Below are 44,832 nucleotides of genomic sequence, written 5' to 3'. Positions count from 1 at the left end.
GCTTTTCACAGCACTTCAACCCACGCCCTTGTCTTGGGCTTTTAGCCCTGCGGCGGGGTTCTCAGGAACCCGGTAAAGCGCCCAGCCACCTGGCCGGCGTCGGTCGCCACAATGACTTCCTGCGTTGCCGGGTAGCTCGTTTCGCCATCAACCACGGCCAAGACCGCTTCCGGGTCAACGTTGCGCTTGATCACGGCCAAGGCGATGGGCCCGGCTTCGTAGTGCAAGGTCGCGGAGGTGATCCGGCCAACCGTGCGCTCCCCCAGCTTCACTTCGGCGCCGGTGGCAGGCAGCGTGTGCATGGATCCGTCTAGGTCCAAGAAGACCATGCGGCGAGGCGGGTGGCCAATGTTGTGCACTCGGGCGATCGTTTCCTGGCCCTTGTAGCAGCCCTTGTCCATGTGCACCGCGGTACGCAGCCAGTCCAACTCGTGCGGAATGGTCTTGTCGTCTATCTCGGCACCGAAGCGTGGCTCCCACGCGGCGATACGCAAGGCTTCGACAGCCATCATGCCGGCCAACTCTTCGTCAGCGACCGCTTCAACGAGCTTCTCCAGCTCCACGATGTGCAAGAACCACGGACGTTCCTTGCCCGGGTGATCTTCACGGGAATAGGCCCAACCACCCTCGGTGATTCCCGGCCATGGGTTCTCCCAGACCAAAGACCCGGCCGTGCCAATCTTGCGGGTAGCTGCCAGTACGCCGTAGCTTTCGGAAAGGTCATTGACCTCAACGCGCAGCATGAAGCGCATTGAGTTCAAGAACTGCCCCAGCGCTGCTCCGGAACCCGGTTCAACGATCAGCAGCAAGCGGTCTTCGGTGGCGAGCACCTTCATTTCGTGCTCAATGCGTCCTTGCACGGAAAGCAGCAGCGCCTGGGTGCTGTCCCCTGGCTTCAAGGTGGAAATGCGCTGGCTGCTCAGTGTATCGAGCCAGCTCTGGCGGTCTTCGCCGCGGATCTCCACTACATCAAAGTGGCTCAGGTCGGCAATTGCCTGGCCCTCAGCGAGTTTGCGAGCTTCACGGGTCGGAGCGCCGTAATGGGCTGCGACGCCGGCATCAACGCCGCCGGCTTCCACAGCAGCAGCGCGGTCCAGCAGTACCGAATGGTATTCAGTGGCCATGCTCAGTTCGCCGTACCTTCCACCGTGACGCGCTTGAGCGCCGCCGAGGCGTGCGCCTGAAGATCCATATTGCCCTTGGAGACATCCCAACGCCAGAACAGCTCACCATTGACCAGACCGTAGATACGGGTGGAGGATGCGTAAGCCTGAGCGTTCTTGCTGCGCAGCAAGCTCTCGGTGGCAAGCTGAATGCGTGGCCCATCAATCAGGCCGTAGTACAACTCTGAGATGCCGTCTGGTCGGACAATTTGTGCCTGGATCTTGAAACCGTCCTTGGTATGCAGCTTCTGCACATCGTCGGCCGAACGCAGTACCGGGAAGATGTCCCCCGGCTCCATGCCAGGACCGGCATCGGCTTCCTGCTGTTCGCGGTCCAACGACCAGAATCCGGTTTCAACAGCTAAGATCCGCAGCTTCGTGCCATCGGCTTCGGTCAGCCAGGCTTCACTGCGGTATTCAAGGTATGGCCCGCCAACGTCGCGGAAGGTGACTTGCTGCCAGAAAAACTCGTCCTCGGCTTCGCCTTCGCCAAGACGTCCGGCACCTTCCCAGGTGCCAATGAGCCAAGCGAAAGGTACAAGTTCCGGTGTGAGGTCCGTAGGTAGGTCAAAAGCCATGGACTACTCGCTCCTAATTCAGGTTAGTGATGAAATGAAAACAGCGCACACGTTGTTGTGTGCGCTGTTTCTACTTCTGGCCCTGGAAAAGGCGCTTCACTACCAAGCCTGCGAACCCAGCCATTCCGAGACCGGCGATCACTACAAGTGCCTGGAAGAAAATTTCGATTGCAAGGTAATTTTCATTCATGGCTTCATCTTAGCGCGCGAGGCAGGAGAACTTCGACACGCGTGACGCAGCTTGCATCATATTTGAACCGCTCACCGTTAAATGAATGCCAGGACTTCCATCGCGTACCAGCTGACAGCACCGCTCATCAGCAAGATGGCGCATGTCAGACCAAGGATTCCGCTGAGGTTTCGTACACTGCGGCTGACCAGGGCCAAGGCCCGTAATGAACCTACCAGCAGGCCGGTCAGCAGCCCCAGGATCGCGCCCTGGTACCAGAGCATATCCATTGGAAGTGCGCTGGAGGCCGCCCCCAAAGCGGCAGCGACCACAGGAGCAAGAATCATGGTCATCCGGTTTGGCAGCCGAGTTACGGCAACCGCACCGGCCCCAAGCAGGGCGATCACGGTGGTCACGGTCAGTCCAAAGCCGTACGGCACGTAAGCGCTAGCGGCCCAGGCAGAACCGAGCACGCCCAGGACTATGCCGGTCACGCCAGACACCACACCGGCCAACCGGCCTTCGGCTTCTGCCCCGCGCAATACTTGGCTGATAAATACCAGAAGCACGCCAACGGCGATTGCTTCGACACTATGTGACATCACTGACCCGCCTGGCATGAACATGGTCGAAGCCGTAGCCGCCAACGAGCACAGCGCCAAGATGATGGTGATCGGCCATGGCGCATCGGAGCGGACCATGCGTGGCCAGGTATAGGCGAAAATCAGCTGTAAAACCGCGGTGAGCACACCCATCAGCCAGCTCATCGAATCCAGACTTGCAGCAACGACAAGCAGTGCCGCTGCGACGAGTCCACTGAATAAAACCTTGATTCTCAAATTCTGATTCCTGACGGTAATGTGTCCGCACTTGCGTGTTCACATGCGTGCTTCAACTGATTCATTCCTTATACTGTGACACGTAAAAGTGATTTTTTCGCAACTATCTGGCAGGAGGAAGACCGATTGGCTCACCTACTGCTACTAAGTAATCATGCCGAAAATGCCGCTGAAGTTCTTCCGGCACTCGAACTGTTATTGCACGAGATTTCTTTCTTCCCTGCAACCACGGAGTCGCTAAGCCAAATCCCGGAGTGCGACGCGGTCATCCTCGATGCCCGTACCGATCTCATTCCGGCGCGCTCCTTGGCTCAGCTATTGCACACCAATTTGAATCTGCCCTTGCTGCTGGTTGTCAGCGAAGGCGCACTGGGCATTTTGAACTCGGATTGGTACGCGACGGATTTCCTTTTGCCTTCCGCCATCCCTGCCGAACTCGATGCACGCATCCGCCTGATGCTCTCGGGCGCAACGGCTCCCGCCCCCGCACCGGTGGCCGCCGAAAGCACTTCGGGCCTGCGCATCGACGAGTTGAGCTACACCGCCCGCATCGATAACCGCATGCTGGATTTGACGTACAAAGAGTTTGAACTGCTCAAGTACCTGGCGCAGTTCCCCGGCCGAGTCTTCACCCGCGAGCAGCTTCTGCATGAAGTGTGGGGATACGACTACTACGGTGGCACGCGTACCGTAGACGTGCATGTGCGGCGTTTGCGCGCGAAACTCGGCACCGATCATGAGCAGCTCATCGGAACGGTGCGCAACGTCGGCTACCGCTTCCACACCGAATCATAACTTTCAGATAACTCCTACCCACTTCGCACATTTTACGACTATCGTGAAATGCATGAGCGAACTGCCACAGAACACTGTTTCCATCCAGCACGTCCCCGGTGAGCTTGATGAACGGGCGCTATCCGACGTGCGCCAACTAGCCCTCGATGCGCAGAAAGCCGATGGCAACCCGCCGTTGAGCGACCAGACCCTGGTGGCTTTGGCAGCGGATGAGCCAAGCGAAAATCTGCTTGCGCTGCTCGCTGAAGCCGGCGAAGGCGCGGAATCCACGTTGGCCGGTGTTGCCATCGCGGTTCGGGAATCCCCGGATCATCCTTGGGTCCTGGAACTGGTAGTCCACCCCGAGCATCGCCGCGCTGGCATTGGCCGGGCCCTGCTGGGCAAGCTTGGTGAGCTGCTGGATCTCTCGCAGATCCAGGCGTGGGCGCACGGCGACCATGATGCGGCTAAGAAGCTGGCCGCAGGTGTGGGTCTGGACCGCGTACGCGAGCTGTTCCGGATGCGCCGCGAAGGCACCGATTACCTTGAAGAGTCTCCGATTGATCGCCGCATTGCGGTCCGCACCTTCCGTGTTGGCGAGGATGAACCGCAGTGGCTGGAAGCTAATGCCAAGTCCTTCGTGCAGCATCCCGAACAGGGTTCGCTGACCCTCAATGACCTCGAAGCTCGCATGTCCGAGGACTGGTTTGATCCAACCGGCTTCTTCCTGGCCTTTGACGCGGAGGAGAATCTGCTCGCCTACCACTGGACCAAGATCCATCCTGCTACCGCAGACGCGGTCCGCCCTACCGGCGAGGTTTACGTTGTCGGCGTCGTTCCCGAAGCGCAGGGACTGGGCTTGGGCCGTTCCTTGACCACCACCGGTGTCAACTACCTGCTGGAATTGGGCGTCGACGCGGTGATCTTGTACGTGGATGCCGATAATGAAGCTGCAGTTAAGCTCTACCGCTCGCTGGGCTTCACACTTTGGGATGCGGACATTATGTACGGTCCGCAGAAGATAGACTAGGGGTACCGGCAGTTCCGAATTTTTCGGGACTGCCACTAGCGGTGTCTTTAGCGTCCACTTGCAGGAAAGAAGTGAGTTCAGCCGATGAATAGCTACCCCAAGGAAACTGGTACTCAACTACGTGATGTTCCTTCTTCGAAGGTCAATGAAGATCGTATAGAGCCTGCAGATTCACTGCCGGATCTGCATCCTGATGGCGGATTCAAAAATGAACGTTTCCTTGACCGTGAGCTCAGCTGGCTGCATTTCAACGCCCGCGTTCTCGAGCTGGCCGAAGATACCGATCTTCCTCTGCTTGAACGAGTGAACTTCCTGTCCATCTTCGCCTCGAACCTTGATGAGTTCTTCATGGTTCGAGTTGCCGGGCTGAAGCGCCGCATCCACGCTGGACTGGCGGTGCCGGCGGCTAACGGAATGAACCCGGTAGACCAGTTGGAGTTGCTCCTTTCCTCGGCCCATGCGCTGCAGACCCGCCATGCCAAGGTCTTTGCCGACTCGGTTTACCCGGATCTGACCGAGCAAGGCATCCGCATCACCACATGGGAAGACCTTTCAGCTTCCGAGCGTGACCTGCTTTCCAAGTGGTTCGTTTCCCAGGTATTCCCGGTGCTCACCCCGCTGGCGGTTGACCCTGCTCACCCATTCCCCTACATCTCAGGCCTGTCGCTGAACCTGGCTGTGGTGGTCCGCAACCCCCTGACCGGCAAGGAACTCTTTGCCCGCTTGAAGGTGCCGGACACCATCGCCCGCCTGATCAGCATCGACGGCACCCGCGCTGCGCACTCTTCGTTGCGCACCGCCCGCTTCATCCCGCTCGAAGCACTCATTGCGGTGCACCTGGAGCTGTTGTTCCCGGGTATGGAAATCGTCGAGCACCACTTCTTCCGTGTCACCCGCAACGAGGACCTGGAAGTTGAAGAGGATGATGCAGAGAACCTGCTGCAGGCGCTGGAGAAGGAATTGTTGCGCCGCCGCTTCGGTCCTCCCGTTCGCCTGGAAGTCGCCAATGACATCAACCCTGAAATCATGGAGCTGCTCACCCGCGAGCTCGGTGTTGAAGAGGATGAGGTCTTCAAGCTTCCCACCCCATTGGACCTGCGCGGTTTGGGCGTTATTGCTTCGCTGGATCGTTCAGAGCTGCACTACACCAAGCATGTGGGCCATACCTCGAACTACCTGAACGAATCGGAAACTGCCAAGGCCGCCAACGTGTTCGCGGCCGTTCGGCGCCGCGACATCCTGCTTCACCACCCTTATGATTCCTTCTCCACCAGCGTGCAGGCCTTCTTGGAACAGGCCGCAGCTGATCCGAAGGTCATGGCCATCAAGCAGACCCTGTACCGCACCAGCGGCGACTCGCCAATTGTCGATGCCCTGATTGATGCGGCCGAAGCTGGCAAGCAGGTCCTGGCTCTGGTGGAAATCAAGGCCCGCTTCGACGAGCAGGCCAACATCTCTTGGGCGCGCAAGCTGGAACAGGCCGGCGTCCACGTGGTCTACGGCATCGTAGGCCTGAAGACCCATTCCAAGCTCTCCTTGGTGGTACGCCGCGAAGGCGACAAGCTGCGCCGCTACTGCCACATCGGAACCGGCAACTACCACCCGCGCACTGCGCGCTACTACGAAGACTTCGGCCTGCTCACCTGTGATGACGAGGTTGGCGAGGATATCTCCAAGCTGTTCAACCAGCTCTCGGGCTACGCCCCACGCTCCACCTACAACCGCCTGCTGGTCGCTCCGCGCTCGGTACGCACCGGCTTGCTGGCGCATATCGAGAAGGAAATCGTGAACGCTGCGGCCGGCAAACCGGCCAAGGTTGTCATCAAGGTCAACTCCATCGTGGATGAAGCCATCATCGATGCGCTGTACCGGGCCAGCCAGGCAGGGGTCAAGGTAGAAGTCATCGTTCGCGGCATCTGCGCCCTGCGCCCAGGAGTGCCGGGACTGAGCGAGAACATTGAAGTACGTTCCATCTTGGGCCGGTTCCTTGAACACAGCCGCGTGTTCATGTTTGAAAACGGCGGAGATCCACTGGTGTACATCGGCTCCGCAGACATGATGCACCGCAACTTGGATCGTCGCGTGGAAGCCCTGGTCTCGCTGCGCAACCAGGAAGACATCGATCGCATGATCACCCTGCTGGCCCGCTACATGGATAACAAGACCGCTTCCTGGCACCTGAACTCCGATGGCGACTGGATTCGCCATTACCAGGACGAGGATGGCAAGCCGCTCTCGGACGTCCAGTTCTGGTTAGTTGAAGAACATGCCCGCCGACGAAACAGTGGACGTAATAGCTAGTGACCGAACCAGAGCTGCGCGACACCCGCACTAGGGCTCGTGACATCATCCGTTCTGTAGATGCCGAGGAAATCCGCCTTGGCGAATACGACATCGTGGCCGCCGGGGCAATCCCCTGGCGCTTGAAGGACGGCAAACTTCAAGTTCTTCTAATCCACCGCCCAAAGTACGACGACTGGTCCTGGCCCAAGGGCAAACTGGATCAGGGTGAATCCATCGCAGAGTGTGCGTTGCGCGAGGTCCGCGAGGAAATCGGGTTGCGCATCACCCTGGGCATCCCGCTTTCAGCCACAGCCTACACGGTGGGTCAGAAAACCAAGGTTGTCTACTATTGGGCAGCCAAGACCGATCCGCAGACGGTGATTGAACCTGATGGCGCAGAATGCGACGAGGCCCTTTGGACCAGTCCCAAGAAGGCTGCCAAGATGCTGTCCATTGCCACCGATAACCAGCCGCTGGCCGATCTGGTTCTGGCCTATGAAGCCGGCGTGCTCGATACGCACCCGGTGCTCATTGTCCGCCATGCCAAAGCCAAGCCTCGGAGCAATTGGACTCGTGCCGAAGGGGACCGCCCGCTGGCGGCGACTGGACGACGCCAGGCGCAGGCAGTTTCCCGGATGCTCGAAGCATGGAAGCCGCTGCACGTGGCCTCTTCTCCGTGGATGCGGTGCGTTCAGACGATCACGCCCTATGCCGCCTTGCACGCGTTGAAGCTCAAGAGCGTTAAGGCCCTGACCGAACATGCGGCAACACGCAAACCGGAGCGAGCACGCAAGGCAGTGCAAAAGCTGTTCGACAAGTACCGTTCCCAGGTGATTTGCACTCATCGCCCAGTGCTGCCATTCGTGTTGGAGGTTCTTGCCCAGAACTCCACTGATGAACTGGCCAAGGCCCTGCCGGATCAAGATCCCTATTTGGAACCAGGATCCCTGATCGTTGCACAGCAGGTCTATGCTGGCAGCCCGCGTATTGTCTCTTTTGAGATTCATACGCCGTACCACGATTAGCATTATGTGACCGATGCCCGGCATTGCATGCCGGGCATCAGTGTTCTCTCAGGGCGTGGCACAAGCCGTTGCATCTGTCTCCGATTAGGGATAAGACTATAAATAGGAGACACGTCACAGCCAAGAATGAGGTAATGCCATGACTGCCCAGCAGCCGAACCAGCCAGTCGAGAAGATTGTGCACCATGGCCTGCGTTTGGATCACGACGCCAGCCGCGGCCGCTATTCGCTGTGGCACGGTTCCACTTTCGTTGGTTTCCTCGGCTACCACGAAGAAGATGGCATCGCCACCATTCAGCACACCATCGTCAATGAAGAATTCGGCCGTCGCGGATACGCTCGCGCACTGGTGACCCTGGTCCTGGACAAGTTCCGCGGCGAAGGGCTGAAGATCATTCCCGAATGCAGCTACGTCCAGGACTACCTGCGCCGTTACCCGGAGTATAACGACATGGTGGTTGCTGCGAACTAGGCCGTCGAATTTCCGGCGTTTACTCTGGCACGTTTTTAGGGTGGCACGGATTATCTGAACTAAACTGGGGTGCGTGAACATCGCGACCCCTTATGAAGACCTGCTTCGAGACGTGCTGGAGAACGGCGCCTCCAAGGAAGACCGCACCGGAACTGGAACCCTGTCGGTGTTTGGCCGCCAGATCCGCTTCGATCTGAAGGATTCTTTCCCCCTGATCACCACCAAACGCGTGCACTTCAAGTCCGTGGCAGCAGAACTCTTGTGGTTCCTGCGCGGCGAATCCAATGTGAAGTGGCTGCAGGACCAGGGCGTTCGCATCTGGAATGAATGGGCCGACGAGGCCGGTGAACTAGGACCTGTCTACGGTGTCCAGTGGCGTAGCTGGCCAACTCCCGATGGCGGCCATATTGATCAGATCTCACAGCTGGTCGACTCGCTGCGCAACAATCCGGACTCACGCCGCCACATCGTCTCGGCGTGGAATGTCGCAGAAATCCAGAATATGGCGTTGCCTCCATGCCACGTGTTCTTCCAGTTCTACGTGGCCGAGGGCAAGCTTTCCTGCCAGCTCTACCAGCGCAGTGCTGACATGTTCCTGGGCGTACCGTTCAACATCGCTTCCTACGCCCTGCTCACGCGCATGCTTGCGCACCAGCTCGATCTGGAACCGGGCGAGTTCATCTGGACCGGTGGCGACGTGCATATCTACACCAACCACTTGGAACAGGTAAAAGAGCAGCTCTCCCGCGATCCTTATCCATACCCGACGCTCAGCTTCAATTCCAAGCCTGAGTCGATCTTCGACTACACGCTGGATGACTTCAGCATCAACGACTACCAGCACCACCCGACCATCAAGGGAGCCGTAGCCGTATGACCCCCAAGGCTCGCCACGCACACGACGTTGAACCGCTGATTGGCGCCATTTGGGCCCAAGCCGAGAACGGCATTATTGGCGCTGATGGCGCCATGCCTTGGCACGTTCCCGAGGATTTGGCCCACTTCAAACGTACAACCGCTGGCCACCCAGTGATCATGGGTCGTGCCACATGGAATTCTTTCCCGGCTAAGTTCCGTCCTTTGCCAGGGCGCACCAACATCGTGCTGACCACGCAGGCTGACGCCCACGGGCAACTGCGCAAAGATGGCGCAGTTCCCGTCTCCAGCTTGGAGGAAGCCATCGCGTTGGCACAGCGCAGCGCCGGCGGCGAAGAAGTATGGATTATTGGCGGCGGAAAGGTCTATGCCCAGGCACTGACGCTGCTGGACGTCGCGGTGATTACCAAGCTCGACGCGTCCCCGGCTGGAGATACCTCCGCGCCGAAGCTCACCGCTGACTTCGCTCTTGGCGCATGCGATCCGTCCCTAGAATCGGAAGCTGCCCACTGGCACGCTTCCTCCACCGGTACCCGCTACCGCTTTGAAACCTGGCTTCGCCAAAAGGATTAGAACGACCATGAAAAAATACATCGGAGAGCTCAAGCAGCACCCCGAAGCACTCTTCATTCTCGGATACATGCTCTTCCCACTGTTGGCCTTAGTGGTGGCCGTACTCGGCTTCTTCATGGTTCTCGGCGGCCACAAAGTATTCGGCCTGATCATGTTGCTGGTCCCAACGCAGATCTTTATCTTCTCCGCCATGTGGGCGATCAAGAACCGCAAGCTGCTGCTTGAGGAAAAGTAAAACTTTCGCTGCGCCGAATCACACCTGAACCCTGCTGGGGCTTGGGTGTGATTCTGCTTTAACTGCTGTAACGAACCGGGCTCTGCCGGATAAACGCCCCTACCATGGAGACATGACTTCATCTGTTGGTTTTGTAGGTTACCGAGGCATGGTTGGTTCCGTGCTGATGCAGCGCATGCTCGACGAGGGCGATCTCGCCCAGATTGACCCGGTATTTTTCTCGACTTCCAATGCTGGCGGCAACGCCCCGGCATTCGCTGAGGGTGCTGGCCCGCTGCAGGACGCATTCGATATTGAAACGCTGTCCAAGTTGCCGATCATCGTCACTGCCCAGGGCGGCGACTACACGACCAAGGTCCACACCGAGCTTCGTAAGTCCGGTTGGGACGGCCTGTGGATCGATGCGGCGTCCTCGCTGCGCATGAATGATGACTCGGTCATCGTCCTGGACCCGGTCAACCGCGCCGTGATCGATGAATCCCTGGCTTCTGGCGTCAAGGACTACATCGGCGGCAACTGCACCGTCTCGTGCATGCTCATGGGCTTGGGCGGGCTGTTCAAGAACAACCTGGTCGAGTGGGGCACCGCGATGACCTACCAGGCTGCTTCCGGCGGCGGCGCACGCCATATGCGCGAACTGCTCACCCAGTTCGGCGACATCAACGCTTCGGTGGGTAGTGAATTGGCTGATCCGGCCAGCGCCATCCTGGAAATCGACCGCAAGGTTCTGGAAACCCAGCGCGGAAACCTCGATGCTACTCAGTTCGGTGTTCCACTGGGCGGCTCGCTGATCCCATGGATCGACGCCGATTTGGGCAACGGCCAGTCCCGCGAAGAGTGGAAGGCAGGCGTTGAGACCAACAAGATCCTGCAGACCCCCGGCGACAAGCAGATCATCATGGATGGACTGTGTGTCCGTATTGGTGCCATGCGCTCGCATTCGCAGGCCCTGACGCTGAAGCTGAAGGAGGACCTGCCGGTTTCCGAAATCGAGTCGCTGCTGGCAGCTGACAACCAGTGGGCCAAGGTCATCCCCAACGAGAAGGAAGCCACCGTGGATCAGCTGACTCCGGTCGCCGCTTCGGGCACCTTGGACATCCCGGTAGGACGTATCCGCAAGCTGGAAATGGGCCCAGAGTACATCTCGGCTTTCACCGTTGGCGACCAGCTGCTGTGGGGCGCTGCAGAGCCGCTGCGCCGCATGCTCGCTATCGCCCAGGGACGCCTCTAGGTTCCTTAACGGCAAAGCCATGGCAAAGCCCAGAACAGAATTCTCTGTTCTGGGCTTTGCCATTTCCCATGCAGATGCGCGCTATTTAGCCCACTCGTCCCTGAGTACCGAGTAGATCAGCTGATCATGCCACTCACCGGCACGCCACTGCGCTTGGCGGATGACGCCCTCGCGGGTGAACCCCAGCTTTTCCAGGCACTTCTGCTCAGCCGCATTTTCTGCGGCTGTCGTAGCTTGGATCCGATGACGGGGGTAGTGGGTGAACAAGTAGTCGATGAGCATCTTCTGCGCTTGGGTTCCAAGGCCCTGGCCTCGAAATTCGGCAAAGATGCCGATGGCTATTTCCCAGCAGGCCGAGGTGTTGGCCCGGCCCCACGACGAGACAGTGAACCAATCGACTTTGCCGATTACTCGCTCCCCCAAGCAGACCGCCAGTGCGCCATCAGCGTTGCCAATCATCTGGTCCTGGGCTAAACGGGCGCGCAGCCTGTTGGTATCCCAGAAGCCGAACCATTGGGCATCGCCGGCGCCCTGGACGGATTGGAAGTTTGCTTCCAGCAGGTCGATATCCTCTAGACCGAGCTTGCGCAATGACAAGTGCGCCATAGCTTTCCTCCCTTGTTCCGGCAATGGCACGGAAGCAGCTCGCCTAGAGAGCCACGCCAATCAGCAACGGCTCGTTGACCAGTTCAATGCCAAAACGTTCCTGCACGCCGGCACGAACTGCACGGGCTATGGCCAGAATATCCTGGGCCGTGGCCTCACCGCGGTTGGTGATGGCCAGTGTGTGCTTGGTGGAAAGCGAGGCGCGGCCGCCAGCGAGCTCGAACCCCTCGGTCCCCTCCAAGCCGTAGCCCTTGGTGAAGCCGGCCTGGTCGATGAGCCACGCGGCGGACAGCTTGAGGTAGCCGGCTTGTTCCACCGGGTAGTTCGGAGCGTTCTCGGGAAGCTTGCCCATGAAGCTTGATTCAACGATGGGGTTGGTGAAGAAGGAACCGGTGGAGTGCGAGTCAGCGTCCTTGATGTCAAAGACCATGCCCTTGGAACGGCGCAATTCCAGAACTCTCTGGCGCACTTCGAGGGCGTCGGCGCGTTCGCCAGCTTCAACGCCGAGCCGGCGGGCCAGCTCGGCGTAGCGGATAGGAGCCGATTCATTTTCACGGGTCAGCAGGAAGGCCACTTCCAGGACCACGTAGCGGGGGGATCCGTTGGTGCTGGTGCGCTTGATGACCGAATCGCGGTAGGCGAAACCAAGCTCGGAGTTATCCAGCTTGAGCACCTGGTTGCTCTGGCGGTCGTAGGCACGAACCCACGCCAGGGTCTGGGAAATGTCCGCCCCGTAGGCTCCGACGTTCTGCACCGGGGTGGCACCGGTGCACCCTGGAATACCCGAGAGCGCTTCCAACCCGCTCAGGCCCTCAGCCAGGCTGTATTCAACGGTCGTGTCCCAGTTCTCGCCGGCGGCAGCACGCAGCAGCACCTTGCCGTTAGGCTGCTCGTCCAGGTGCAGTCCGCGGGTGGCAATCTGCACAGCGACGCCCGGGTACCCCTCATCGGAGATCACCAGGTTGGAACCCCCGCCAATGAGCAAAACGTCGTGCCCTGCGGCATCTGCTGCCGCAACGGCTTGAGCCAGTTCAGCTTCGCTGGTAGCGGTCACCAATTGCTGGGCTGGCCCACCAACGTGGGTCGTGGTCAGATTCTTCAGCATTGCTTCAGTTTACTTTCCGTATGAGGACGAATGGTGCGGTCAGGCCGGCGTTCTACGCTTTTCCTTCGCCGCCGGTACGGTTTCCGGCGGCATTCGAGGACAAGCAGAAGGCCACAACCACCAGGATGGAAATGGAACCCAGGGCAGGTAGCAGGCCGATGACTTCAGCCAGCAGGCCCAAAAGCGGCGGGCCTCCGAGGAAGGCGCCGTAGCCGATGGTGGACACTACCGAGACGCGGGTCGCTGCATGAACAGGATCATCCGATGCTGCGCTCATGGCCAGCGGGAAGGTCAAGGCCACGCCCATGCCCCAGATGGCCAAGGCCACGAAGGCCAGCGGCAGGTTGTTGCCAAAGGCGAAGAGCAGAACGCCGATCAGGGCGCTGATGGCGCTGGCCCGGATCATGACGACACGGCCCAGGCGCAAGATCAGATCCCCGGAGAGCAGTCGGGTCAGGGTCATGGCGGTGACGAAGACGCCGTAGCCGATGGCTCCCACGCCTTCCTTCGTCTGGTATCCATCCACCAGCGCCATGGCCACCCAGTCGCCGGCAGCGCCTTCAGCCAGGGCCATGCCCAGAACCAGAACGCCCAAGAGGACTGTCTGCGGTTCGGTCCACGCCTTCTTCAGCGTGGTTCCGCTGCTGGTGCGCGGGGTCCGGCTGTAGTCTTCTCCGTAGAATCGTGCACTGTAGAGCACGGTGAAGACGATAACCAGGCCCATGAAACCGTAGTGGTACTGCAGCGGGACCTGCAGACGGGCACCTAGCGCACCAGCACCGGCGCCGATCACGGTGCCGATGGAGAAGAAACCGTGCAGGGCAGGCATGATGCTCTTGCCCAGGGCACGTTCCATGGCAGCGCCTTGGACATTGGAGGCGACATTCCATGATGCGGTACCCAGGCCCTGGGCGAAGAGGAAGATGCCGCAGATGAGGGCACTGCCAAAGACTCCGGCACCCACGCCTACAAGAATCAGTGAACCGCCGGCCAGCGTCGCGGCGATGCGCATGACGCGCGTGGCGCCAAGGCGCAGAACCAGTTGCCCTGAAACCGAGACGGACAGGAAGGATCCGGCGCTCATGCACAGCAGCAGCAGGCCAACGCTGGCGTGGTCGAGCTGCAGGGCATCACGCACCGCCGGCAAGCGCGAAACCAGGGCCGAGATCAGCAGGCCGCTGGCCAGGTAGGCTGCCATCAGCGCGTTGCGCCACTGGGTTACTGGCTTCTGCGCATCACCGGGAAGTTGCATGCTTAGAGCTGTACCACGGCCTGGCACTTGAGCAGTACCTTGCTGTCATGGGCCGAGACTGCCAAGTCGATGCGGGCGGTGCGTGCTTCGGCGTCCAATGCGCCGACCTTGCCTTCCACCGAGATGGTGGTGCCTTCGTGATCTGACGGGTTGGACCCTTCAGGGTCCTCGACGACTACCGGCTTGGTGAAGCGGGTCTGGTAGTCGATGATGGCACCCGGGTTGCCGACCCACTGGGAGACCAGATCAATGACAGATCCCATGGTGAACATGCCGTGGGCGATCGCCGAAGGCAGTTCCACTTCCTTGGCGAAGCGCTCATTCCAGTGAATCGGGTTGAAGTCGCCCGAGGCACCTGCATAGCGAACGAGGTCCGCGCGGTTGACCTGCACCGTGTGCGAGCCAATGACCTGGCCCTTTTCGAGGCTTTCGAATTCAATCATGCTTAGTCCTCAGCTCGTACCAGTAGCGATGAAACGGTGGTTGCGATCTTCTCGCCAGCCACGGTGGTTATTTCGGCGCGGGTGGTGATCATGGCACCGGCACCCATTTCACGGACCTGGTCCACGTAGAGCTCGGCGAGCAGTTCATCGCCGGCAACGATCGGACGGTGGTGGGTGAAGCGCTGGTCGGCATGCACCACGCGGGAGAAGTCAATGCCGCTGGCAGGATCGGCAATCAGCTGCGCGTCAGCGCGCTGGGCGATGATGATCGCGAAGGTTGGCGGGGCAACGACGTCGCTATAGCCCAGCTCGCGAGCGGCCTGCACATCGTAGTGCGCCTGGCTGGCGGCCTTGGTGGCCTTGGCGAATTCGCGGATCTTTTCGCGGCCTACCTGGTAGGACTCGCCGGCAGGGTAGATACGCCCTACCAGGTCAGGGTTGATGCCCATGGATTCTCCTGAACGTTGTTGGAAGTGACCAGGCGCAGCTGCCGCAGGATACGGAACCCGGGCGCAACTGACCGGTCACACTGTGGAATTCTTTCGGAAGCCTAGTTCTGCCCGTCGGCCGGGCGCTTTTTGGCGCGTGGAGCCGCCAGGCCATTGGCAATGCGCCACTGGCGCGCATCCTTGGCACGGACAACCAGGCTGGCGATATGGCAGAGCATGCCGATGACCATGATGCCGATAGCGGTGTAAACCGTTGGCAGTGATGGAATGTTGGCGCCGATGATGGCCAAGATGATGCCTGCGCCCATGATGCCCATGGCAGCGAAGACGAGCTTCTTATAGCGTGGCGAGGCCGATTCCCAAGGAGTGTTGGTCATGATCCAAGTCTAGTTCAGCTCCGGCTGTGTCTGCTCATTGCGGCCGGGGCATTTCCCCGTGACTCCCCCGACAGCTCCGTGCCGCTTTCAGAACAGAGCGGATTGTTCTTCCTTGAAATCTCCTCGGTTCTCCACGACAGTGACCTCACGGGTCTTCAACTCGGCAGCATCCAGCAAGCGCACGGTGGTGCCTTCGCCACTGTCGGCTAGGATGCTTTGCCCCAGCACGCCGCGGATGCGCAGATTCACGGTGTTGCCGGGCAGTGCCGTATTCCAGGCATGCAGCACATGGGCATCCCAGGCGTCAATGACCGGGCGGGCGAAGGCCGGTTGCGCCCACAGCTCGTCGCGCAGCTGCAGGCCATAGGTCTCCAGACCCCGCTGGGCGCCAATGAAGGCCTGGGCCCTACTTGCCGCTTCGGAGTTGATCTGGTCCAGTTGGGCGTAGTCCAGTTCCCAGCTGGCCAGTCCCTTGATCTTGGACTTCTGCCGGACTTGTTGGCTCAGACCCACGTGTTCAGTCACCAGGTCTTCGAGCACTCGAATAGCGGCGCCATCAGCGGCGCGGGCAACATAGCGGGCGATGACCGCGCCCTGCTGCGCCAAGCGAGTCCATTTGCTCTGGGTCGAGGTGGTACCGACCTTGGTCGCCCCGTGGGCGAAGCTTGCGACATACAAGAAGTGCGGCTGCTCCAGGTACTTGCGCATGCCCTCCGGCGCTTCGCCGGTCTTGTGGAAATGATGCATGAACTTCGAATGATCCAGCCGGCGGCAGCGTTCGCACTGGGTGCCGGTACGCAGCGCTTTGTTCTTCGGGCAAGGCAGGTTGTTGCGCGAGCCATCGCTGTTCATCGTGATGTAGCCCAGGCAGAACTTCAGTTCGCCGATCTGCAGGCTCAGCGAACGATTGAGTTCCAAGTATTCGGTGCTCCATTTTTCGGCTTGCCGGAGCCTGAGCATGGGGGCGGGTTCGTGCTCTGAGAAGCTGATGCCGTGGCAGAGCTGCCGGTGGTCGCTGGCGAATTCCATCGATGCCTTCCTCGAAGTTACCCCTTCAACGATAGTTCACCGGGCATGGCAAGCTCCTGCACTGCAGGTTGGCCGACGCCTGAATTCCGAAAGTTTGCTGGACAAATTCCCGACTGGTTCTGGCCTAATTCTTAGGAGAAGCCCTTAGGCTGAAACTGCACCGGCACCGTACCGCGGGTCGGGCCACAATCTGCTGAGGTGATCCAGGATTTCTGTCCCATTTGATGACGAGACTCGCGCAGTGGCAATAGCAGCTGCCGAGAGCGCCCCTTCGCCGGCCGAACTGCAGCGAATGACGCAGGCTTTCCGCCATGATTTCCAGCGTTTCATGATGGAATACCAATTTGCGGTGGACGAGGTGTTGACCAAGGTCTCGATCTTGCGTGAAGAGTTCCTGTACCTGCACAATTACAATCCAATTGAGCACATCACTTCCCGGGTGAAAACTCCGGAGAGCATCATGCGCAAGGTCTCCCGCCGGAACATCTCCCCGTCGCTTCCTGCCATTCGCGAAAACATTAGCGACATTGCCGGCGTGCGCATTACCTGCAGTTTCGTCAAGGACATCTACAAGGTTCTGAACACCTTGACCTCGCAGAATGACCTGAAGGTCATCCAGATCAAGGACTACATCAAGAACCCGAAGCCCAACGGGTATAAAAGTGTCCATGCGATCGTGCAGATCCCGGTCTTCTTGTCCGACGGCCCGGTCGACGTCGTGGTGGAGCTGCAGATCCGCACCATTGCCCAGGATTTCTGGGCAAGCCTGGAGCATAAGATCTTCTACAAGTACGAAGGCGAAGTTCCGGAGCATCTAGTGCAAGAGCTCGCCGATGCCGCAGCAGTGGCAACGAAACTCGATATGCAAATGCAGCGCCTGCATACCGAAGTCCACGGCCACGATGCCAATCAGGCGCCAAGCCAGGAAGCTGATTTCGATACGAAGGCGATCCAGGGGCTGCTCTCGCTGGCTCAGCAAGCCAAGGCCGGGAGCCAGGAGAAGGACACGGGCAGCTAGCCGTTCCGGCGCCGAAGCAACATGTTGCTTCAGGGCCTGGAAACCAAAAAAGATCCTCAGCCGAAGCTGAGGATCTTTGTTTTGGTAGCGGCGCCGGGACTCGATCCCGGGACCTCACGATTATGAGTCGTGCGCTCTAACCAGCTGAGCTACGCCGCCACAAGTGAGAAGCAATCCAGTAGAAGCCAAGAAAGCTTCTCACTCAGAGCCCCCTGCCGGAATCGATCCGGCGACCTCGTTCTTACCAAGAACGCGCTCTACCACTGAGCTAAGGGGGCAACGAGTAAATACTCTACACGGGTTTCCCTGCAAAGAAAAATCGGCAGATCGGCCCGGTAAACACTCGGAAAATTCAATAAAACACCTAGTCAGCAACTATTTGCGAACTGACATCTGGTCATCAGGGACGAAGGATGGGACAAAAAGTGTCCAGGTGACGATGCTCACTAGATCATTCCTTGCGGTCAATCGCGGATTCCCCCAGGGGTGCGGGATAAAATCTCGCGAACTTCCACCGATGGCCAACCGGCGGATATCCCGACTCGGCACTCCCTGACCTCAGCCCGATTCCCCACTCCCGATCCCCGGGCAAAGACAGTGCTTGAATGCACCCGGTCCACCATGGGCGCAGGCACTGCTCCGATGCGCGGCAACTGGAATCCAGGCCGCGAACCGGGATCCCGGCAACCGGCATGATCGCATCGGTTCCTTGTCGCCCATTCCCGACTTGAGTAGGAATATTGTGACCTCAGCAACAAATCCCCGACGGATTTTGCAAACCTCAAAAACCTGTGTAAAGTATTTACCTGTTGCCCCCTTAGCTCAGTGGTAGAGCGCGTTCTTGGTAAGAACGAGGTCGCCGGATCGATTCCGGCAGGGGGCTCGAAATAAGAGAGGCAATCTGGTTCCAGATTGCCTCTCTTTTCGTTACTCCCCAGATGCCGCGAACTCATCGTGCGGCTATCGGCCATGCCGTGCACCCTGGATTCCTGGTGCCCCTGGCAAGCGTTCTCCGGCCAACGCAAAGAATCCAGGCCCGCAGGAACCAGCACCTCGCCCTTCCCTTGATGTCAAGGCTCTGACCACCGGATTTGCGTTTCTTCCTCCCAAGCGTGCTAAGTTATTCGCGACCACACGGGTGCCCTGGCAAGGGCTGAGATCGGGCTATCGCCGTCCGCGACCGTTGAACCTGTCCGGGTAATGCCGGCGAAGGAAGTGAGTTTCCCCAGTGGAACAATTTGAACAGCACCCTGCCCACACCCTTGCCTACCGCGAATCTGCGGGAATTTCTGTTCCCGTCACGCAGATCGAATTGGCAGACTCCCCCAATGGAAAGCCCAACGAGCCGCTGGCGGTATATCGCACCAGCGGACCGGGAAGCGAACCCACCCAAGGCCTGCAGCCCTTCCGCGAGCGGTGGATCCTGGAACGCGGGGACGTGGAAACCTATGCAGGTCGCGAGCGCAACCTGCACGACGACGGGCGCTCAGCGGTCCGCCGCGGCACGGCCAGCGCGGAATGGGCTGGACGCTCAGCCCCACCGCTGCGGGCCGTTGGCGGAGCCCGAGTGACGCAAATGCACTACGCGCGCGCCGGGATCATCACCCCGGAAATGCGCTATGTGGCCCTGCGCGAGGAATGCGATGTCGAGCTGGTGCGCAGCGAGCTCGCGGCCGGACGAGCCATCATCCCGGCGAACATCAACCACCCGGAATCCGAGCCGATGATCATCGGCAAGGCGTTCCTGGTCAAGATCAACGCGAATATCGGCAACTCGGCGGTGACCAGCTCAATCGCAGAAGAAGTCTCCAAGCTCCAGTGGGCGGCCAAATGGGGCGCGGACACGGTAATGGACCTGTCCACCGGAGATGACATCCACACCACCCGCGAGTGGATCATCCGCAACTCCCCGGTGCCCATCGGCACCGTGCCGATCTACCAGGCGCTGGAGAAGGTCAATGGCGAAGCCAACGAACTGACCTGGGAGATCTTCCGCGACACCGTCATAGAACAGTGCGAGCAGGGCGTGGACTACATGACCATCCACGCCGGCGTGTTGCTGCGCTACATCCCGCTGACTGCCAACCGGGTCACCGGCATGGTCTCGCGCGGCGGATCCATCATGGCTGGCTGGTGCCTGGCGCACCACCAGGAGAATTTCCTCTACACCCACTTCGATCAGCTCTGCGAAATCTTCGCGCAGTACGACGTGGCCTTCTCGCTGGGCGACGGGCTGCGCCCGGGCTCCATCGCGGACGCGAACGACGCCGCCCAGTTCGCCGAACTGGACACCCTGGCCGAGCTGACCAAGCGCGCCTGGAAGTACGATGTGCAGGTGATGGTAGAAGGCCCGGGGCATATCCCGTTCCATCTGGTGCGCGAGAACGTCGAACGCCAGCAGGAGCTGTGCGACGGGGCCCCGTTCTATACCCTGGGCCCGCTGGTTACCGACATCGCCCCGGGCTACGACCACATCACCAGCGCCATCGGTGCCACGGAGATCGCAAGGTACGGGACCGCAATGCTCTGCTACGTCACGCCCAAGGAGCATCTGGGGCTGCCCAACCGGGATGATGTGAAGACCGGGGTGATCACCTACAAGATCGCTGCACACGCCGCCGACCTGGCCAAGGGCCACCCGGGGGCCACGGCACGGGATGATGCGCTGAGCAAGGCGCGCTTCGAGTTCCGCTGGAATGACCAGTTCGCGTTGTCCCTCGACCCGGTCACCGCGCAGGAATTCCATGACGAGACGCTGCCGGCTGAACCGGCCAAGACCGCCCACTTCTGCTCCATGTGCGGGCCGAAGTTCTGCTCCATGCGCATCTCGCAGGACATCCGCGACGAGTACGGCTCGGCCGAGGCGCAGGCCGCTTTGGCCGGGATGGCGCAGAAAAGCAAGCAATTCATGGAAAGCGGCGGCACGGTCTATCTCGGGGACGGGATCCCTGTGGGAACCCCTGCTCCGTAAATAGCCTGTGGCGTACGAAAAACGCCCTTGGGGCAAGCTTTCGGCTTGCCCCAAGGGCGTTATTCAATGCTGTTCAGCTGCGTGCGACAGGCTTAGTAGTCGCGACGTCCACCGCTACGGCCCGAATCGCTGAAGCGATCCTTGCCGCCGCGTCCGCCGCCACCGAAACCGCCACGTCCGCCACCGCGTCCGCCACCGAAACCGCCACGTCCGCCACTGCGTCCGCCGCCGAAGCCGCCACCACGGCCGCCACGGAAGCCACCGCGGTCGCCTTCGTCGTCGCGACGTGGGCTGCGGCCATTGTCGAGCTCAAGCTCGATGGCCTCGCCGCCGATGCGGGTCTTGGACAGTGCACGCCACTGGTCCTTGCTCAGCTCTGCTGGCAACTCGACCAGGGTGTGGTCCGAACGGATCTCGATGCCGCCGATTTCCGAAGAATCGAAGCCACCCTCGTTGGCCAGTGCGCCAACGATCGAGCCTGGCTGCACGCGGTTGCGGCGGCCAACGGCCAGACGGTACATGGCGTTGCCCTCGGCAGCGGTCTTGCGGGCACGTGGACCGCGATCGCCACGGTCACCGCGGTCGCCACGCTCGCCGCGCTCTGGGCGATCCATGCGCGCCTTCTTCGAAGGGGACATGACTGGTTCGGTCATCAGCAGCGGGCGGCCGCCCTGGGCCATCAGAGCCAGTGCAGCTGCGATTTCCAGCTGGTCCAGATCTTCGTGCTCGGAAGCGAACTTCTCCACGATTTCGCGGAAGGTGGTCAAGTCCTGGCCGCTGATGGTCTTATCGATGCGATCAGTGAACTTCTGGATACGACGGTCGTTGACCGAATCCAGCGAAGGCAGCTGCATCTGGGTCACCGGCTGGCGGGTAGCCTTCTCGATGGCACGCAGCAAGTACTTCTCGCGCGGGGTCATGAACAAGATCGCGTCGCCCGAGCGGCCGGCACGGCCGGTACGGCCAATGCGGTGCACGTAGGACTCGGTGTCATGCGGGATGTCGAAGTTGATAACGTGCGAAATGCGCTCAACGTCCAAACCACGAGCTGCCACGTCGGTAGCAACCAGGATGTCGATCTTGCCCGAGCGCAGGTTCTCAACGGTGCGTTCGCGCTGCTGCTGCGGGATGTCGCCGTTGATGGCTGCGGCGGTGAAGCCACGGGCCTTGAGCTTGTCGGCCAGGTCCTCGGTAGCCATCTTGGTGCGGACGAAGGTGATTACGCCTTCGAAGGACTCGGATTCCAGGATGCGGGTCATGGCGTCCAGCTTGTGGGCGCCCATGACCTGCAGGTAGCGCTGGGTGATGTTGGTGCCGGTGGACTGCTTGGACTTCACGGCAACTTCCTGCGGGTTGCGCAGGTATTCCGAAGCGATGCGGCGGATGGTGCGTGGCATGGTTGCCGAGAACAGGGCAACCTGCTTGTCCTCTGGGGTGGCTTCCAAGATCTTGTCGACCTCTTCGGCGAAGCCCATGCGCAGCATTTCGTCGGCCTCATCCAGGACGACGTACTGCAGGTTCGAAAGGTCCAAAGAACCCTTGTTGATGTGGTCGATAACGCGACCTGGGGTACCAACGACTACCTGGGCGCCACGGCGCAGGCCGTTGAGCTGAGGACCGTATGGCGAGCCGCCGTACACTGGCAGAACGGTGAAGTTCGGCAGGTACTTGGCGTAGGAGGTGAAGGCCTCGGCGACCTGAAGGGCCAGCTCGCGGGTTGGAGCCAGAACCAGGATCTGCGGGGTCTTGGCTGGACCATTGGTGTCAGCCAGCTCTGCCATGCGGGACAGGGCAGGAAGCGCGAAAGCAGCGGTCTTGCCGGTACCGGTCTGGGCCAGGCCGACAACGTCGCGGCCTTCGAGAAGCAGTGGAATGGTCGCTGCCTGAATTGGCGATGGCTTTTCGTAGCCAAGGTCAGCAAGCGATGCAAGCACGCGGGCATCCAGGCCAAGTTCGGAGAAGAGCACGGTTGGCTCTTCCGGGGTCTGGTTGTCATCGGTGTTTACGGGCATGTCAGAAGACACGAAGAATTACCTCATTCGTTAGGGGATAGGCCTTGGCCGTCCCCAAAGAAACGACGTATAGGCTGCACAGTCAGATACAAGTCACGCTCATCAAGCGCTCCCCTATGACATAAAGACCCGCACACACTTTGCGGAAAATACAACACGAGAAGGCTCCGGCCTCAAAAATTGGGCTGGATGCGAGAGGGATACCCTGATGTTCGCGAACACTTAATGCTAGCTTGAACAGACCACTATTGTCAGTGTCGAGAGCGTGTGAGATCGGGCACCGCGCCAAAGCACGTAGGGTTAAGAACGTGAAGAAACCACTTTTTCCACGACGTCCCGATGAGCCCACCCCAGGCGGATTGTTCATCGCCCAAATGCTATGGCTCCTAGCCGGAGTGCTTTTTCTCGGCTTTGGCGGCTTCCTGGCCTACGAGCATTTCCAAGAATCCGCACTGGATTTCGGGACCATTGCACTGATGGTCTTTTTCGCCGCCGCCGGCCTTGCCTGCTGTGTGCTGGGTTACCGCTTATTCACCGGAGACCGGGCCGCGCGCGCCCAGCTGTCCTGGTTGGGCCTGATTACCGCACTGCCGCTGCTGCTGCGATTCGGCCGCTATTCGCTGTTGGCGGCCATCATCATGTTCAGCGTGGCCCTGATGTGGATGCCAGCGAGCAACAGGTATTTCAAGATCGTCGACCCTAAACCGGCCAAGCGCCGCCGATAGCCGACCCGGAACTCGGTTCAAAGCACTAAGGACCTGGGTTCCGTTGCCCTTGGCAGGCAGCGGACCCCAGGTCCTTTGCGCTTTGGCCTTACAAGTTGGTGAAGGCCTTCTCCAGATCTTCAATCAAATCTGCTGGGTCCTCGATGCCAACGGACAGGCGCAGCAGGTTCACCGGAACTGCCAGCTCGGTACCCTTCACCGAAGCATGGGTCATCTCCGATGGGTAGTTCATCAGCGACTCGATGCCGCCCAGGGATTCTGCCAAGGTGAAAAGCTTGGTGCGCTCGGCAATCTTGCGGGCCGCCGATTCTCCGCCCTTGAACTGGACGGACACCATGCCGCCGAAGCCTGACATCTGCTTCTTGGCAATCGCGTGGCCCGGGTGGTCTTCGAAGCCCGGGTAGAGCACGCGCTCGACTTCGCTGCGCTCGCGCAGCCACTGGGCGACCTGTGCGGCGTTCTCCGAGTGGGCGCGCATGCGAACGCCCAGGGTCTTCAGGCCGCGGGTGGTCAAGAAGGCGTCCATTGGGCCCGAAACGGCACCCACGGCGAACTGGATGAAGCCGATCTTTTCTGCCAACTGCGCGTCCTTGACGATCACCGCACCGCCCACCACGTCAGAGTGGCCGCCGATGTACTTGGTGGTCGAGTGGACCACGATGTCGGCGCCGAGGGTCAGCGGCTGCTGCAGGAACGGGCTGGCGAAGGTGTTGTCCACGACCAGCAGCGCGCCGGCAGCGTGGGCAATCTGCGCGACCTTGGCGATGTCGGTGATGGTCATCATCGGGTTCGAAGGGGTTTCAACCCATACCAGCTTGGCCTTGTTCTTTTCGATGGCAGCGGCCAGGGCTGCTTCATCGCTCATGTTCACCGGGGTGTTGCCGATGCCCCAGGCACCCAATACGCGGTCAATCAGGCGGAAGGTTCCACCGTAGGCGTCGTTGCCCAGCACAATGTGGTCGCCCGGACGCAGGATGGCGCGGATCAGCGAATCCTCGGCGGCCAGGCCGGAGCTGAATGAGAAGGCATGGTTGCCGAATTCTGCGCCGGCCAGCTGCGCCTGCAGCGCGTCGCGAGTCGGGTTGGTGCCGCGACCGTACTCGTAGCCATTGCGCAGGCCGCCAATGCCGTCCTGCGCGTAGGTCGAGGAGAAGTGCAGCGGTGGAACTACCGCACCGGTGACCGGTTCGAATTCCTGGCCCGCATGGACAAAGCGGGTGTTTGCTCCCTGGTGGTTTTCAGTCATCGATATCAATCCTTTGTGGTGAAGTCTTTAGCGGGTGGAGTAAGCCAAGAGGTCAGCTGCGGTAGCTGCGGCGATCACTTCGCCGTCCCTGGTCAGCAGTACGGCCGGGTGGCTCTTGAGTAGTTCTTGTGCATGTTCCGGGGTGTCTGCGGTGCCGATGAATGGCTTTGCCAGTTCGCCCAGGTCTGCCAGCGTGCTGGATGGTTCTGCGCCAGCCAGCAGTGCGTCGGTGATGTCCCCAGCTCCTATGACACCGCGGATCTCGCCGATACGCGCTGGCAGCGGTGCGGTGGCAACAACCAGCGCGTCATCGCCCTGCTCGCGCAGTGCCTTGGCCGCTTCGGCCAGGGTGGTATCCAAAGCCACCGTGGTGGTGCCCTGCTTGGCAAGAGCCGCGCCGATGAAGTCCAAGGCGGAGTATTCATCGGTGGTGAAGCCCTGGTCCAGCATCCACTGGTCGTTGAAGATCTTGGCCAGGTAGCCGCGGCCGCCATCCGGGGCGATCACTACAACTACGTCATCTTCGCCCAGGTCCTTGGCTGCGCGCAGCGCGGCGACTACGGCCATGCCCGAGGAACCGCCCAGCAGCAGGCCCTCCTCCTTGGCCAAGCGGCGAGTCATTTCAAAGGCCTCGGCGTCGCTGACTGGTTCCACGACGTCCGGCACGGATGGGTCGTAGTTCCCTGGCCACATGTCTTCGCCTACGCCCTCGACAAAGTATGGGCGTCCGGTGCCGCCGGAGTAGACCGAGCCATCCGGGTCAGCGGCGATGATCTTGACCGGGCCGGAGGCCCGGCCGGCGGAAACCTGCTTGAGGTAGCGTCCGGTGCCGGTGATGGTGCCGCCGGTGCCTGCGCTGATGACCGCATGGGTCAGTTTGCCTTCGGTGTCATTCCAGATTTCGGGGCCAGTGGTCTCGAAGTGGCTGTCGGGCGCTGCCGGATTGGAGAACTGGTCGGGCTTGTAGGCGCCGTCGATTTCGGTGACCAGGCGGTCCGATACCCCGTAGTAGGACTCTGGGGAGTCCGGAGCTACCGCGGTTGGGGTGACTACTACCTTGGCACCATAAGCGCGCAGTACGTCGCGCTTTTCCTCGCCCACCTTATCCGGGGTGACGAAAATGGTGTTGTAGCCCTTGAGCTGGCCTACCATGGCCAAACCCACACCGGTGTTGCCGCTGGTTGGTTCCACGATGGTTCCACCCGGCTTGAGCTGGCCGGATTCTTCGGCGCGCTCGACCATCTTCAAGGCGATGCGGTCCTTGATGGAACCACCCGGATTCAGGTATTCGAGCTTCACCAATACGGTGGCTTTGATCCCGTCGGTGACTCGGTTGAGCTTCACCAAGGGGGTATTGCCGATCAGGTCTAGGACTGTGGACGCATACTTCATGTCAAGAACTTTACCGGCGGTTGTCATACATGTCGTTCCGACGCGTAGCGAAACGTCACGCAGTGGACGGACGCTTTTCTTCAGTGCTACCTATGGTGTCCCCGAAATCTTGGCGCCCGAAGCTATAGGATGCGTTTTATGGAGAAGTCGTTGAGCGCCCGCTACGATCCGCAGCGCCCCGTGACCTTGCACAAGACACTGGGCATCTTGCGCCGCGGCCTGGGAGATCCGACTATCCGTCTGGCGAAGTCCGAGGCCTGGCTCGCCTTCGCGACGCCGCTCGGGGATGCCACCTTGCATATCCATAAGCCCTCCCCCACCTCGCCGGCGGCATTGCAGGCGTGGGGTCCTGGCGCCCAGTGGGCCATGGGATCAGCACCGAATTTGCTGGGTGCGCAAGATAACTGGGCCGATTTCGACTTGGGAATCAAAGAAGGAAGGTTCCCGGAGATCATCGCGCGTTCCCGTGTCGAGCATCCAGATTTCGTTCTGCCCAGTACCGGCAGGATCTTCGAGCACGCTGCCGGCGCGATCCTGGAACAACGCGTGACCGGGATTGAAGCGAATCATGCGTGGCGCTGGCTGATCCGCCATTTAGGGCACCGGGCCCCGGGCCCGGCGCCAGAAGGCCTGATGATTTTCCCTGGACCGCAGCGCTTGGCCTCAATGAAGCGGTGGGACTGGCAGGAGGCCCGCGTTGAAGGCCAGCGGGCCAACACCATGGCGCGCCTGGTGCAGGTTGCCGGCAGCTTGCAGTGGTGGGCCGATAAGCCGATAGAGCACGCAAAGCCCGCGGCGATGGCGCCGGGAACCCTGGCGGCTGCGTTGGGATCGGTGCCCGGCATCGGACCATGGACCATTGCCGAGACCTTGCAGCGTTCCCACGGATCTGCTGATCATATTTCGGTGGGCGATTTCCATCTGGCTGATTTCGTTGGCCAGGTGCTTACCGGTTCAAGAATCAGCGATGCACAGATGCTGGAACTGCTAGCGCCCTACGCCCCGCACCGGCAACGCGTAGTGCGCTTGCTGCTGCTCTCGGGGCAGAAAAAACAAAGCTTCGGGCCCCGTTACGCACCGCTGGATCACCGGCGGCGGTAAGGAACCCGAAGTATCCAGAAAATTCTTAGGAGTCAGCCTGCGCGGCTTCCTCGGCGATCTGCTTATGCACTTCGCTCATGTCAATGCCCTTGACTGCGGTAACGAGATCTTCGAGCTGGGTCTGGTTCAGCGCACCAGCCTGCGAGAAAACGAGTACGTTTTCGCGGAATGCCATGATGGTGGGAATCGAGGTGACGTTCGCAGCGCGGGCCAAACCCTGCTCCGCTTCGGTATCCACCTTGGCAAATACTACATCGCTGAACTTCTCGGAAGTTTGCTCGTACACCGGCGCAAAATTGCGGCATGGACCGCACCAGGCAGCCCAGAAGTCCACCAGGACGATGTCGTTCTCATCAATCAGCTGCGCGAATTCGTCTTCGCTCACATTTTTCGTTGCCATGGTTATACGGTAGCCGATCCTTATTTGAAATACGTAGAAAGGTGATCTTGGTTGGACCCGGGAATAGAAACGATCCCGGTTGCCGCACATACTCGCCGGATGCAAAAAACTCCCGGATCCTAAGATCCGGGAGTTATTTTGTGGCAGATACTGGATTCGAACCAGTGAAGGCGTTGCCAGCTGATTTACAGTCAGCCCCCTTTGGCCACTCGGGTAATCTGCCGAGTACGTTCGCTTCAAGAACATTTGCTCTTGTCGGAACGAGAAATAACTCTACAGGAGTTTTCCGATGTTGTGAAATCGAGAGGCGCATTTTTGCTGTAAGCCTGATCACACCCCGAATCGAGGGGTTAAAACCGGTAGGCTATGAAGCGAATCAGACCCGTTTCAACTAGGAGTATTCACATGGCTAGTGATTCCACATTCGACGTCGTAAGCAAGGTTGATAGCCAGGAAGTCGCCAACGCGATGAACCAGGCGCAGAAGGAAATTGCACAGCGCTACGACTTCAAGGGCATTGGCGCTGAACTTGATTTCAGCGGCGAGAAGATCCTGATGAAGGCCAACTCGGAAGAGCGCGTCAACGCCGTACTGGATGTTTTCCAGTCCAAGTTGGTCAAGCGCGGCATTTCCCTGAAGTCGTTGGATGCCGGCGAGCCATTCGCCTCCGGCAAGGAATACCGCATCGAAGCGAGCATCAAGGAGGGCATTGCCCAGGATGTCGCCAAGAAGATCAACAAGCTGATCCGCGATGAGGCACCTAAGGGCATCAAGTCAACCATTCAGGGTGACGAGCTGCGCGTTTCTTCCAAGTCCCGCGATGACCTGCAGGCCACCATGGCTCTGCTGCGTGACTTCGAAGAAGCAGATCTGCAGTTCGTGAACTTCCGCTAGGACTGACCTAGCGCCAGGCGATCGCGCAATACACAGCGAGGGCTGTTTCCCGTTAACCAGGGAAACAGCCCTCGCTGTCTTTCTGCGCACCACTCGAGCATGGGCCCGGGAAGGATCAGCGCTGATCCTCGGCGCGCGTCTGCCTCTTTAGCCTCTTTGCTTCTTCGCGGGCTTTTTTCGCGTAGTACTGTTCGCGAGTCCTGTCCCTGGCCCGCCGCTTGATCTCAGCAACATCATCAGCGAAGTGGTCCTTGGTCATGGCTTTGAATTCCTTGAACTTCGCGTCCATCTCTTCCGGCGAAGGGCCCGGCACCCATGGTTTGGTCCAGATGATCTCAGCAGCGTTGCACGCGGCTACGAGCACTGTCACAAAACTGCTGTCACGCAATGAGCTGGTAACCGCGTAGGATGCGGCAAAGCTGACCATGATGGACACAGCGAATGGAAGGACGACGTACCGCACTCCCCCGGGGCTGGGACGGCGTTCTTTGAGTACGATCGGTCGAACGATGATGGCGCCGAGGATTTCCGAGACGAGATACGAGATCGCCAGTGCGATAGCGATTGTGCCGAAAGCAGTATCGAGGGCAATCCATGATGAGCAAATCCAGGCCACAAGCAGGCAAGCCAATCCCTTGACCGTTCCGATGGCCAGGTGGCCTGCTATGGCATCGCCAAGCCTCGGCAGAAGTCCCGCGTCGGCATCTCGCATCCTTGCCCCTTCGTTTCATCCCCAAAAGGCAGAAAGCCTTCACTTCGGTACCGCTTCGACCAACCTATCCCCGGTGACTAGGGAAGACAACGACCATCAGCTCATCCTTTAGTAGGAGGGGCAATAACTATTCCTTCAATGGAAAAGGGCCGAAATAGGCTAAAGGCCGCATCTCACTTGCCAAATGAGATGCGGCCTTTAGCCGAAGAGTGGCTTTGCCCTTAGTACCGGCGTCCGCCAGCCATCGCTTCAAGCCGTGCAATGCGATCGTCCATTGGCGGGTGGGTGGAGAACATGCGCTTGAGGCGCGAGCCGAAGGGGTTGGCGATCATCAGGTGCGAGCTGTTGACCAGCTTCTGGTCGTTGGAAGCCAGCGGAGCCTGCGTAATCCCCGATTCCAGTTTGCGAAGTGCGCTCGCCAACGCCAGCGGATCATTGGTCAGCTTGGCCCCGTCCTCGTCTGCATCATATTCGCGGGTGCGGCTCACGGCCATCTGGATGATGGACGCTGCCAGTGGCGCCAGCAGCGAAAGGGCAATCAAGGCGATCGGATTCACCCCGCGGTTGTCGTTGCTGTTGCCGCCTCCGAAGAACATCAGGAACTGGGCAACGGAGGTGATGACGCCCGCTACCGCGGCGGCGACCGAAGAGGTGAGGATGTCCCGGTTGTAGACATGCATCAGCTCATGGCCCAGCACCCCGCGCAATTCGCGTTCGTTCAGCAGCTGCAAGATGCCTTCGGTGCAGCACACCGCCGAGTTCTGCGGGTTGCGCCCGGTGGCAAAGGCGTTCGGCGAAGTAGTTGGCGACACGTACAGGCGCGGCATCGGCTGCTGCGCGTTCATCGACAGCTCTCGCACGATTCGGTACATTCCCGGCTGTTCTGCTTCGCTGACCGGGTACGCGTGCATCGAACGCAGAGCCAGCTTGTCGCTATTCCAATAGCTGTAGGCGGTACTTCCCAGGCCAATCAAGGCAAATATCCAAATGAACATTGAACGGCCGGTACCCGCGGAAATCAGCGAGCCAATGGCCAGCAGCAAGGCGAACATCCCGCCCATCAAAAAGGCGGTTTTGAGTCCGTTGTTATGTCCATGCACGGCGATGCACTCCCTCAATGAAGCAAACCAAGTTGGTGTTCTCTAGTCTAGTCAACGACTGGAATTCCAGTTATGTTCCGGTGAAAAGATCACATTGCCGCGTGACTTTGCAGGCGCCGGCGGCTTAGGGGAATATCCCGACGGCGTGGACGTTGTAGTTTTAAGATGCGGTTCCACAACTTATTTCCGGGTGGGCCGCTTCCCCGATCCATTTTTGTTTCTGAAAGTGTGCGCCCTGCATGTCCGTAAGTACCGCTAAACCGATCCGCTCAGAACATAGTTACGGACTGATCCAAGGCACCGCCGCGTACCTCATTTGGGGCATGCTCCCGGCCTATTTCTTATTGCTGCCTAAAATCTCGGCCTTCGAATTCGTTGGCGTTCGCGTGATCTTCTCGCTGGTTTTCTGCCTGTTGCTGCTGGCGTTCACGCGCCAGTTCAAGCAGTTCCTTGCAATGTTCAAGGATTCCAAGACCATCTGGCAGTTGGGACTGGCTAGCGTGCTGATTGCAGCCAACTGGACTCTCTACGCCCTGGCGGTCTTGACCGGACATGTGCTGGAAGCATCGCTGGGCTACTTCATCAACCCTATTGTGGCAATCCTTCTGGGCGTCGTTGTCCTGAAAGAAAAATTGCGTCGGCTGCAATGGATCGCTGTTGCCGTAGCCACCGTTGCTGTTATTGTCTTGACGGTCGGGTTGGGACGGGTCCCGTGGATTTCCCTCGGTTTGGCTTTCTCCTTTGGCTTCTATGGCCTGGTGAAGAACAAAGTGGGCCAAAGCGGAACTGCGCTGGGGTCCTTGACCATCGAAACCGTCTGGCTGACGCCGCTGGCCATCGGCTATCTGATTTGGCTGGCCGTTGCCGGGAAGTCGGCGCTGTTCTCGGCTGATGTTCCTGGCCTCTTGCTGTTGGCCGCGAGCGGCATCATCACCGCTGTTCCGCTATTGCTCTTCGGGGGTGCGGCTCGCCGCTTGCCTTTGAGCACGCTGGGCTCATTGCAGTTCCTCGCCCCGCTTTTGCAGTTCATCCTGGGCTTGCTGGTCTTCGGCGAACACATGCCATTTGAACGCTGGGTTGGCTTCGCCTTGGTATGGGTCGCGGTGCTCTTCGTGCTCGTGGACATGATGCGAACTCCACGCATTGGCTCCATGCCCGAACCGAAAAAGCTGGTCTGAACACCCGGTTGCAGTAACCGCCGATAAAGCGAATGCCTCGAATCTCCCGTGGGAGGTTCGAGGCATTCGCCGTTCTCAGGCTAGAACGCGGCTACTTAGGCAACAGCCTTGCGGATCGCGTCTTCCAATACGTTGAACGCATCTTCGAGCAGCTCGTCGCCGATCACCAGCGGAGGCAAGAGGCGAACCACGTTGCCGTAGGTGCCGCAGGTAAGGATCAAGACGCCCTGAGCCAAGCATTCGGCTGCGATTGCCTTGGTCAGCTCAGCGTCTGGCTCTTTGCCACCAGCCTTGACGAATTCCATTGCAACCATGCCGCCACGGCCACGGATGTCGCCCAGTTCCTTGATGTCCTTCTGGAGCGCACCGAAGCGGGTGAAGAACTTCTCTTCGATCTCGCGGGCGCGGCCTGCCAAGTCCTGCTCTTCCATGAACTTGATGGATTCCAGGGCCGCGGCAACTGCAACCGGGTTGCCGCCGTAGGTGCCGCCCAAGCCGCCGCCGTGCACCGAGTCCAGCAATTCGGCACGGCCGATGACGCCCGATAGCGGCATGCCGCCGGCGATGCCCTTGGCCAGGGTGATGATGTCAGGCTCAATACCCTCGATGTCCGAGGCGAACCAAGCACCGGAGCGTGCGAAGCCTGCCTGGACTTCGTCAGCGACGAAGACAATGCCGTTTTCCTTGGCCCACTCGGCGATGCGTGGCAGGAAGCCGGTGGCAGGAACGATGAAGCCGCCCTCGCCCTGGATCGGCTCGATGATGATCGCAGCGATCTGGTCGCCGCCGATCTGCTTCTCCATGGCCAGGATCGCACGCTCGGCTGCTTCCTTGCCGGAGATATTCGGGTTCTCTTCACGGTATGGGTAGCTCATTGGCATGCGGTAGATCTCCGGTGCCAGTGGGCCGAAGCCGCGCTTGTATGGGGCGGCCTTGGCGGTCAGGCCCATGGTGAGGTTGGTGCGGCCGTGGTAGGCGTGGTCGAAGGCGACTACTGCCTGGCGGCCGGTAGCAATGCGGGCCACCTTGATGGCGTTCTCTACCGCTTCGGCACCGGAGTTGAAGAAGACTGCACGCTTCTCGAAGTTGCCCGGGGTGATGGTAGCCAGCTTCTCTGCCAGCTCGATGTAGTTCTCATACGGAGCCACCATGAAGCAGGTGTGGGTGAAGCGCGCGGCCTGTTCGGCGACAGCCTTGGCTACTGCCTGGTTCGAAGCGCCAATGGTCGTGACGGCGATGCCGGAGCCCAGGTCAATCAGCTGGTTGCCGTCGACATCGACAATGATGCCGCCATCAACCTCTGCTGCGTACACCGGCAGGCTGGAAGCTACGCCGGCAGCAACTGCCTTGGCTCGGCGTGCGGTCAGTTCCTGCGACTTCGGGCCGGGGAACGGACCATCGATCTTGCGCTTCTGATCAATGCGGTAGGTAACGTCCATGTGCTTGTCCTTCCAGAACTTATTCGTGAGCTCTCTGGCCCTGTTTTCTCTATAACTAGAGAGTATTCTCCTGGACCCCCGGCCACTACGCGGATCGGCACAACACATTTCGTGTCGCATAGTGCATCTGCACAGGAAAAGGCCTCTTCGTTTCAAGCCGGAACTTGAAGCGAAGAGGCCTTCAATCTTGATGCAGATTACAGGTTCTAGTTGCCTGCCGAGCCAGCTGGCTCGATCACATCATCATCGTGCTTTTCAGGATGGCGATTCAGGCTGATCAAGGCGATGGCCAGGCCTCCCCAAATGGTCAGCATGGAGATAATCATGAAGACAATCGCGATAGGACTCATGGCTAGTATTCCTTCCTGGACACTTCAGGGACTTCTTCTGCCTCGACGTTCGCACGATGCTGATCGAACTCGGGGTCGTTTTTCTTGGAGTTCTTGCTCCAAGGAACCAGGGACATCAGGACCGCGCCGACAATCAATGCCCCGGCCATGCCCCAACCGAAGACACCGTTGAACCAAACTGGGTAGCCGCTGTAGGACTCGCTCATCTTGGTCTGCAATTCGTTGATCAGCATGTAGCCCAGTGCTGCCGGGCCAACGCCGCCAACCAAGACCATCCAGCCGGTGCCCAGCTTGATGGAGCTGTGGCGGTTCAAGTGCTTGGCCAGCTTAGGCAGCATGCCCAGGCCTGCACCGAAGACGATCACGATCACCAGTGCGCAAGCCAGGATGCCGAACTGGTTCACGAATGCATCCATGGTGTCCAGCAAATACAATCCAGTGGTGGTTGGGAACAAGATCATGGAGATCAATGCCACTGGAATGACAACAACCAGGGTGGCCGACTGGCGCTTCCAGCCCAGCTTGTCCTGGAAAGCCGCAACAATCACCTCGAGGATCGAGATCAAAGAGGTGATGCCGGCGAAGACCAGCGAACCGAAGAACAGCACGCCGATGACGCCGCCCAAGGGAGCCTGAGACACGATGGTCGGGAAGGCAATGAACGCAAGGCCGATGCCGCTGGTTGCCACTTCGTCAACCGAGCTCCCGGCGTTGTACGCCATGAAACCCAGGGCCGCGAAGACGCCGATGCCGGCGAGCAGCTCGAAGCTGGAGTTGGCGAAAGCTACAACGTAGCCCGAACCGGTGAGGTCGCTCTTGCGCTTCATGTACGACGAGTAGGTCACCATGATGCCGAAGGCCACCGACAGCGAGAAGAAGATGTGGCCGAATGCCGCTGCCCACACCGAAGGATTCGACAGCGCTTCGAAGTTCGGCGTGAAGAAGGTATTCAAGCCGTCCACAGCACCTGGCAGGAAGACCGACTGGATAACGAGGATCAGGAACATCACGATCAGCAAAGGCATGAAGATCGCGTTGGCCCGCGAAATGCCCTTGTTCACGCCGGCAACCATGATCACGATGGCGATCAGCCAAACGCACAGCATCGGGAAGAAGACGTTGCCGACAAAGTCGAACCCGACGGTGACATCGTCCGCGACCTGCAGGAAGTCGCCCATGAAGAATCCGGCAGCGCCGTCCGGGTTCTTATCCCACGCCTTGGTGACCGAGAACCAGCAGTACATGGCGGCCCAGGCAATGATGGCCGCGTAGTAGATGGCGATGATGAAGCAGATCAGCACCTGCCACCAGCCAAGGACTTCGGCCTTGCGGCTGGCGCGACGGTAGGCCAGCGGAGCAGAGCCGCGGTAGCGGTGGCCGATGGAGTAGTCGAGGAACAGCAACGGAATACCGGCGCAGAGAATTGCGACCAGGTAAGGGATCAGGAATGCGCCGCCGCCGTTTTCGTAGGCGACATAAGGGAAACGCCAGATGTTTCCCAGACCAACGGCCGAACCAATCGCTGAAAGGATGAACAACTTTCGGGAGCTGAAAGTCTCACGCTTCTCGGTTGCGAGTGGAGCGCCCTGTGATGAAGATGGAGTGCTCATGTGTCTAAGCTACTGCAAAATTTTCACATTGTGGTCATTTTTCGAGGTCGCGTGTCCATATTTTGAGCAATTTGCTGAATCGGGAACTTTTCGCTGTCCCTCTAGAATGGCTACATGGCAATTAGTTTACGCGGTCTTCTGGAACATGACGAGCTCGATCTTCGACCGCTGACTGAACACATTCACCGCGATCGCATGGTCATCACCTGGGGTGCAGTGACCGAGCTGCTCGATCCCTCGCAGTTCTTGACCGGGCGAGAAATTGTCTTGACCACCGGGGTGCGCCAGAAGACGAAGGCCGCGCAGCGGCAGTTCGTCAAAGTCCTTGCAGCCAATGATGCCGTAGCTTTGGGCTTCGGAACAGGTCTGGAGCATGCTTCGGTGCCGCAGGCCACCGTTGAGGCCGCCCGTGAGGTAGGGCTTCCGGTCTTCGAGGTGCCTTATCAGGTGCCCTTTGCCACGATTACCAGGCTGATCGCCGAAGCGCTGAATTCCGACCACATCAAGCGTGTAGAGAATCTGCTCAAGTCCCATCAGAAGCTGGCCCAGACACTGCTTGCCTCGGATCTGGACAGCATGCTCGAGGAACTCGAACGAATGCTCGGCACCCAGGTAGCGCTGACGCTGCACGGCGAAGTGATCAGCGGAGACTACGATCCGGCAGGTTCCTGGAATGCGCGCCCGGTGGCCACCGGGCTGCGCGACAAGTGCACCCTGCATATTGCAGAACCCTATGTCCACCATCCAGTAGTCGATTACGCGCAGTCGCTGATCGGGCTGGAACTGGCGAATAAATCCCGCCTGCGCGCTTCGCAGCGCCATGCCAACGGCCAGGTGCTCGAGGACCTCGCCGCCGGCACCTTGGTCGGTGCCGATGCGGCTGGGCGCCTGGGCGCTCTTGGCTTGAATACCCAGCGAGAGCATTCGGTCATCCTGGTCCAAGCTCCAACCCAAATCGAACGCTTGCAAACCCTGCCGCTGCCCGCCGATCTTTCCTCGCAGGTCTCGGCGATCATCGACGGCCGCTTGGCGATCATTGTTGCGCACAGCAAGCTGCAGCTGTCCATCAAGCACCTCGACGAGTATCTGCTCGCGGCCGGCATTCCGGCCCGCGTGGGCTACGGCGGGCGCTACCCGAATACCACCGGCATCCGCTGGAGCTACTTCGAGGCCCTGGAGTCCTTGCGCCACGGAGAGCGGGTCAACGAACCCACCAAGCTTTCACTCACCTCGCTCTTGCTCGCCGCCCACGATGTTCCGCTGCAGGATCTGGCCATCGAAGCCTTGGGACCACTGCAGGAATTCGATGCCTCCCACGATTCTGATCTGTTGCTGACCTTGCGTGAATACCTCAACCGCGATGGCTCGGTGGGGGCGGTAGCAGAGTCCTTGGGCCTGCACCGCAATACGGTGCGCTACCGAATCCAGCAAATTTCAGATCTTTCTGGCTACGACCCGAATGTGACTAGCGACCGAGTCCAGCTCTGGATCGCGTTGAGCGCCCTTGAGCTGGGCTAATCTCGATAGGATAATTACATGGCAGACATGTTTCTAGAGAAGTTCTGTTCCCTGGTTCCCAAGTACTTGGAAGACCAGTGGAACGAAGCCGACGGCTTGAGCGCCGACGAATTGCGCGAAGGGCTGGCACAGTCCGAGGTATCGATTCCTTTTGTCCTTGAAGAGTTCTACCGTGCTCTGGGCAACAATGAAGATTTCATGGAGGCCTACCACTACTTCTTCGACCCGGAAGAACTGGAAATCGAAGACGGCTATCTCCTGTTCCTGGAGGACGAGGAAGAGAAGTTCGTGTGGGGCTTCAAGGCCTCCCAGCTCGATGTTCCGGATCCAATCGTCTACCGCCGCAGCAATGCCAAGGGAAAGTGGACCAGCGAGGAAGGCACCTTCAGCGAATTCACCTTGGACATGTACACCTGGGTGTTTGAAGAGCTGGCCGCCGAATTGGAGGACTAGTGCTCCACCGTTCCCATGAACCAGCCAACTACCAGTGTCCTTTCTGCGAGCTGGTCAACGACCAGCCTTTCAGCCAGGACAACTTGTGCGCGCCCACGGATCTGATCTACCAGACAGATCTGGTGGCAGCAATCATGGCTTGTGATGGGTTCGGGAATTACGGCGGGCACGTGATGATTATTCCTACCGCGCACCTGGAAGCCCTCTACGACCTGGATGAGCTGACCGGCGCCGCGATCATGCGGGAGACCAAGCGCGTTGCCCTGGCGATGAAGCTTGCCTGGAATCCCGAGGGCACGAGCACTCGGCAGCATAATGAGCCTGCGGGCAATCAGCATGTATGGCATTACCACCAGCACGTTTTCCCGCGCTACGCCGATGACGAGCTCTATCGGCAGCTGCGCCACCGGGTATCAATCCAGGATCGGGCCGGCAAAGCGCAACAGCTGCGCCAGGCGCTCTTCTCCCCCGAGCATCCGCATCCGCTGGCTCCGGAGAATATAGTCCGATAAGAACAAGTCCATGACGTTGACGCGAGCAGGACCTGGGGACGAGAGATTCGTTGCCAGGGCCTGCTCCCGCCTTCGGCGCCCCTGGGCATTTTCTTATCCAGCCCGGGAGCAGAACTTCCGGTTTCCGGAAAATCATCATTATGACGGCGGCGCATCCGCCGGTGCCTGCATAAGATGAACCTATGAACCCCTTGGTCCCCAACACCTACGAATTGATCGTTTTCTTCATTATCCCGGCCCTCGTGGTCATTGGCCTGGTCATTTTCGCCGCCAAATTCTTCACCGCCAGCAAGAACCAGTCTGGGGGCAGGGCGGAAACTGACGATGGTCAAAACTGCAACGATCAGCTCTAGCAGGGATCGTGCAGCAGCCATTGGCATGACGAAACCCCGGAGGACTTTTGCAGTCTTCCGGGGTTTCGCTTGTTCTAGCTTGCCTAGGCTTCGCGGGTGACAACAGCATCCGCGAAGGAAATCAGCGCCTGCTTCACGGTACCCTCAGGCAGTGGAGCCAATACGGCAATCGCGTCATCGGCCCACTGGCGTGCGGCCTTCCATGCATCATGGATTGCCGGGTGCGCGGTGACAGCTTCCACAGCGGCCGCCAATGCTTCGTCGCTGGCCAGATCCGCATCAACCAGCTCGATAGCCTGCTGCGCTTGCGCGTCGCCCTCAGCAGCCGCCTGGCGCAGCAGCAGGATTGGCAAGGTCGGCACGCCTTCACGCAAATCGGTGCCCGGAGTCTTGCCCGAGTCGGCTTCCTTGGATGCCAAATCGATCACGTCATCGGCGACCTGGAAGGCAACGCCAACCTTTTCGCCGTACTCGCGCAGTACCTCAATGTATTCCGGGGCGCCACCGAACCGGGCGCCGAAGGCACCGGAGGTGGAGAGCAGCGACGCGGTCTTGTCGCTGATCACCTGGATGTGGTGCTCGATGGCATCGTCGCCCTCGCGCGGGCCGATGGATTCATGCAGCTGTCCGAGGCACAAGCGTTCGAAGGTGCGCGACTGCCACATGACTGCTTCTGGGCCCAGCTCGGATCCGAAGACCGATGCACGGGCGAAGATCAGGTCGCCGGCGAGAATGGCCACAGAGTTGCCCCACACCTCGTGAGCGGTGGGTGCACCGCGGCGCATTGGAGCAGAGTCCATGACGTCATCGTGGTACAGGGTTGCCAGGTGGGTGAGTTCCACGACGGCAGCAGCCTTGATGACATCGTCATTCACGCCTTCGCCCAGCAAGGAAGTCAGCAGCACCAGCAGCGGACGCACGCGCTTGCCTCCGGCCTCAACGAGGTGGCGGCTGGATGCGTCGATCAAGGGGTCGGAGTTGGCCAGCGCGTCGCGCAGCAGCTTCTCCACCTTTGCCATGCCCATGGAAATAGCCGGACCGAAGTCCGGGTCCTCGGCCAGCAAAGCGAAGCCCGAGGGAAGATTGATGGCCGCAGCTAATGCAGCGGTTTCAGGATTCAGCTCAATCGAGTCGGACACATCATGTCCGGCTGCGGTCCAGTTGCTCTTCGAATCAGTCACTGTTCTACGGCTTACTTATCTTTCATCGGGTTGGCCATCGCGGTATGCGAAGGCAATCTTGCCTGCAAGATGCACGCAAACATCTCTTCACTCTAGCCGATGCTTTCCACTGCACATTGCTGGCATGGCCAGACCGGGCAGACCGGTCTGGTACCAGCGACCTAGGAGGTCGATTTAGAGTTTACCGGGTTCCCCCAGCACTTCTCACCAGACCCGGCCGATCTCACAGGGGTGACCACGGACACCCGCAAGCCTTTTCCCCCGGCATTGCGCGGTAGGCTTAGCGTTATCATGTCTGCAGATTCGCCCGTTCTCAGCGCCAGCGCTCATCAGCCGTCGGCTCCTGTTCTCACCAGCATCACCTTTGAATACCTTGATGCCCCCGAAACACTAATTGCCGACTCATTGCGTCACCGAAGCTTGGTCTGGACCCGCAATGGCCACGGGTTGGTTGGATTTGGCACTGCGGCCCGCTTGCACACCCACGGCGAAGAGCGCTTTGCGCGTGCCCGTGCCTGGCTTGCACAGGTCATCGAACAGGCACAGATCATTGACCCGATCGCCCGCCCCGGCAGCGGCCTGGTTTCTTTCGGTTCTTTTGCGTTCTCCTTTACCAGCGTCTTCGAATCGCGCATGGTGATCCCGCAGCTGGTGATTGGCCGCGATGAGGAAAAGTCGTGGATTACCATCACCGGCAGCGCCGAGGAACTCGACGGGCTGACTTACCAGCAGGCTTTGGCGCGTGCTGAAGCTGCAATGGCCGATGCGTTATTGCCGGCAAGCGAACCGGGCAGCATCGAGCTGACCAGCGGGCAGCTGACCGCCGGCTCCTATCTTGAAGCCGTAGATCAAGCGCTGGGCCGTTTTGAGGAACGCGGAATTTCCAAATTGGTGCTGGCCCGTGACGTTTTGGCGCATAGCTCCACCCCGATCAATCTTGCCCGCGTGGTCGATGCGTTGACCGAGCACTACGGCAATTGCTGGACCTATTCGGTTGACGGCTTGGTAGGCGCTACCCCGGAGATGCTGGTACGCGTTACCGACGGATTGGCTGAAGCCCGTGTATTGGCTGGCACCCTGGACCGTGCTGCTGCTGGTGCCGAGGATCCTGGATTTGCGCACCTCAACCTCTTCGAAGATCCGAAGCAGCGCAATGAGCACCAGCTGGCCATAGATTCGCTCACCGCTTCCTTGAATCCCATTTCGCACGGCATGAGCGCGCCGGAAGAACCTTTTATTCTCCAGCTTCCCAATGTTTGGCATTTGGCCAGCGACGTACGCGCCCAGTTGCGCACCGATGCCGCCGGCATTGTGCCTACCGCACTGGATGTTGCCGAAATTTTCCATCCGACCGCTGCCGTGTGCGGCACGCCGACCAAGAAGGCTGGCGTGCTCTTGCGCGAGCTGGAAGGCATGGACCGCGGACCGTATGCCGGTCCCGTGGGTTGGGTTGACAGCCGTGGCGATGGCGAATTCGGCATCGCGCTGCGTGGCGGAATCCTGGAAGACGAAAAGCTGATGCGCCTGTACGCGGGTTGCGGCATTGTTCCAGGCTCGGTGCCTGAGGATGAATTAGCCGAGTCATGGGCGAAGATGCGTCCCATGCGCCAGGCCCTGGGAGCCGAGTAGGCGCAGGCTACGCAGCGGAATAGGGTCGCCAGGATCAAGCTGAGCATAAACAATACTTAGTCTCGGTGCGACATGTGTGAGGTGAATCTCAGCCTAGTGTTGCCCCGGTTATGATTGTGGCTACGCACTGATCCACTCGCATAACCCGAAAGTAGGTTCTGATCCTATGCGTAGTCTCAAGAAGAAGTTCGCCTCCGCTGTTGCCGTCACGTCCGTTGCACTGCTGGCACTCACCGCCTGCGGTTCCGGCTCCAGTTCTGAAGGTGAAGCCGAAGCTGGTTCCTTCCCAATCAATGCAGGCAAACTCACCATTTGCTCAGACATTCCTTACGAGCCATTCGAATTCGTCAAGGATGGCAAGAACGTCGGCTTCGATATGGATATCGCAGCCGAGATTGCCAAGGATGCTGAACTGGATCTGAACGTCATCGACGCCAGCTTCGACTCCATCGAATCCGGTCTGTTCAGCACCCAGTGCGATATCGCGATCTCCTCGGTATCGATCACCGAAGAGCGTTCGGCCAAGATGGATTTCTCCACCCCTTACATGGATGACGATCTGGTGCTGATTTCGGCTGACGATTCAGGCATCAAGGATCTTGAATCCGCCAAGGACAAGAAGGTCGGCGTCCAGCAGGCCACCACCGGCGAGAAGTACGCCAAGGAACAGGGCCTGAGCAACATCGTTGGCTTCGAGGATGCCGGCCTGCAGACCCAGGCACTTCTGGCTGGCCAGGTGGACGCGCTGCTGGGCAACCAGTCGGTGCTGGGCTACTCGATCAAGGACAAGAAGGGCTTCAGCGTCGTTGGCGACTTCAAGACCGGCGAGCAGCTGGGCATTGCAGTTCCACAGGACCAGCCCAAGACCCTGGAATTGGTCAATGGCACCCTCAAGCGCCTGACCGATGCAGGAACCATGGAAGAGCTGACCGTGAAGTGGTTCGGCGAGAAGTAATTCTCGAGCATCATCTGATTTCAAAGCAAGCGGGGGCACGGACTGCACCCACAGGTTGGCAGTCCAGCCCCCGCTTCCTTTATGAGAGGTAATCAAGCATGGCAATGACCACACGTCAGCGCGCCCGCATGAGCAAGACCATTCAAATCGCCATCTTCATCCTTGCGATAATCGCACTGGTCTTGGCAGTTGATTGGGACAAGGCCATTTATGCCTTCTTCTCCTTCGACAAATTGGGACCGTTGTTCCCAGGCATGATTTTGGTCGGCCTGAAGAACACCATCTTCTACACCATCATCTCCTTCGCCTTCGGCCTCATCCTGGGCTTGCTTCTGGCCCTGATGAAAATGGCGTCCTTCGCGCCTTATCGCTGGTTCGCTACCGCGTTTATTGAGTTCTTCCGCGGCATCCCTGCCATCCTGGTCCTTTTGGCCTTCGGCTTGGGCTTGCCACAGGCCTTCGGCACCCAGTGGCCGCAGCCGGTCAATGTCATGTGCGCCCTGGGCCTGGTCTCGGCCGCCTACATCGCTGAGACCCTGCGTGCAGGCCTGCAGGCGGTGCCCAAGGGGCAGACCGAAGCTGCACGTTCGTTGGGCATGCCAGCGTGGCGTGCCATGGTCACTATCGTGATCCCGCAGGCGTTCAAGATCGTCCTGCCGCCCATGACCAACGAAATCATCTTGTTGACCAAGGACACTTCCTTGGCCTTCATCCTCGGCGCGTCGATGGCCCAGTACGAAATGACCAAGTACGGCCGCGATGGCATTACGCAGCTGGATGCCGGACTGACTCCGCTGGTCGTCGCCGGCCTGTTCTACCTGGTGATCACCATCCCGCTGAGCTTGGTGGCCCGCAAGTTTGAATCCCGCTCCGCCAAGACCAAGCGATAGACAGGACTTGAAAATGTCGAGTGACACTAATGAGATTTCAGTCCATGCTTCTGGCGTGGAAATCAACGGACTGCGCAAGTCCTACGGCAGCAATGAGGTGCTCAAGGGCATCGACTTGAACGTTGCTCCGGGCGAGGTTGTCTGCCTGATCGGTCCATCCGGTTCAGGCAAGTCCACCCTGCTGCGTTGCGTGAATTTGTTGGAGCAGCCAAACGGGGGAACCATTATGGTCGGTGGCTTCAACGTCACCGATCCCGATGTGAACCTGGACAAGATGCGCCAGCAGGTGGGCATGGTCTTCCAGCAGTTCAACCTGTTCCCGCACCTGACCGTGCTGGAGAACTGCACCGTTTCGCCTATCAAGGTGCTCAAGCGCAAGAAGGCCGAAGCCCAGAAGGTCGCGTTGCGCAATCTGGAACGCGTAGGACTGGGCGACTTCGGCGAGCGCTACCCGGATCAGCTTTCCGGTGGCCAGCAGCAGCGCGTAGCTATTGCGCGTGCGCTATCCATGGAACCAACCCTGATGCTTTTCGATGAGCCAACCAGTGCATTGGATCCTGAGACCGTCGGTGAGGTTCTGTCCATTATGAAGAATCTGGCCCAGGCAGGCATGACCATGCTGGTGGTCACCCACGAGATGGCTTTCGCCAAGGAAGTTGCGGACCGCGTGTTCTTCATGGACGGTGGAGTCGTAGTGGAAGAGGGCAAGGCCGTGGATGTCATTGGCAATCCGCAGCAGCCACGTACCCAGGACTTCCTGCGCCGCGTGCTGGATCCGACGCACGTCGATATCTAAGCTCAGCAGCAAGACTTCCCCTGCGTTGCCCGTCTTTGCCGACGGGCAACGCAGGGGAATTTCTTTTGCCCTAGGGCGTTGGCCAGGAAAGCTGCCCGATCTTCCGGTTCAACTCAAGATTCTCCGCGCGCAGGCTGCTCCGTGATGCCGGCACTTCAATCAGGCGCAGGTTCGCCGGCTGCCTTGCAGCCAAGATGGCGCTAAGCTCTTCCTTGCTTGCCGCCATGGCGTACTGCCAGCCATAGGCTTCGGCGAGCGCAGGCAGGCTCAGCTGCTGCGGCGTGGCAAAGAGGCGTTCCACCGCATTGGCGTAGCGGCCCGAGGCATCCACGGCTCCGTGCTCCAGTGTGGAGAAGATTGCTCCTCCCCCGTCGTTGTAGACCACGATATCCACCATTGGCTGCTCCTCGCCGGGGGTCCAGGACAGCGAACTGGCGTCATGGGCGAAGGTGATATCTCCCATTACCGCCAGCGTGCGCCGCTTGCCGCCCTGGGCCAGGCCCAAGGCGGTGGCAATGGTTCCATCAATTCCGGCAAGGCCGCGGTTGGCATGCACGGTCATGGTTCGTCCCGGCGCGGGGCGGGCCGCCAAGTCGAAGTCGCGAACTATATTCGATGAGCCAAGCAGGAGAACTTCTGGTGCGTGTTCCCAAATGGCGTCGGCGACATCTACCCCGTTAATCGCCGATTCGCGGCTGAGGCCCTGGCGCACGGCCAAGGCCTGGGCATCGAGCTGCTGCCATGCTTCCAGCCACCCCTTTGCACCGGTGCCGGCGAACTCCTGCAATTCGTTCCAAGAGCTGACCGGGGTTTCGCGACGCCGGCCCGCTTCATACCAGGCCACCGGCTGAGGCTGCCAAATCACCGATTCGATCGCCGGGTTGGCCAGAAGCTGGCCCACCGGGCGGCTCAACGTCGGACGGCCAAAGAGCACCACGCGTTCAATGCGGTCCATGCCCGCCGTGATCAGGGGACGGTAGTGGCCAATGGCGTTGGCCGAGAACCGTGCGTTGGAAGATGGCTCGGCAAACAATGGCAGCCCCAGGCCATGGGCGAATCGTTGCGCTTCCTGCCCGGCGCCATGCCCGGCGACGACAATGCTCCGGCGTGGCTTCAACTGCTGCACTGGCAAGCTCGCCATCTCCGGCTGGTCGTGCGCCTTCCACTGCCCGGGCTCAACAGCCGTCCAGCTTTGCAGCTCGATCCGCTCGTCTTGCGCAGGGGTCAGCGGATCCCGGAACTGCAGGTTCAAGTGGACCGGACCGGGCGGATCCTGCTGGTCGCCAGCCAAGGCTTCCAGCGCCTGCTGGACCTGGTGCTGCGGGTCTGCGCCAGCATGAACATTGATGGCCAGACGAACATGCTCGCCAAAGAGGGTTTTCTGGCGCGTGCTTTGGCTGGCTCCGGTGCCATGCAGTTCATCGGGGCGGTCTGCGGAAAGTACCAGCAGTGGTGTCGCGGTGTGGTTGGCTTCCATCACTGCAGGCAGCATCTGCCCGATGGCCGAACCGCTGGTGGCGGCGAGCGCTACCGGCTGCCCGGTGCTTTGGGCTAGGCCCAGTGCCATGAAGGCCGCGGAGCGTTCATCGATGCGCACGTGGATATCCAGGATCCCTGCAGCTTCTGCCTCGGCCGCGGCATAGGCCAACGGCGCACTGCGTGAACCGGGAGAAATCACCAGATCGCGGATTCCGGAACGGATCATTGCGGAGAGTACATGGCGGGCCGTGGTGATGGCGCGTTGCTCGTCGGGTTGCTGCATTCCCACGCGGCATGACTCCTTAGATTCCATAACTGAAGGCAATTATCCAAGTCTATGCCTTGCATTGCCGGAGAACCGACTTGGAATGCGCAAGGGCGCCGGCAGGATCCCCGAATGGATCCTGCC

The 44,832-nt window shown here is 59.8% G+C and carries 45 protein-coding genes, 4 tRNA genes and 1 riboswitch; of the genes, 25 read left to right on the top strand and 24 right to left on the bottom strand.

The features are described from left to right. Nucleotides 1-41 precede the first annotated feature (41 nt). Together ACRDT3_RS14915 and ACRDT3_RS14910 are read right to left on the bottom strand one after the other, a co-directional pair. Complete coding sequence (locus ACRDT3_RS14915) at nucleotides 42-1,124, bottom strand: YgfZ/GcvT domain-containing protein (RefSeq protein ID WP_431493717.1); 1,083 nt, start codon at nucleotides 1,122-1,124, stop codon at nucleotides 42-44. 2 nt (nucleotides 1,125-1,126) lie between these two features. Continuing rightward, a complete protein-coding gene (locus ACRDT3_RS14910) occupies nucleotides 1,127-1,741 on the bottom strand; it encodes an FABP family protein (protein WP_431493716.1) in 615 nt (204 codons plus the stop codon). Here ACRDT3_RS14910 and ACRDT3_RS14905 point away from each other — a divergent pair. Beyond that, nucleotides 1,740-1,976, top strand: a complete 237-nt coding sequence (locus tag ACRDT3_RS14905; protein WP_431493715.1) for a hypothetical protein — start codon at nucleotides 1,740-1,742, stop codon at nucleotides 1,974-1,976. The genes ACRDT3_RS14910 and ACRDT3_RS14905 overlap by 2 nt on opposite strands. Nucleotides 1,977-2,008: 32 nt before the next feature. On the opposite strand, the gene ACRDT3_RS14900 is transcribed toward ACRDT3_RS14905, so the two are convergent. Beyond that, nucleotides 2,009-2,749 (bottom strand): hypothetical protein, encoded by a 741-nt coding sequence (locus ACRDT3_RS14900; RefSeq protein ID WP_431493714.1) that lies wholly within the window; start codon nucleotides 2,747-2,749, stop codon nucleotides 2,009-2,011. A 126-nt stretch (nucleotides 2,750-2,875) separates the two neighbouring features. On the opposite strand from ACRDT3_RS14900, the gene ACRDT3_RS14895 reads away from it, so the two are divergent. From ACRDT3_RS14895 to asd, 9 genes are all read left to right on the top strand, one after another. Beyond that, the gene (locus ACRDT3_RS14895; protein WP_431493713.1) at nucleotides 2,876-3,544 is read left to right on the top strand and encodes a winged helix-turn-helix domain-containing protein; all 669 of its coding nucleotides are present in this window, start codon (nucleotides 2,876-2,878) and stop codon (nucleotides 3,542-3,544) included. A gap of 52 nt (nucleotides 3,545-3,596) precedes the next feature. Continuing rightward, complete coding sequence (gene mshD, locus ACRDT3_RS14890; RefSeq protein ID WP_431493712.1) at nucleotides 3,597-4,553, top strand: mycothiol synthase; 957 nt, start codon at nucleotides 3,597-3,599, stop codon at nucleotides 4,551-4,553. Between the two features lie 84 nt (nucleotides 4,554-4,637). Next, nucleotides 4,638-6,854, top strand: coding sequence for an RNA degradosome polyphosphate kinase (locus ACRDT3_RS14885; protein WP_431493711.1), 2,217 nt, complete (start codon nucleotides 4,638-4,640; stop codon nucleotides 6,852-6,854). Beyond that, nucleotides 6,854-7,861, top strand: coding sequence for an NUDIX hydrolase (locus ACRDT3_RS14880; RefSeq protein WP_431493710.1), 1,008 nt, complete (start codon nucleotides 6,854-6,856; stop codon nucleotides 7,859-7,861). Before ACRDT3_RS14885 ends, ACRDT3_RS14880 begins: the two co-directional genes overlap by 1 nt. A gap of 139 nt (nucleotides 7,862-8,000) precedes the next feature. Next, entirely contained in the window at nucleotides 8,001-8,333 is a 333-nt protein-coding gene (locus tag ACRDT3_RS14875; RefSeq protein ID WP_431493709.1) for a GNAT family N-acetyltransferase, read from the top strand. 73 nt (nucleotides 8,334-8,406) lie between these two features. Further along, complete coding sequence (locus ACRDT3_RS14870) at nucleotides 8,407-9,210, top strand: thymidylate synthase (RefSeq protein ID WP_431493708.1); 804 nt, start codon at nucleotides 8,407-8,409, stop codon at nucleotides 9,208-9,210. Continuing rightward, nucleotides 9,207-9,782 carry a dihydrofolate reductase gene (locus ACRDT3_RS14865; RefSeq protein ID WP_431493707.1) on the top strand — a complete coding sequence of 192 codons (576 nt, stop codon included), beginning with the start codon at nucleotides 9,207-9,209 and terminating at the stop codon, nucleotides 9,780-9,782. The genes ACRDT3_RS14870 and ACRDT3_RS14865 overlap by 4 nt, the downstream gene beginning before the upstream one ends. Nucleotides 9,783-9,789: 7 nt before the next feature. Further along, entirely contained in the window at nucleotides 9,790-10,017 is a 228-nt protein-coding gene (locus ACRDT3_RS14860) for an NF038396 family protein (protein WP_105656882.1), read from the top strand. A 112-nt stretch (nucleotides 10,018-10,129) separates the two neighbouring features. Then, nucleotides 10,130-11,248: an aspartate-semialdehyde dehydrogenase gene (asd, locus tag ACRDT3_RS14855; RefSeq protein ID WP_431493706.1), complete on the top strand. Its 1,119-nt coding sequence runs from the start codon at nucleotides 10,130-10,132 to the stop codon at nucleotides 11,246-11,248. An 81-nt stretch (nucleotides 11,249-11,329) separates the two neighbouring features. Here asd and ACRDT3_RS14850 read toward each other — a convergent pair whose 3' ends face one another. The 7 genes from ACRDT3_RS14850 to ACRDT3_RS14820 all read right to left on the bottom strand — a co-directional run bounded on the left by ACRDT3_RS14850 (nucleotide 11,330) and on the right by ACRDT3_RS14820 (nucleotide 16,509). Beyond that, complete coding sequence (locus ACRDT3_RS14850; RefSeq protein ID WP_431493705.1) at nucleotides 11,330-11,854, bottom strand: GNAT family N-acetyltransferase; 525 nt, start codon at nucleotides 11,852-11,854, stop codon at nucleotides 11,330-11,332. A gap of 43 nt (nucleotides 11,855-11,897) precedes the next feature. Beyond that, nucleotides 11,898-12,959 carry a UDP-N-acetylmuramate dehydrogenase gene (locus ACRDT3_RS14845; protein WP_431493704.1) on the bottom strand — a complete coding sequence of 354 codons (1,062 nt, stop codon included), beginning with the start codon at nucleotides 12,957-12,959 and terminating at the stop codon, nucleotides 11,898-11,900. Nucleotides 12,960-13,011: 52 nt separating this feature from the next. Further along, complete coding sequence (locus ACRDT3_RS14840) at nucleotides 13,012-14,211, bottom strand: MFS transporter (protein ID WP_431493703.1); 1,200 nt, start codon at nucleotides 14,209-14,211, stop codon at nucleotides 13,012-13,014. A 2-nt stretch (nucleotides 14,212-14,213) separates the two neighbouring features. Beyond that, on the bottom strand, nucleotides 14,214-14,654 hold the full coding sequence (locus ACRDT3_RS14835; RefSeq protein WP_431493702.1) for a MaoC family dehydratase: 441 nt from the start codon (nucleotides 14,652-14,654) through the stop codon (nucleotides 14,214-14,216). Nucleotides 14,655-14,656: 2 nt separating this feature from the next. Continuing rightward, complete coding sequence (locus ACRDT3_RS14830; RefSeq protein WP_431493701.1) at nucleotides 14,657-15,103, bottom strand: FAS1-like dehydratase domain-containing protein; 447 nt, start codon at nucleotides 15,101-15,103, stop codon at nucleotides 14,657-14,659. 101 nt (nucleotides 15,104-15,204) lie between these two features. Continuing rightward, the gene (locus tag ACRDT3_RS14825) at nucleotides 15,205-15,480 is read right to left on the bottom strand and encodes a hypothetical protein (RefSeq protein WP_431493700.1); all 276 of its coding nucleotides are present in this window, start codon (nucleotides 15,478-15,480) and stop codon (nucleotides 15,205-15,207) included. Between the two features lie 87 nt (nucleotides 15,481-15,567). Beyond that, nucleotides 15,568-16,509 (bottom strand): DUF2797 domain-containing protein, encoded by a 942-nt coding sequence (locus ACRDT3_RS14820; protein ID WP_431493699.1) that lies wholly within the window; start codon nucleotides 16,507-16,509, stop codon nucleotides 15,568-15,570. A 241-nt stretch (nucleotides 16,510-16,750) separates the two neighbouring features. On the opposite strand from ACRDT3_RS14820, the gene ACRDT3_RS14815 reads away from it, so the two are divergent. Continuing rightward, nucleotides 16,751-17,527, top strand: coding sequence for a GTP pyrophosphokinase (locus tag ACRDT3_RS14815; protein ID WP_431493698.1), 777 nt, complete (start codon nucleotides 16,751-16,753; stop codon nucleotides 17,525-17,527). A gap of 82 nt (nucleotides 17,528-17,609) precedes the next feature. Here ACRDT3_RS14815 and ACRDT3_RS14810 read toward each other — a convergent pair. After that, nucleotides 17,610-17,686: transfer RNA gene (locus ACRDT3_RS14810), tRNA-Met, on the bottom strand. 47 nt (nucleotides 17,687-17,733) lie between these two features. Beyond that, nucleotides 17,734-17,805 (bottom strand) — tRNA-Thr (locus ACRDT3_RS14805). Nucleotides 17,806-18,338: 533 nt separating this feature from the next. On the opposite strand from ACRDT3_RS14805, the gene ACRDT3_RS14800 reads away from it, so the two are divergent. Further along, a tRNA-Thr gene (locus tag ACRDT3_RS14800) sits at nucleotides 18,339-18,410 on the top strand. Between the two features lie 241 nt (nucleotides 18,411-18,651). Then, nucleotides 18,652-18,759, top strand: a riboswitch (TPP riboswitch). After that, a complete protein-coding gene (thiC, locus tag ACRDT3_RS14795; protein ID WP_431493697.1) occupies nucleotides 18,756-20,498 on the top strand; it encodes a phosphomethylpyrimidine synthase ThiC in 1,743 nt (580 codons plus the stop codon). (Overlaps the previous riboswitch by 4 nt.) A gap of 92 nt (nucleotides 20,499-20,590) precedes the next feature. On the opposite strand, the gene ACRDT3_RS14790 is transcribed toward thiC, so the two are convergent. After that, a complete protein-coding gene (locus tag ACRDT3_RS14790) occupies nucleotides 20,591-22,510 on the bottom strand; it encodes a DEAD/DEAH box helicase (protein ID WP_431493719.1) in 1,920 nt (639 codons plus the stop codon). A 308-nt stretch (nucleotides 22,511-22,818) separates the two neighbouring features. On the opposite strand from ACRDT3_RS14790, the gene ACRDT3_RS14785 reads away from it, so the two are divergent. Further along, nucleotides 22,819-23,235 carry a hypothetical protein gene (locus ACRDT3_RS14785; RefSeq protein ID WP_431493696.1) on the top strand — a complete coding sequence of 139 codons (417 nt, stop codon included), beginning with the start codon at nucleotides 22,819-22,821 and terminating at the stop codon, nucleotides 23,233-23,235. Between the two features lie 88 nt (nucleotides 23,236-23,323). On the opposite strand, the gene ACRDT3_RS14780 is transcribed toward ACRDT3_RS14785, so the two are convergent. Beyond that, on the bottom strand, nucleotides 23,324-24,481 hold the full coding sequence (locus tag ACRDT3_RS14780) for a cystathionine gamma-synthase (RefSeq protein ID WP_431493695.1): 1,158 nt from the start codon (nucleotides 24,479-24,481) through the stop codon (nucleotides 23,324-23,326). Nucleotides 24,482-24,508: 27 nt separating this feature from the next. After that, complete coding sequence (locus ACRDT3_RS14775) at nucleotides 24,509-25,873, bottom strand: cystathionine beta-synthase (protein WP_431493694.1); 1,365 nt, start codon at nucleotides 25,871-25,873, stop codon at nucleotides 24,509-24,511. Between the two features lie 138 nt (nucleotides 25,874-26,011). On the opposite strand from ACRDT3_RS14775, the gene ACRDT3_RS14770 reads away from it, so the two are divergent. Continuing rightward, nucleotides 26,012-26,974 carry a DNA-3-methyladenine glycosylase family protein gene (locus ACRDT3_RS14770; protein ID WP_431493693.1) on the top strand — a complete coding sequence of 321 codons (963 nt, stop codon included), beginning with the start codon at nucleotides 26,012-26,014 and terminating at the stop codon, nucleotides 26,972-26,974. Between the two features lie 25 nt (nucleotides 26,975-26,999). On the opposite strand, the gene trxA is transcribed toward ACRDT3_RS14770, so the two are convergent. Further along, the gene (trxA, locus tag ACRDT3_RS14765; RefSeq protein ID WP_013349740.1) at nucleotides 27,000-27,374 is read right to left on the bottom strand and encodes a thioredoxin; all 375 of its coding nucleotides are present in this window, start codon (nucleotides 27,372-27,374) and stop codon (nucleotides 27,000-27,002) included. A gap of 141 nt (nucleotides 27,375-27,515) precedes the next feature. Continuing rightward, nucleotides 27,516-27,597, bottom strand: a tRNA-Tyr gene (locus ACRDT3_RS14760). A 182-nt stretch (nucleotides 27,598-27,779) separates the two neighbouring features. Between ACRDT3_RS14760 and ACRDT3_RS14755 the strand changes: the two genes are divergently transcribed. Next, nucleotides 27,780-28,268, top strand: coding sequence for a YajQ family cyclic di-GMP-binding protein (locus ACRDT3_RS14755; protein ID WP_431493692.1), 489 nt, complete (start codon nucleotides 27,780-27,782; stop codon nucleotides 28,266-28,268). A gap of 115 nt (nucleotides 28,269-28,383) precedes the next feature. On the opposite strand, the gene ACRDT3_RS14750 is transcribed toward ACRDT3_RS14755, so the two are convergent. Further along, complete coding sequence (locus ACRDT3_RS14750; RefSeq protein ID WP_431493691.1) at nucleotides 28,384-28,980, bottom strand: hypothetical protein; 597 nt, start codon at nucleotides 28,978-28,980, stop codon at nucleotides 28,384-28,386. A 221-nt stretch (nucleotides 28,981-29,201) separates the two neighbouring features. Further along, nucleotides 29,202-30,080 (bottom strand): zinc metalloprotease HtpX, encoded by an 879-nt coding sequence (htpX, locus tag ACRDT3_RS14745; RefSeq protein WP_431493690.1) that lies wholly within the window; start codon nucleotides 30,078-30,080, stop codon nucleotides 29,202-29,204. Nucleotides 30,081-30,319: 239 nt separating this feature from the next. Here htpX and rarD point away from each other — a divergent pair, with 239 nt between their 5' ends. Beyond that, the gene (gene rarD / locus ACRDT3_RS14740) at nucleotides 30,320-31,258 is read left to right on the top strand and encodes an EamA family transporter RarD (RefSeq protein WP_431493689.1); all 939 of its coding nucleotides are present in this window, start codon (nucleotides 30,320-30,322) and stop codon (nucleotides 31,256-31,258) included. A 95-nt stretch (nucleotides 31,259-31,353) separates the two neighbouring features. Here rarD and gabT read toward each other — a convergent pair whose 3' ends face one another. The 3 genes from gabT to ACRDT3_RS14725 all read right to left on the bottom strand — a co-directional run bounded on the left by gabT (nucleotide 31,354) and on the right by ACRDT3_RS14725 (nucleotide 34,657). Next, on the bottom strand, nucleotides 31,354-32,697 hold the full coding sequence (gene gabT, locus ACRDT3_RS14735) for a 4-aminobutyrate--2-oxoglutarate transaminase (protein ID WP_431493688.1): 1,344 nt from the start codon (nucleotides 32,695-32,697) through the stop codon (nucleotides 31,354-31,356). 206 nt (nucleotides 32,698-32,903) lie between these two features. After that, on the bottom strand, nucleotides 32,904-33,047 hold the full coding sequence (locus ACRDT3_RS14730) for a methionine/alanine import family NSS transporter small subunit (RefSeq protein ID WP_332487043.1): 144 nt from the start codon (nucleotides 33,045-33,047) through the stop codon (nucleotides 32,904-32,906). Nucleotides 33,048-33,049: 2 nt separating this feature from the next. Then, nucleotides 33,050-34,657, bottom strand: coding sequence for a sodium-dependent transporter (locus ACRDT3_RS14725; protein ID WP_431493687.1), 1,608 nt, complete (start codon nucleotides 34,655-34,657; stop codon nucleotides 33,050-33,052). Nucleotides 34,658-34,771: 114 nt separating this feature from the next. On the opposite strand from ACRDT3_RS14725, the gene ACRDT3_RS14720 reads away from it, so the two are divergent. From ACRDT3_RS14720 to ACRDT3_RS14705, 4 genes are all read left to right on the top strand, one after another. After that, entirely contained in the window at nucleotides 34,772-36,175 is a 1,404-nt protein-coding gene (locus tag ACRDT3_RS14720) for a PucR family transcriptional regulator (protein ID WP_431493686.1), read from the top strand. Between the two features lie 18 nt (nucleotides 36,176-36,193). Continuing rightward, nucleotides 36,194-36,628, top strand: a complete 435-nt coding sequence (locus ACRDT3_RS14715; protein ID WP_431493685.1) for a hypothetical protein — start codon at nucleotides 36,194-36,196, stop codon at nucleotides 36,626-36,628. Beyond that, nucleotides 36,628-37,140: an HIT family protein gene (locus ACRDT3_RS14710; RefSeq protein WP_431493684.1), complete on the top strand. Its 513-nt coding sequence runs from the start codon at nucleotides 36,628-36,630 to the stop codon at nucleotides 37,138-37,140. Before ACRDT3_RS14715 ends, ACRDT3_RS14710 begins: the two co-directional genes overlap by 1 nt. 182 nt (nucleotides 37,141-37,322) lie before the next feature. Continuing rightward, the gene (locus ACRDT3_RS14705) at nucleotides 37,323-37,493 is read left to right on the top strand and encodes a hypothetical protein (protein WP_431493683.1); all 171 of its coding nucleotides are present in this window, start codon (nucleotides 37,323-37,325) and stop codon (nucleotides 37,491-37,493) included. Between the two features lie 83 nt (nucleotides 37,494-37,576). Here the strand turns inward: ACRDT3_RS14705 and ACRDT3_RS14700 are convergent, their stop codons facing one another. Further along, on the bottom strand, nucleotides 37,577-38,674 hold the full coding sequence (locus ACRDT3_RS14700; protein WP_431493682.1) for a polyprenyl synthetase family protein: 1,098 nt from the start codon (nucleotides 38,672-38,674) through the stop codon (nucleotides 37,577-37,579). Between the two features lie 291 nt (nucleotides 38,675-38,965). On the opposite strand from ACRDT3_RS14700, the gene ACRDT3_RS14695 reads away from it, so the two are divergent. The 4 genes from ACRDT3_RS14695 (at nucleotide 38,966) to ACRDT3_RS14680 (ending at nucleotide 42,944) form a co-directional block, all read left to right on the top strand. Beyond that, nucleotides 38,966-40,303 (top strand): isochorismate synthase, encoded by a 1,338-nt coding sequence (locus tag ACRDT3_RS14695; protein WP_431493681.1) that lies wholly within the window; start codon nucleotides 38,966-38,968, stop codon nucleotides 40,301-40,303. 166 nt (nucleotides 40,304-40,469) lie between these two features. Then, complete coding sequence (locus ACRDT3_RS14690) at nucleotides 40,470-41,258, top strand: transporter substrate-binding domain-containing protein (protein WP_431493680.1); 789 nt, start codon at nucleotides 40,470-40,472, stop codon at nucleotides 41,256-41,258. A gap of 98 nt (nucleotides 41,259-41,356) precedes the next feature. After that, complete coding sequence (locus ACRDT3_RS14685; RefSeq protein ID WP_431493679.1) at nucleotides 41,357-42,148, top strand: amino acid ABC transporter permease; 792 nt, start codon at nucleotides 41,357-41,359, stop codon at nucleotides 42,146-42,148. Nucleotides 42,149-42,161: 13 nt separating this feature from the next. Further along, nucleotides 42,162-42,944 (top strand): amino acid ABC transporter ATP-binding protein, encoded by a 783-nt coding sequence (locus ACRDT3_RS14680; RefSeq protein WP_431493678.1) that lies wholly within the window; start codon nucleotides 42,162-42,164, stop codon nucleotides 42,942-42,944. 70 nt (nucleotides 42,945-43,014) lie between these two features. On the opposite strand, the gene menD is transcribed toward ACRDT3_RS14680, so the two are convergent. Beyond that, nucleotides 43,015-44,706 (bottom strand): 2-succinyl-5-enolpyruvyl-6-hydroxy-3-cyclohexene-1-carboxylic-acid synthase, encoded by a 1,692-nt coding sequence (menD, locus tag ACRDT3_RS14675; protein WP_431493718.1) that lies wholly within the window; start codon nucleotides 44,704-44,706, stop codon nucleotides 43,015-43,017. Nucleotides 44,707-44,832 lie beyond the last annotated feature (126 nt).

The sequence above is a fragment of the Glutamicibacter sp. genome (assembly GCF_050701915.1).
Taxonomy (GTDB): Bacteria; Actinomycetota; Actinomycetes; order Actinomycetales; family Micrococcaceae; genus Glutamicibacter.
Note: the sequence above shows the minus strand (reverse complement) of the source record. Positions and strands in the feature narration are given on the sequence as shown.

What these genes read in the sequence shown, in the direction of transcription:
- ACRDT3_RS14905 (WP_431493715.1), top strand. Translation starts at nt 1,740, where the DNA reads ATGGACTACTCGCTCCTAATTCAGGTTAGTGATGAAATGAAAACAGCG.
- rarD (WP_431493689.1), top strand. Translation starts at nt 30,320, where the DNA reads ATGTCCGTAAGTACCGCTAAACCGATCCGCTCAGAACATAGTTACGGA.
- ACRDT3_RS14690 (WP_431493680.1), top strand. Translation starts at nt 40,470, where the DNA reads ATGCGTAGTCTCAAGAAGAAGTTCGCCTCCGCTGTTGCCGTCACGTCC.
- ACRDT3_RS14750 (WP_431493691.1), bottom strand. Translation starts at nt 28,980, where the DNA reads ATGCGAGATGCCGACGCGGGACTTCTGCCGAGGCTTGGCGATGCCATA.
- ACRDT3_RS14835 (WP_431493702.1), bottom strand. Translation starts at nt 14,654, where the DNA reads ATGATTGAATTCGAAAGCCTCGAAAAGGGCCAGGTCATTGGCTCGCAC.
- ACRDT3_RS14850 (WP_431493705.1), bottom strand. Translation starts at nt 11,854, where the DNA reads ATGGCGCACTTGTCATTGCGCAAGCTCGGTCTAGAGGATATCGACCTG.
- ACRDT3_RS14885 (WP_431493711.1), top strand. Translation starts at nt 4,638, where the DNA reads ATGAATAGCTACCCCAAGGAAACTGGTACTCAACTACGTGATGTTCCT.
- ACRDT3_RS14730 (WP_332487043.1), bottom strand. Translation starts at nt 33,047, where the DNA reads ATGAGTCCTATCGCGATTGTCTTCATGATTATCTCCATGCTGACCATT.
- ACRDT3_RS14860 (WP_105656882.1), top strand. Translation starts at nt 9,790, where the DNA reads ATGAAAAAATACATCGGAGAGCTCAAGCAGCACCCCGAAGCACTCTTC.
- ACRDT3_RS14915 (WP_431493717.1), bottom strand. Translation starts at nt 1,124, where the DNA reads ATGGCCACTGAATACCATTCGGTACTGCTGGACCGCGCTGCTGCTGTG.
- ACRDT3_RS14790 (WP_431493719.1), bottom strand. Translation starts at nt 22,510, where the DNA reads ATGCCCGTAAACACCGATGACAACCAGACCCCGGAAGAGCCAACCGTG.
- ACRDT3_RS14685 (WP_431493679.1), top strand. Translation starts at nt 41,357, where the DNA reads ATGGCAATGACCACACGTCAGCGCGCCCGCATGAGCAAGACCATTCAA.
- ACRDT3_RS14715 (WP_431493685.1), top strand. Translation starts at nt 36,194, where the DNA reads ATGGCAGACATGTTTCTAGAGAAGTTCTGTTCCCTGGTTCCCAAGTAC.
- ACRDT3_RS14865 (WP_431493707.1), top strand. Translation starts at nt 9,207, where the DNA reads ATGACCCCCAAGGCTCGCCACGCACACGACGTTGAACCGCTGATTGGC.
- ACRDT3_RS14770 (WP_431493693.1), top strand. Translation starts at nt 26,012, where the DNA reads ATGGAGAAGTCGTTGAGCGCCCGCTACGATCCGCAGCGCCCCGTGACC.
- gabT (WP_431493688.1), bottom strand. Translation starts at nt 32,697, where the DNA reads ATGGACGTTACCTACCGCATTGATCAGAAGCGCAAGATCGATGGTCCG.
- ACRDT3_RS14910 (WP_431493716.1), bottom strand. Translation starts at nt 1,741, where the DNA reads ATGGCTTTTGACCTACCTACGGACCTCACACCGGAACTTGTACCTTTC.
- ACRDT3_RS14780 (WP_431493695.1), bottom strand. Translation starts at nt 24,481, where the DNA reads ATGACTGAAAACCACCAGGGAGCAAACACCCGCTTTGTCCATGCGGGC.
- ACRDT3_RS14695 (WP_431493681.1), top strand. Translation starts at nt 38,966, where the DNA reads ATGTCTGCAGATTCGCCCGTTCTCAGCGCCAGCGCTCATCAGCCGTCG.
- ACRDT3_RS14725 (WP_431493687.1), bottom strand. Translation starts at nt 34,657, where the DNA reads ATGAGCACTCCATCTTCATCACAGGGCGCTCCACTCGCAACCGAGAAG.
- ACRDT3_RS14875 (WP_431493709.1), top strand. Translation starts at nt 8,001, where the DNA reads ATGACTGCCCAGCAGCCGAACCAGCCAGTCGAGAAGATTGTGCACCAT.
- trxA (WP_013349740.1), bottom strand. Translation starts at nt 27,374, where the DNA reads ATGGCAACGAAAAATGTGAGCGAAGACGAATTCGCGCAGCTGATTGAT.
- ACRDT3_RS14775 (WP_431493694.1), bottom strand. Translation starts at nt 25,873, where the DNA reads ATGAAGTATGCGTCCACAGTCCTAGACCTGATCGGCAATACCCCCTTG.
- ACRDT3_RS14825 (WP_431493700.1), bottom strand. Translation starts at nt 15,480, where the DNA reads ATGACCAACACTCCTTGGGAATCGGCCTCGCCACGCTATAAGAAGCTC.
- ACRDT3_RS14840 (WP_431493703.1), bottom strand. Translation starts at nt 14,211, where the DNA reads ATGCAACTTCCCGGTGATGCGCAGAAGCCAGTAACCCAGTGGCGCAAC.
- ACRDT3_RS14845 (WP_431493704.1), bottom strand. Translation starts at nt 12,959, where the DNA reads ATGCTGAAGAATCTGACCACGACCCACGTTGGTGGGCCAGCCCAGCAA.
- ACRDT3_RS14680 (WP_431493678.1), top strand. Translation starts at nt 42,162, where the DNA reads ATGTCGAGTGACACTAATGAGATTTCAGTCCATGCTTCTGGCGTGGAA.
- ACRDT3_RS14705 (WP_431493683.1), top strand. Translation starts at nt 37,323, where the DNA reads ATGAACCCCTTGGTCCCCAACACCTACGAATTGATCGTTTTCTTCATT.
- ACRDT3_RS14755 (WP_431493692.1), top strand. Translation starts at nt 27,780, where the DNA reads ATGGCTAGTGATTCCACATTCGACGTCGTAAGCAAGGTTGATAGCCAG.
- ACRDT3_RS14830 (WP_431493701.1), bottom strand. Translation starts at nt 15,103, where the DNA reads ATGGGCATCAACCCTGACCTGGTAGGGCGTATCTACCCTGCCGGCGAG.
- ACRDT3_RS14820 (WP_431493699.1), bottom strand. Translation starts at nt 16,509, where the DNA reads ATGGAATTCGCCAGCGACCACCGGCAGCTCTGCCACGGCATCAGCTTC.
- asd (WP_431493706.1), top strand. Translation starts at nt 10,130, where the DNA reads ATGACTTCATCTGTTGGTTTTGTAGGTTACCGAGGCATGGTTGGTTCC.
- menD (WP_431493718.1), bottom strand. Translation starts at nt 44,706, where the DNA reads ATGCAGCAACCCGACGAGCAACGCGCCATCACCACGGCCCGCCATGTA.
- mshD (WP_431493712.1), top strand. Translation starts at nt 3,597, where the DNA reads ATGAGCGAACTGCCACAGAACACTGTTTCCATCCAGCACGTCCCCGGT.
- ACRDT3_RS14720 (WP_431493686.1), top strand. Translation starts at nt 34,772, where the DNA reads ATGGCAATTAGTTTACGCGGTCTTCTGGAACATGACGAGCTCGATCTT.